Origin of the sequence: Arenimonas sp. (assembly GCF_047602345.1) — a bacterium.
GTDB lineage: Bacteria > Pseudomonadota > Gammaproteobacteria > Xanthomonadales > Xanthomonadaceae > Arenimonas.
This window is the reverse complement of the sequence record NZ_JASGHN010000004.1, coordinates 280,012-334,869: the sequence shown is the minus strand read 5'-3', so window position 1 is coordinate 334,869 and position 54,858 is coordinate 280,012. Positions and strand designations below refer to the sequence as shown.

Sequence of the window (54,858 nt, the reverse complement as noted above, 5' to 3'; positions counted from 1 at the left end):
GCCGAACACCGACAGCTGGTCCGTCAGGATGTCGGCAGCCGTGCGGATCGCGTCCTCGGCATCGATCGTGCCGTTGGTCTCGATGTCCAGCACCAGCTTGTCGAGGTCGGTGCGCTGTTCGACGCGGGCCGCTTCGACCGAGTACGCCACGCGGCGGACCGGCGAGAAACTGGCGTCGAGCATCAGGCGACCGATGGTACGGGTTTCCTCATCCGGACGACGACGAGCGGTGGCCGGCTGGTAGCCGAAACCGCGCTCGATCTTCAGGCGCATGTTCAGCGCCGTGTCCTTGGTGAGGGTGCAGATCACGTGGTCGGTGTTGAGGATCTCGACGTTGTGATCGGTCTTGATGTCGGCGGCGGTCACGATACCCGGGCCCTTCTTCTGCAGGCTCAGGGTGGTGTGCTCGACGTTCTGCATGCGGATGGCGACGTCCTTGAGGTTCAGCAGAACCTCGAGCACGTCTTCCTGCAGACCTTCGACCGTGGTGTACTCGTGCAGCACGCCGTCGATCTCGACTTCGGTGATCGCATAGCCGGGGATCGAGGACAGCAGCACGCGACGCAGGGCATTGCCCAGCGTATGGCCGTAGCCACGCTCCAGCGGTTCGATCACGACTTTGGCGCGATTGGCGCCGAGGCGCTCAATGTTGGGGCCGCGCGGACGCAGCACCTGGTGGGCGGAAACCGTCATGAACAATGACACTCCTGGAGAGGATTACTTCGAATACAGCTCGACGATCAGGGCTTCGTTGATGTCCGAAGGCAGGTCGGCGCGATCCGGCACGGCCTTGAAGACACCAGAGAACTTCTTCGCGTCGACTTCGCACCAGCTCGGAACGAGGTCCATCTGCTGGGCGACGGTCAGCGCTTCCTGCACGTTGAGGTGCTTCTGCGCGCGCTCGGACAACTGGATGCTGTCGCCGGCCTTGACCTGGTAGGACGGCAGGTTGACGGACTTGCCGTTCACCAGGACGCCCTTGTGCGAAACGAGCTGACGAGCCTGCGGGCGGGTGACCGCGAAACCCATGCGATAGACCACGTTGTCCAGACGCTGTTCGAGCATCTGCAGCAAGGTCTCGCCGGTATTGCCCTTGCGACGGGCAGCCTTGGCGTAATAGTTGCGGAACTGACGCTCGAGCAAGCCGTAGATGCGCTTGACCTTCTGCTTCTCGCGAAGCTGGGTGGCGTAGTCGGACAGCTTGCCCTTCTTGGCGACCGGGCCGTGCTGGCCGGGCTTCTGCTCGAGCTTGCACTTGGAGTCGATGGCGCGAGCCGGCGACTTCAGGCTGAGGTCGGCGCCTTCGCGACGGGCGAGCTTACAGGTGGGACCGATATAACGTGCCATTTGATTTGATCTCCCTGCCCTTAGACGCGACGCTTCTTGGGCGGACGGCAGCCGTTATGCGGAATCGGCGTGACGTCGATGATGTTCATGATCTTGTAGCCGCAAGCGTTCAGCGAACGCACGGCCGATTCGCGACCCGGACCCGGACCCTTAATGCGGACTTCCAAGGTCTTCACGCCGTAGTCCAGCGCGGCTTTGCCGGCCTTCTCGGCAGCGACCTGGGCCGCAAACGGGGTGGACTTGCGCGAACCGCGGAAACCGGCGCCACCGGAGGTGGCCCAGCTCAGGGCATTGCCCTGGCGATCGGTGATCGTGACGATGGTGTTGTTGAAAGAAGCATGGACGTGGGCAACGCCGTCGGTGACGACGCGCTTGATCTTCTTCTTGACCTTGGCAACAGGCTTGTTCATGGCTCGCCCTTACTTCTTGATGGCTTTGCGCGGACCCTTGCGGGTACGGGCATTGGTGCGGGTGCGCTGGCCGCGCAGCGGCAAGCCGCGACGGTGACGCAGGCCGCGATAGCAGCCCAGATCCATCAGGCGCTTGATCGAGATGCCGACTTCACGACGCAGATCGCCCTCGACGACGTACTTGCCGACTTCGGCGCGCAGCTTCTCGACCTCGGATTCGGTCAAGTCGCGGATCTTGGTGTTCGGGCTGACGCCCGCGCTGCCACAAACCAGCTTCGACCGGGTACGGCCGATGCCAAAGATACTTTGAAGGCCTACCCAGACATGCTTCTGGACAGGCAGGTTGACACCCGCGATGCGCGCCATGAGGCGATCTCCAAAACGAATTGAGCGCAATGAATCGAAAAGTATAGCAGGGCTTCGGATTCCTAGGAAGTCCCCGGGCCGAAGCCCGAAAACCCGGCATGGGGAGTGTGCCCATGCTCCGGCGACGAACCGGGAGTCTGCCTGGGAGAGGACTCCCCTCCCGGCAACCCCGCGCTACTCCAGCGCAGGGACGGAACCCCGGCTCACCCGTACGCAAAGCCGTCGTACGGGTCGCCCATCAATGTGGTCGCTGCGGGCTCTGCCGCGGCGCCACGCGACGACTTACCCCCGGATACCGCCGCGGGGGGTGCCGCCCTTCAAATTCGCTTTCTTCATCAGGCTTTCGTACTGATGAGACATCAGGTGGGCCTGAATCTGCGAGGTGAAATCCATCACGACCACGACGACGATCAGCAGCGAGGTGCCACCGAAGTAGAACGGTACATTCAGCCAGGCCCGGAGCACTTCCGGCATCAGGCAGACCAGGACCAGGTACAGGCCGCCGATCAGGGTCAGGCGCGTCATCACGCCGTCGATGTATTCGCCCGTCGCCTTGCCCGGACGGATGCCCGGAATCAGCGCACCCGACTTTTTCAGGTTGTCCGCCGTTTCCTGGGAGTTGAACACCAGGGCGGTATAGAAAAAGGCGAAGCCGATGATCATCACGCCGTAAAGCAGCATGTGCAGGGGTTCGGCCGGAGCCAAAGCCTGCGAAATGGTCTGCAGGGTCCGGTACAGCGTGCCCTGCCAGCCTTCGGCGCCGGTCTGACCGCTGCTCAGCCAAGTCGACAGGGTCGACGGGAACAGGATCAGGCTCGAAGCGAAAATCGGCGGAATAACGCCAGCCATGTTGAGCTTCAGCGGCAGGTGCGAGCTCTGGTTCATATAACCCTGGCGCCCGCCCTGCTTGCGGGCGTAGTTCACGGTGATCTTGCGCAGACCTCGCTCCATGAACACGACGAAATAGGTCACGCCGAGCACGAGCACGATGATCAGCAGGATCGCCAGGCCACTGATGTCGCCATTACGAACCTGCTCCAACGTGCTGATCGCCGCTGCCGGCAGGCTCGCCACGATTCCGGCGAAGATGATCAGCGACACGCCGTTGCCGATGCCGCGCTCGGTGATCTGCTCGCCGAGCCACATCAGGAACATCGTGCCGGTGGTCAGGGCGACGACGGCCGTGAGCACGAAACCGATGCCCTGGTCGTAAGCCACGCCTTGCTCTGCAGGGCGGTTGCGATGCCGAAGCTTTGCACCACCGCCAGGAACACCGCTCCCATGCGCGAGTACTGCGTCAGCCTGCGTCGGCCGCTCTCGCCCTCGTTGCGCATCGCCTTCCACGGGCCATAGATCTGGCCCATCAACTGCACGATGATCGAGGCGGAAATGTAGGGCACCACGTTCAGCGCGAACAGGCTGAAGCGATGCAGGGCACCACCGGAGAACATGTTGAACATGTCCACGATGGTGCCCTTCTGGCTGTCCATCAACTCCAGCATCTTCTGCGGATCGACGCCGGGCACCGGAATATAGCTGCCGATGCGGTAGACGATCAGCGCCAGGACAACGAACACGAGACGCTGACGCAGTTCAGTGAACTTGCCGAGGCCGCCCAAGGCGCTGATGGCGTTGCTGGATTGCGACAAGGTATTACTCCGTCACGCTGCCGCCGGCGGCTTCGATGGCGGCCTTGGCGCCGGCCGTCGCGAGCACGCCCTTGAGCGCGAACTTCTTGGTGATCTCGCCCTTCTTGACGATCTTGGCCTGCTTCGCCGTCGCCGGAACCAGCTTGGCGGCGCGCAGCACGCCGAAGTCGATCTCGGCGGCATCGAGCTTGTCCAGCTGATACAGCAGCACTTCGGCCGTGTCGTTCTTCAGCTTGGAGCGGAAGCCGATCTTCGGCAGACGACGCTGCATGGGCATCTGACCGCCTTCGAAGCCCGGCTTGATCTTGCCCTTGCCGGTGCGAGCGTACGAACCCTTGTGACCGCGGCCGGCAGTCTTGCCGAGGCCGGAGCCGATACCGCGGCCGACGCGAACGCCTTCCTTGCGGGCGCCCGGGGCGGGCTTGAGAGTATTGAGTTTCATGTGAGGTCTCCTAGGCTCGCTCAGGACTCGACGCGAACCAGGTAATGCAACTGGTTGATCAGGCCACGGACCTGCGGGGAATCCTTCAGCTCACGCACGTCGTTGAGCTTCTTGAGTCCCAGTGCCTGGACCGACAAACGGTGGCGCTGCTGGCAGCCGCGCAGGCCCTTCACCAGGCGCACCTTGATGGTCTTGTCAGCCATGGGTGATCTCCTCGATCTTCTTGCCGCGCTTGGCCGCGATGCGGGCCGGCGACTGCATGGCCTCGAGGCCCTTCACGGTCGCGCGCACCAGATTGATGGGATTGCGCGAGCCGACGGCCTTGGCCAATACGTTCTTCACGCCGACCGCCTCGAGCACGGCGCGCATGGCGCCGCCGGCGATCACGCCCGTACCTTCCGAGGCGGGCTGCATGAAGACGCGGGCCGCACCATGGCCGGCCTTGACCGGATGCCACAGGGTGCCCTCGTTGAGGTCGACGGCGACCATGGCCTTGCGGGCGTATTCCATCGACTTCTGGATAGCGACCGGCACTTCGCGCGCCTTGCCGTAACCGAAACCGACCTTGCCTGCGCCGTCGCCGACGACAGTCAGCGCGGTGAAGGTGAATTGACGACCGCCTTTCACGGTCTTGGAAACGCGGTTGACCGCGACCAGCTTCTCGATGAAGCCATCGTCGTTGTCGCCACCGCGATTGCGTTCGCGTTCGTTGCTGCTCATTGGGATTCCTGGATTTTCTTACGGCATTCGCCGCTTATGGTTGTATGACACGGGTGGGCCTTGGAACGACCCTTTTCAAGCCCGGACGTATCCGGGCCGAATGATCAGAACTGCAAACCGCCCTCGCGAGCGGCATCGGCAAGCGCCTTGATGCGGCCGTGGAAGCGATAGCCGGAACGGTCGAAGGCGACCTTCTCGACGCCGGCAGCGCGCGCCTTTTCGGCGATCGCACGACCGACCTTGGCGGCGGCATCCATATTCTTGCCGTTCTTCAGGCCGTCCTTGACGTCGGTCTGCACGGTGGAGGCCGAAGCCAGCACCTTGGAACCGTCGGCGGTGAACACCTGGGCGTAGATATGCTGGCCGGAGCGCAGCACGGTCAGGCGCGCCACGCCCAAGTCGCGGATGTGCGAGCGGGTGGTCTTGGCGCGGCGGAGACGGGCGGTTTTCTTTTCCATGATTCGTAACCTCGAGGAACAAGAAGGCCTTAAGCCTTCTTGGCTTCCTTCATGATGATCTTCTCGCCGGCGTAACGGATGCCCTTGCCCTTGTAGGGCTCGGGCTTGCGGTAGGCGCGGATCTTGGCAGCGACTTCACCGACGCGCTGCTTGTCGGCGCCGGTGACGACGATTTCCGTCTGGGTCGGCGTGGCCAACGTGATGCCTTCCGGCGTCTGGAACACGACCGGGTGCGAAAAACCGAGGCTCAGGCTCAGATCCTTGCCCTGCATCGCGGCGCGATAACCGACGCCGACGAGTTCGAGCTTGCGGGTGAAACCTTCGGAAACGCCCGTGATCATGTTGGCGAGAATGGCGCGGACCGTGCCGGCCATCTTCATCTCGTCGGCATTGGCGGCACCGAGCTGGACGGTGCCGTTCTCGATACTGAGGTTGACGCCGGCCGGCTTCGGCAGGCTGAGCGAACCCTTCGGGCCCTTGACGGTCAGGACGCCATCGGCATCCTTGACTTCGACACCCTTGGCCAGGGTGATGGGTTTCTTGGCGACGCGGGACATGTGCGTGCTCCTATCAGGCCACGAGGCAGAGGACTTCGCCGCCCACGCCCGCAGCGCGGGCCTGGCGATCGGTCATCAGACCTTGCGAGGTGGAGATGATGGCGACGCCGAGACCACCGAGGATCTTCGGCAGCTCGTCCTTGCCGCGATAGGCGCGCAGACCCGAACGCGACACGCGCTCGAGACGGTCGATGACCGGCTTGCCTTCGTAATACTTCAGGACGATTTCCAGCTTGGCCTGAGCGCCCTCGCCCGTGCCGCGCACGTCGGCGATATAGCCTTCGGCCTTCAGCAGGTTGGCGATGGCGAGCTTCAGCTTGGAAGCCGGCATGGAAACCACCGGCTTGCCGACCGCGAGCGCGTTCTTGATGCGCACCAGCATGTCGGCGATAGGATCAGTCATGCTCATTTCGTAATTCCTTTGTAAGCACCGATATCCGCAGACAGATCTGCGAAATTAGTTTGTTACCACGAGGCCTTGCGCAGGCCGGGGACGTCGCCGCGCATGGTGGCTTCGCGCAACTTGTTACGGCCGAGGCCGAACTTCTGGTAGACGCCGCGCGAGCGGCCGGTCAGTTCGCAGCGGTTGCGGACGCGGCTGGGCGACGAATCGCGCGGCAGCTTCTGCAGCTTGGTGACGGCATCCATCTTGTCTTCGTAGGAAGCGGTCGTGCTGGCGATGATCTTCTTGAGCGCAGCGCGCTTGCCGGCGTGCTGCTTGACGAGCTTCTTCCGCTTGATATCGCGGTTCACCATCGAGGTCTTGGCCATGATCGGTCTCGGACTCAGTTGCGGAAGGGGAAGTTGAACGCTTCGAGCAACGCCTTGGCTTCGGCATCGGTCTTGGCGGTCGTCGAGATGGCGATGTCCATGCCGCGCATGGCGTCGACGGCGTCGAAATCGATCTCGGGGAAAATGATCTGTTCCTTGACGCCCATGTTGTAGTTGCCGCGACCGTCGAACGAACGGCCGGACACGCCACGGAAGTCGCGAACGCGCGGCAGCGAGATGTTGATCAGACGATCGAGGAACTCGTACATCTTGGCGCGGCGCAAAGTGACCTTGCAGCCGATCGGCCAGCCGTCGCGGATCTTGAAGCTGGCGACGGAAACACGAGCCTTGGTCGTCACCGGCTTCTGACCGCCAATCTTGGTCATGTCGGCAACGGCGTTTTCCAGGATCTTCTTGTTGCCCACCGCCTCGCCCACGCCCATGTTCAGCGTGATCTTGGTGATGCGCGGCACCTGCATGACGTTGTCGTAGCCGAACTTTTCCATCAGCTTCGGCACAACGTTGTCTTTGTAGATTTTTTCCAAACGGGTGGTCATGACATCATTCCTCAGGCGTCGATCGCCTCACCGCTCGAGCGGAACACACGCACTTTGCGTCCATCCCCGAGCATTTTGAAACCAACGCGCTCGCCCTTGCCCGAAGCCGGGTTGAACAGCATGACGTTGGAGATATGGATCGGCGCCTCACGCTCGACGATGCCGCCGGCCTGGCCGGCCTGCGGATTCGGCTTGGTGTGACGCTTGATGATGTTGATGTTCTGCACGACCAGCTTGTCGCCGGCGACGCGAACAACCTCACCCTTCTTGCCCTTGTCGGAACCGGCGATCACGATCACCTGGTCGCCTTTACGGATACGGTTCATAGTCTTTTCCTTCGCTCAGAGCACTTCGGGAGCGAGCGAGACGATCTTCATGAACTTCTCGGAGCGCAGCTCGCGGGTCACGGGCCCGAAGATGCGGGTGCCGATCGGCTCCTGCTTGTTGTTCAGCAGCACGGCCGCGTTGCCGTCGAAACGGATCAGCGAACCGTCCGCACGGCGCACGCCGGAACGGGTGCGGACCACGACGGCGTCGTAGACCTCGCCCTTCTTGACCTTGCCGCGCGGAATGGCGTCCTTGACGGTCACCTTGATGATGTCGCCAATGTGCGCATAACGACGCTTGGAGCCGCCGAGCACCTTGATGCACATCATTTCCTTGGCGCCCGAGTTGTCGGCGGCTTCAAGGTAGCTTTGTACCTGGATCATGGTCGTGGCTCCTTACTTGCCGGCGCGGGTGACGACTTCCACCACTCGCCAGTTCTTGGTCTTCGACAGCGGGCGGCACTCTGCCACGCGGACGATGTCGCCCTCGTTGCAAGCGTTCTCTTCGTCGTGCGCGTGCAGCTTGGTCGAGCGGCGCAGGTACTTGCCGTACAGCGCGTGCTTGACGTGGCGCTCGACGAGCACGGTCACCGTCTTGTTCATCTTGTTGCTGACGACACGGCCTTCGACCGTGCGCAGCTGGGATTCGTTCTGGCTCATGGCTCGCCCTTACTTCTTGTCGGTCAGCAGGGTGTTGACGCGAGCGATCTCGCGGCGCACCCGGCGGATGTCGTGGCTCTTGGCCAGCTGGCCGGTCGCCTTTTGCATGCGGAGGGAAAATTGCTCCTTCTGCAGGTCGAGCAGGTGGGCCTGGAGCTCAGCCGACGACTTCTGACGCAGTTCTTTCAGTTCCATTAGCGCACCGTCCGGACCACGAAAGCGGTCTTTACAGAAAGCTTGGCAGCGGCGAGACGGAACGCTTCGCGAGCGGTCTCTTCCGGAATGCCTTCGATTTCGTACAACATGCGGCCCGGCTGGATCGGGGCCACCCAATATTCGACGTTGCCCTTACCGGCGCCCATTCGAACTTCGATCGGCTTCTTGGTGATCGGTTTGTCCGGAAACACGCGGATCCAGAGCTTGCCGCCGCGCTTGACGTAGCGGCTGACGGTACGACGCGCCGCTTCGATCTGACGCGCGGTGAGCGCGCCGTGCTGGGTGGCCTTCAGACCGTACTCGCCGAAGCTGACGGCGTTGCCGCTCCAGCTCAAGCCATCGTTGCGGCCCTTGAAGGTCTTGCGGTACTTGGTGCGTTTGGGTTGCAACATGGTGGCTTACCTCGCGTCTCGTTCGCGCGCCGGACGGGCCGGACGCTCGCTGCGCTCTTCGGCCTTCTCCTGGCCCACCTGGGAGAAGTCGAACACTTCGCCCTTGTAGATCCAGACCTTGACGCCGATGATGCCGTAGGTGGTGGAGGCCTCAGCGAAGCCGTAGTCGATGTCGGCGCGCAGGGTATGCAGCGGCACGCGGCCTTCGCGATACCACTCTGAGCGGGCGATCTCAGCGCCGTTCAGGCGACCGGCGACATTGACCTTGATGCCGAGGGCGCCGAGGCGCATCGCGTTGCCGACCGAGCGCTTCATCGCACGGCGGAACATGATGCGACGCTCGAGCTGCTGGGCGATCGATTCGGCGACGAGCTGAGCGTCGAGTTCCGGCTTGCGGACTTCCGCCACGTTGATGTGGGCAGGAACGCCCATCAGCTTCGAGACGTCGGCCTTCAGCTTCTCGATGTCCTCGCCGCGCTTGCCGATCACCACGCCCGGACGAGCCGAGTGGATGGTGACGCGCGCCGTGTTCGAGGGACGCTCGATCAGGATCTTGGAAATGCCCGCCTGGGCCAGGCGCTTACGCAGCATCTCGCGAACCTTGAGGTCGGCGGCGAGGTACTGGCCGTACTGGCGCTTGTTGGCGAACCACTTCGAGGTCCAGTCCTTGGAGATACCAAGGCGGATGCCGGTGGGATGTACTTTATGACCCATCGTTCTAGTCCTTAGCCTTTCTTGCCCGAGCCCACCACCACAGCGATGTGGCTGGTGCGCTTGAAGATTTGCGTGCCGCGGCCTTTGGCGCGGGCCATGAAGCGCTTGAGGATCGGACCTTCGTCGACCGTGATGGTGGCGACCTTCAGTTCGTCGACGTCGGCGCCGCTGTTGTTCTCGGCGTTCGAGGTGGCCGAGTAGATCACCTTGTAGATGATCTGAGCGGCCTTCTTGTCGCTGAACTTCAGCAGGTTGAGGGCGCGAGCGACCGGCAGGCCGCGCACCTGGTCGGCGACCAGGCGGGCCTTCTGCGGGGAAATGCGGGTCGTACGCAGGATGGCTTTGGCTTCCATGATGACGACTCCTTACTTCGCCGCGGCTTTCTTGTCGCCGCCATGACCCTTGAAGGTCCGGGTAGCGGCAAATTCGCCGAGCTTGTGACCCACCATGTTCTCGTTCACCAGAACGGGGACATGGACCTTGCCGTTGTGCACGGCGATGGTGAGACCCACCATCTCCGGCAGAACCATGGAGCGACGCGACCAGGTCTTGATCGGCTTCTTGCTGCTGCCCTGAGCCTCCACCTTCTTGAGAAGGTGATGGTCAATGAACGGGCCTTTCTTGAGAGAACGTGCCATGGCCTATCAACCCCTGCGATCGCGCACGATGAACTTCTGGGTGCGCTTGTTGCTGCGCGTCTTGTAACCCTTCGCCGGCGTACCCCACGGGGAGACCGGGTGCGGATTGCCCTGGCCGGCCTTGGCTTCGCCGCCGCCGTGCGGGTGGTCGACCGGGTTCATGGCAGCGCCACGCACGGTCGGCTTGACGCCGCGCCAGCGCTTCGCGCCGGCCTTGCCGAGTTTTTCCAGGTTGTGTTCGACGTTGCCGACTTCACCGATGGTGGCGCGGCAATCGGTCGGAACGCGGCGCATTTCGCCGGAGCGGAGACGCAGCGTGGCGTAACCGGCATCGCGGGCGATCAGCTGCGCGCTGGCGCCGGCGGCGCGGGCGATCTGGGCGCCCTTGCCCGGCTTCATTTCGATGCAGTGCACGGTCGAACCGATCGGCATGTTGCGCAGCGGCAGGGTGTTGCCCGCCTTGATCGGCGCGTCCTTGCCGGCGATGACCTGGTCGCCCTGGGCCAGACCCTTGGGAGCGATGATGTAGCGGCGCTCGCCGTCGGCATAGCACAGCAGCGCGATATGCGCGGTGCGGTTCGGGTCGTACTCGATGCGTTCGACGCGGGCGGGGATGCCTTCCTTGTCGCGCTTGAAGTCGATCAGGCGATAGTGCTGTTTGTGGCCACCACCGATGTGACGGGTGGTGATGCGACCGTAGTTGTTACGACCGCCGCTCTTGCCCTGCTTCTCGACCAGCGACTCCAGCGGTCCGCCCTTGTACAGGCCGGCGGTGGAGACTCGCACCATCGAACGACGGCCGGGCGAAGTCGGTTTGAAAGTAATCAGTGCCATGGGTTCTGCCTCAGGCCTTGGCCATCACGTCGATCGTCTGGCCATCGGCCAGGCGAACGTAAGCTTTGCGCCAGTCGCCACGACGGCCGGCGCGGAAACGGAAGGACTTGTTCTTGCCCTTCACGTTGACCACGTTGACCGCTTCGACGGTGACGTTGAACAGCGATTCCACGGCCGACTTGATGTCGCCCTTGGTCGCGTCGCGCGCCACTTCGAAGACGTACTGGTTGATTTCCTGCATGCGCACGGTCTTTTCCGACACGCGCGGCGCACGGATCACCTGGAGAAGTTTCGCGTTGCTCATGCCAGCCACTCCTCGACCTTCTTGACCGCTTCGGCGGTCATGATCACGTGCTCGGCGCCAACGAGGGCAACCGGATCCAGGCCCTGCACGTCGCGAACCTGCACGTACGGGATGTTGCGGGCGGCGAGGTACAGCGCATCGGAACCGTTCTCGGTGACGATGAGCGGACGCTCGGACAGGCCCATTTCCTTCAGCTTGCCGACCAGACCCTTGGTCTTGGCTTCGGCGACTTCGAACTGCTCGACGACCGACAGGCGGCCCTGACGATTCAGCTCGGAAAGGATCGCGCAGAGAGCGCCGCGGTACATCTTGCGGTTGACCTTCTGCTCGAAGCTGCGCGGCTTGGCGGCGAACGTGACGCCACCGCCGATGAAGATCGGGGCGCGATAGTCACCGTGACGGGCGCCACCGCCCTTCTGCTTCTTGAATTTCTTCGTGGTGCCCGAGACTTCCGAGCGCGTCAGCTGGGCCTTCGTACCGGCGCGACCGGCGTTGCGGAACGCAACGACGACCTGATGCACGAGATCCTTGCTGAATTCGCGGTCGAAAACGCTGTCGGAAACCGACAGCTTCGCCCCGCTACCAATGACGGCGAGTTCCATGTCTTGACTCCTCAACCCTTCGTGCCCGGACGGACGACGACGTCGCCACCCGGCGCACCCGGCACGGCACCCTTGATCGCGATCAGGCCGCGCTCGGCGTCGACCTTGACCACTTCGAGGTTCTGCGTGCTCTGATTCACCGCACCCATGTGACCGGACATCTTCTTGCCCGGGAACACGCGGCCCGGCGTCTGGCGCTGGCCGATGGAGCCCGGCGAGCGATGCGACAGCGAGTTACCGTGGGTAGCGTCGCCCATGGTGAAGTTCCAGCGCTTGATCGTGCCCTGGAAACCCTTGCCCTTGGTCACGCCCTGGACGTCGACGATCTGGCCGACACTGAAGATGTCCGCTTTGATTTCGCCGCCGATCTGATAGTTGCCCAGATCCTTGGCATCGACGCGGAATTCCCACAGGCCACGACCGGCCTCGACCTTGGCCTTCGCGTAATGGCCGGCGAGCGGCTTGCCGATCAGCGCAGCGCGCTTGGCGCCAGCGGTGACCTGCACGGCGCTGTAGCCGTCGGTTTCCTGGGTCTTGATCTGGGTGATGCGATTGGGAGTGGCTTCGATCAGCGTGACCGGGACGGAACGACCGTCATCGGTGAACACGCGGCTCATGCCGGCCTTGCGGCCAATGATTCCGATAGTCATGTCCGTCACCTCAGGTCAGCTTGATCTGGACATCGACGCCCGCCGCGAGCTCGAGCTTCATGAGCGCGTCAACGGTCTTGTCGTTGGGGTCTACGATGTCCAGCACGCGCTTGTGGGTGCGGGTCTCGTACTGGTCACGCGCGTCTTTATCGACGTGCGGCGACACCAGCACGGTATAGCGTTCGATCTTGGTCGGCAGCGGAATGGGGCCGCGCACTTGGGCGCCGGTCCGCTTGGCCGTTTCGACGATTTCGCTGGCCGAACGATCAATCAGACGATGATCGTAGGCTTTCAGCCGAATTCGGATTTTCTGATCCGCCATGGCGAATATCCTTTGGATGAAAGAGCGTCGGGAACAGGAACTTGAGCCCGGTTCCCCTGAAAAGCCGCGGTGAGCCACGAAGGGCTCACCGAGCTGGAAAGTATAGAGCGTGTTAAACGGCCCTGTCAATACAAGGCCGGTCAGCTCTACCCCATCCCGGGGAAACGAACACGAGGCGCATCCTGCCCCTCATTTCGTGTTTGGGCCGCCCAAAGGGGCGGCGATACCGCTTTCGGGCTGGCCCGAAGGCCACGCCCTAGTCTTACTTGATGATCTTGGCCACCACGCCGGCGCCGACCGTGCGGCCGCCCTCGCGGATCGCAAAGCGCAGGCCTTCGTCCATCGCGATCGGGGCAATCAGGCTCACCACCATCTTCACGTTGTCGCCCGGCATCACCATCTCCACGCCTTCCGGCAGCTGGCAAGCGCCCGTCACGTCCGTCGTGCGGAAGTAGAACTGCGGGCGGTAGCCCTTGAAGAACGGCGTATGACGACCACCCTCGTCCTTCGACAGCACATACACCTCGGCCTCGAAGTCCGTGTGCGGCGAGATCGAACCCGGCTTGCACAGCACCTGACCGCGCTCGACTTCGTCGCGCTTGGTGCCGCGCAGCAGCAGGCCCGCGTTGTCGCCCGCCTGGCCCTGGTCCAGCAGCTTGCGGAACATCTCAACGCCCGTCACCGTCGTCTTGACCGTCGGACGGATGCCCACGATCTCGATTTCGTCGCCCACCTTGATGATGCCGCGCTCGATACGACCCGTGACCACCGTGCCGCGACCCGAGATCGAGAACACGTCTTCCACCGGCATCAGGAACGCCTTGTCCACGTCGCGCACCGGCTCCGGGATGTACGTGTCCAGCGCGTCCACCAGCTTCAGGATCGCCGGCACGCCAATCTCCGACTGGTCGCCTTCCAGCGCCTTGAGCGCCGAACCCTTCACGATCGGCGTATCGTCGCCCGGGAAGTTGTACTTCGACAGCAGCTCGCGGATCTCCATCTCGACGAGCTCCAGCAGCTCGGCGTCGTCGACCATGTCCGCCTTGTTCATGAACACCACGATGTACGGCACGCCGACCTGACGGGCCAGCAGGATGTGCTCGCGCGTCTGCGGCATCGGGCCGTCCGCCGCCGAGCACACCAGGATCGCGCCGTCCATCTGCGCCGCACCCGTGATCATGTTCTTCACGTAGTCGGCGTGGCCCGGGCAGTCCACGTGCGCGTAGTGGCGCGTCGGGCTTTCGTATTCCACGTGCGCCGTCGAGATCGTGATGCCGCGCGCCTTCTCTTCCGGCGCCGCGTCGATCTGGTCGTACGCCTTGAACTCACCGCCGAAACGCTCCGCGCCGATCTTCGTCAGCGCCGCCGTCAGCGTCGTCTTGCCATGGTCCACGTGACCAATCGTGCCCACGTTCACGTGGGGCTTGGTGCGCTCGAACTTGCCCTTGGACATGTCTCTATACCTTGAATAATTACAGTTGATTCAATCTTGTTTGACCGCGGCGGATCAGGATTTCTTGATCACGGCTTCGGCGATGTTGGCCGGCGCCTCGGCGTAGTGGTCGAATTCCATCGTGAACGTGGCGCGACCCTGCGACATCGAGCGCAGCGAGGTGGCGTAACCGAACATTTCGCCCAGCGGCACCATCGCGTTGATCAGCTTACCGGACGGGCTTTCGTCGGAACCCTGCAGGATGCCGCGACGACGACTGACGTCGCCCATCACGTCGCCCAGATAGTCTTCCGGCGTCACGATCTCGACCTTCATGATCGGCTCGAGCAGGACCGGGCTGGCCTTGCCGAAACCTTCCTTGAAACCCATCGAACCCGCGACCTTGAAGGCCATTTCGTTCGAGTCGACGTCGTGGTACGAACCATCGACCGCCTTGATCTTGATATCGACGACCGGGTAGCCGGCGAGCACGCCATTCTTCATGGCCTCTTCGATACCCTTGCCCGCCGCGGTGACGTATTCCTTCGGAACCACGCCGCCGACGATGGCGTTCTCGAAAGAGTAGCCGGCGCCACGTTCCTGCGGCTCCATCTCGATGACGATGTGGCCGTACTGGCCGCGACCGCCCGACTGGCGCACGAACTTGCCTTCCTGCTTGACCGCCTTGCGGATGGTCTCGCGGTAAGCCACCTGCGGCTTGCCGACGTTGGCTTCGACGTTGAATTCGCGCTTCATGCGATCAACGAGGATTTCCAGGTGAAGCTCGCCCATGCCGGCGATGATGGTCTGGCCGGACTCTTCGTCGGTACGAACGCGGAACGAAGGATCTTCCTGGGCCAGGCGGCCGAGGGCGATACCCATCTTCTCCTGGTCGGACTTGGTCTTCGGCTCGACCGCCATCGAAATGACGGGCTCCGGGAAGATCATGCGTTCCAGGGTGATGATGTGATCCATCGAGCACAGCGTGTCGCCCGTGGTGACATCCTTCAGACCGACTGCGGCAGCGATGTCGCCCGCACGGACTTCCTTGATCTCGTCGCGCTGATTGGCGTGCATCTGCAGGATGCGGCCCACGCGCTCCTTCTTCGACTTGACCGGGCTGTACACCTGGTCGCCGGAGTTGAGCACGCCCGAGTAGACGCGGAAGAAGGTCAGCGAACCGACGAACGGATCGGTCATGATCTTGAACGCGAGCGCGGAGAACGGCTCGGTGTCGGACGCCTTGCGGCTGTCTTCCTTCTCGTTCTCGTCGATGCCCTGCACCGGCGGACGATCGGCCGGCGACGGCAGCAGGTTGATCACGCCGTCGAGCATGGCCTGCACGCCCTTGTTCTTGAAGGCCGAGCCGCAGAACACCGGCACGATCTCGACGCGCAGGGTGCGCTCGCGAAGGCCCGCGATGACTTCGGCCTCGGTCAGCTCGCCGTCGTTGAGATACTTCTCCATGAGCTCTTCCGACGCTTCAGCGGCGGCTTCGATCATGAAGTTGCGCGCAGCGACGGCCTTGTCCTGAAGATCGGCCGGAATGTCGCGGTACTCGAACTTGGTGCCCTGCGAAGCGACATCCCAATGGATGGCCTTCATCTTGAGCAGATCGACCACGCCCTCGAAACCGTCCTCGGCGCCGATCGGCACCTGCATCGGCACGGCATACGCGCCGAGACGCGACTTCAGCTGCTCGACGACCTTGTCGAAATTGGCACCGGTGCGGTCCATCTTGTTGACGAACGCCATGCGCGGCACCGAGTACTTGTTGGCCTGGCGCCACACGGTCTCGGACTGCGGCTGCACGCCACCGACGGCGCACAGAACGAACACGGCGCCATCGAGCACGCGCAGGGAGCGCTCGACTTCGATGGTGAAGTCGACGTGTCCCGGGGTGTCGATGATGTTGAAGCGATGCTCGGGCAGGGACTTGTCCATGCCCTTCCAGAACGCGGTCGTCGCGGCCGACGTAATGGTGATGCCGCGCTCCTGCTCCTGCTCCATCCAGTCCATCGTCGCAGCACCTTCGTGCACTTCGCCGATCTTGTGGCTGACGCCGGTGTAGAACAGGATGCGTTCGGACGTGGTGGTCTTACCGGCATCGATGTGGGCCATGATGCCGAAGTTGCGGTAACGCTCGATTGGGGTGGTGCGTGCCACGGTAGAAATCCTTCCCTGGGTTTACCAGCGGTAATGCGAGAAGGCCTTGTTGGCCTCCGCCATGCGGTGCGTTTCTTCGCGCTTCTTGACGGCGCCGCCACGATTTTCCGACGCCTCGAGCAGCTCGGCCGCGAGCTTGCGCGGCATGCTGTTCTCGCCGCGCTTGCGAGCGGATTCGATCACCCAGCGCATGGCCAGGGCGGTACGGCGGGAGGAACGCACTTCGACCGGAACCTGATAGGTCGCGCCGCCGACGCGGCGGGACTTGACCTCGACCGCCGGGGCGACGTTGCCCAGCGCCTTCTCGACGAGGGCGAGCGCATCGGCGTTCTTTTCGCCGATGACGTCCATGGCGCCATAGACAATCTTCTCGGCGATGGACTTCTTGCCGCTCTTCATCACCATGTTGATGAAACGGGCGACGACTTCGCTTCCGTGTTTCGGATCAGGAAGAACGGAACGGGTACCGGGCGAACCTTTACGGGACATGATGCGTGCCTAATTTGAAAAGATCGGAGTTGGAACGAAACGCGAGCCGCTTAGGACTTCGGACGCTTCGCGCCGTACTTGGAGCGACTCTGGCGGCGCTTGGCGACGCCGGAGGCATCGAGCGAACCGCGCACGGTGTGGTAGCGCACGCCCGGCAGGTCCTTGACGCGACCGCCGCGGATCAGCACCACGGAGTGCTCCTGCAGGTTGTGGCCTTCGCCACCGATGTAGGAAATGACCTCGAAGCCATTGGTCAGACGGACCTTGGCAACCTTGCGCAGGGCCGAGTTCGGCTTCTTCGGCGTGGTGGTGTACACGCGGGTGCACACGCCACGACGCTGCGGGCAGTTGGCCAGCGCCGGGGAGGCGCTCTTGTAGGTATTGGGCTGCCGCGGCTTGCGGACCAGCTGGTTGATCGTCGCCATACGTGGAGAGAACCTTGGATGAAAAAAATGCAGGCCGAGAAACTCGGCCTACTGAGACAGAAAAGTATAAGGGGCGTTAAGACAACCTGTCAAACCGACGGACCGTCATGCCACCCCTCCCTGGGTCGAACACGAGACGCATCCTGCGTCTCATTTCGCGGTGATATTCCCTGAAAACTCAAGCCGATAGATGAGCGGGTCACCCCGCCCATCCATCACGGCCCGGACTCACTCCTCGGAGTGGGTCTCTTCCGGCTGCGTCTCGGTCGTAAGCGAGACGCCACGCAGCGCTTCCAGATCCGCATCGGTGAGGCCGGATTCGGCCTGACGACGCTTGTTGTGATACGCCAAGCCGGTACCCGCGGGGATCAGGCGGCCCACGATGACGTTTTCCTTCAGGCCACGCAGGGTGTCGCGAGTGCCGCGAACGGCGGCTTCGGTCAGAACACGCGTGGTTTCCTGGAAGGACGCCGCCGAAATGAACGACTCCGTCGCCAACGAGGCCTTGGTGATGCCGAGCAGCACCGGATCGTGCTTGCCCGGAATACCGTTCTTGCCGGCGACCTTGGCGTTCTCGTCGATCAGGCGGAAGCGGTCGACCTGCTCACCCGCCATGTAACGGGTGTCGCCGCCGTCGGTGATCTCGACCTTGCGCAGCATCTGACGAACGATCGTTTCGATGTGCTTGTCGTTGATCTTCACGCCCTGCAGGCGATAGACGTCCTGGATTTCCTTCACCAGGTAAGCGGCCAGCGGCTCGACGCCGAGCAGGCGCAGGATGTCCTGCGGATTCGGCTCGCCGTCGACGATCGTCTCGCCCTTCTCCACATGCTCGCCTTCGAACACGATGATCTGGCGGTACTTCGGGATCAGCTCCTCGTGCTCGTTGCCGTCGGTGTCCTTGATGATCAGGCGCTGCTTGCCCTTGGTGTCCTTGCCGAAGCTGACGATGCCCGAACGCTCGGCCAGGATCGCGGGATCCTTCGGCTTGCGCGCTTCGAACAGGTCGGCCACGCGCGGCAGACCACCGGTGATGTCGCGCGTCTTCGACGCTTCCTGCGGCACCTTGGTAACGACGTCGCCGACGCCCACCGGAGCGCCGTCCTGCAGGTTGACGATCGAACGCGGCGGCAGCAGGTACTGCGCCGGCAGATCGGTACCCGGGATGGTCAGGTCGTTGCCCTTGCCATCGACGATGCGGACGATCGGACGCAGGTCCTTGCCGGCCGAACCACGACGCTTCGGATCGGTGATCTCGCGCGACGCCAGGCCGGTGAGTTCGTCGATCTTCTCGATCACGGTGACGCCATCGATGAAGTCGACGAAGCGGACGAAACCGGCCACTTCCGACACGATCGGATGGTTATGCGGATCCCAGTTGGCGACCTGCTGACCCGCCTTGATCGATGCGCCGTCCTTGACGCTGATGACGGCGCCATAGGCCAGCTTGTAGCGCTCGCGCTCGCGACCGGTCAGGTCGAGTACGGACAGTTCGCCCGAACGCGAGACCGCCACCAGGTTGCCGTTGGCGTGCTGCACGAACTTGAGGTTGTTGAACTTGATCGTGCCGGTGGTCTTGACCGTGATGTTGTCGATGGCGGCGGCTCGCGACGCAGCACCACCGATGTGGAACGTACGCATCGTCAGCTGCGTGCCGGGTTCGCCGATCGACTGGGCAGCGACGACGCCGACCGCTTCGCCGTGGTTGACCAGATGGCCGCGACCCAAGTCGCGACCGTAGCAATGCGCGCAGACGCCGAACGTGCTTTCGCAGGTGATCGACGAACGGACCTTGATCAGTTGCACGCCCGCCGCTTCCAGCTTGTCCACCCACTTCTCGTCGAGCAGGGTGTTGCGGGTCACGATCGGTTCTTCGTCGTTGCCCGGCAGATAGACGTCTTCGACGACCATGCGGCCAAGAACGCGATCGCGCAGAGGCTCGACCACATCGCCGCCTTCGACGATCGGCGTCATGGTCAGACCATGCACCGTGCCGCAGTCGGTTTCGGTGACGACCACGTCCTGCGCCACGTCGACCAGGCGACGGGTGAGGTAACCCGAGTTGGCGGTCTTCAGCGCGGTATCCGCGAGGCCCTTACGAGCGCCGTGGGTCGAGATGAAGTACTGCAGCACGTTCAGGCCTTCGCGGAAGTTCGCCGTGATCGGCGTCTCGATGATCGAGCCGTCCGGCTTGGCCATCAGGCCGCGCATACCGGCGAGCTGGCGGATCTGGGCCTGCGAACCGCGGGCGCCGGAGTCGGCCATGATGTAGATCGAGTTCATCGACTTCTGGTCGACCATCTCGCCCTTGGCATTGGCCACCTTGTCGGTACCGATGGTATCCATCATCGCCTTCGCGATGCGCTCGTTGGTACGCGACCAGATGTCGACGACCTTGTTGTAGCGTTCGCCGGCCGTGACCAGACCGCTCTGGTACTGCTCCTGGATGTCGAGCACTTCCTTCTCGGCCTCGCCGAGGATGCCCTTCTTCTCGGCCGGGATGATCATGTCGTCGATGCCGATCGACACGCCTGCGCGAGTCGCGTAGGCGAAGCCGGTGTACATCAGCTGGTCGGCGAAGATCACCGTCGGCTTGAGGCCGAGCATGCGGTAGCTGGTGTTGATCAGGCGGCTGATGTTCTTCTTGGTCAGCTCGGTGTTGACGAAGGAGAACGGCAAGCCTTCCGGAATGATCTCGGCGAGCAAGGCGCGGCCGACCGTGGTGTCCACGATCTGCTTCTTCTCGACGCGATTGCCGGACTCATCCTGCTCGATCAGGTGCAGGCGTACCTTGACCTTGGCATGCAGCTCGACGACGCGGTTGTCGTAGGCGCGCTTGACTTCGGCGACGTTGGCAAAGGCCATGCCCTCGCCCTTCTTGTTCTCGAGGGCGCGGGTCATGTAGTACAGGCCCAGCACGACGTCCTGCGACGGCACGATGATCGGCTCGCCGTTGGCCGGGCTGAGGATGTTGTTCGACGACATCATCAATGCGCGCGCTTCCAGCTGGGCTTCCAGCGACAGCGGCACGTGCACGGCCATCTGGTCACCGTCGAAGTCGGCGTTGAACGCGGTGCAGACCAGCGGGTGCAGCTGGATGGCCTTGCCCTCGATCAGCACGGGCTCGAACGCCTGGATGCCGAGGCGGTGCAGGGTCGGCGCGCGGTTCAGCAGGACCGGATGCTCGCGGATCACCTCTTCGAGGATGTCCCACACCATCGGCTCTTCGCGTTCGACCAGCTTCTTGGCCGCCTTGATCGTCGTGGCGAGGCCACGGCGCTGCAGTTTGGCGAAGATGAAGGGCTTGAACAGCTCCAACGCCATCTTCTTCGGCAGCCCGCATTCGTGCAGACGCAGGGTCGGTCCGACCACGATGACCGAACGGCCCGAGTAGTCGACGCGCTTGCCGAGCAGGTTCTGGCGGAAGCGACCCTGCTTGCCCTTGATCATGTCGGCCAGCGACTTGAGCGGGCGCTTGTTCGTACCGGTGATGGCGCGACCGCGACGGCCGTTGTCCATGAGGGCATCGACCGCTTCCTGCAACATGCGCTTCTCGTTGCGCACGATGATGTCCGGCGCATCGAGCTCGAGCAGGCGCTTGAGGCGGTTGTTGCGGTTGATGACGCGACGATAGAGATCGTTCAGGTCGGACGTGGCGAAACGGCCGCCGTCCAGCGGCACCAGCGGGCGCAGGTCCGGCGGCAGCACCGGAAGCACCGTCATTACCATCCATTCCGGACGGTTGCCCGACTCCAGGAAGGCTTCGCACAGCTTGATGCGCTTGGTCAGGCGCTTGAGCTTGGTCTCGGAGTTCGTCGAGGCGATCTCCTCCTTCAAGCGCGCGACCTCGCTATGCAGGTCGAGCGAACGCAGCAGCTGGTGCACGGCCTCGGCACCCATCAGGGCGTCGAAATCGTCGCCATGCTCCTGGCGCGCGGTCAGGAACTGCTCTTCGGTCAGCAGCTGCCCCTTCTCGAGCGTGGTCAGGCCGGGCTCGATCACCACGTAGGCTTCGAAGTACAGGATGCGCTCGATGTCGCGCAGCGTCATGTCCAACATCAGGCCGATGCGCGAGGGCAGCGACTTCAGGAACCAGATGTGCGCGACCGGCGAAGCCAGTTCGATGTGGCCCATGCGCTCGCGGCGCACCTTGGCCAGCGTCACTTCCGTGCCGCACTTCTCGCAGACCACGCCACGGTGCTTCATGCGCTTGTACTTGCCGCACAGGCACTCGTAGTCCTTGATCGGGCCGAAGATGGCGGCGCAGAACAGACCATCACGCTCCGGCTTGAAGGTGCGGTAGTTGATCGTTTCCGGCTTCTTGACTTCGCCGAACGACCAGCTACGGATCAGGTCGGGCGAGGCCAGGCCGATCTTGATGGCGTCGAAATCCAGCGTCTGACGCTGCTGGTTGAACAGATTCAGTAGATCTTTCATTTAGATTCTCCAGTTCCGGCGCCGATCACTTCTCGTCCAGCTCGATGTTGATCGCGAGCGAACGGATTTCCTTGACCAGGACGTTGAAGGACTCCGGCATGCCGGCCACCATTTCGTGCTCGCCGTCGACGATGTTCTTGTACATGGCGTTGCGGCCCTGCACGTCGTCCGACTTCACCGTCAGCATTTCCTGCAGGGTGTAGGCGGCGCCATAGGCTTCCAGTGCCCAGACTTCCATTTCGCCGAAGCGCTGGCCGCCGAACTGCGCCTTGCCGCCCAGCGGCTGCTGGGTGACGAGCGAGTACGGACCGGTCGAACGCGCGTGCATCTTGTCGTCGACGAGGTGGTTCAGCTTGAGCATGTGCATGTAGCCGACCGTCACGGAGCGATCGAAGGCTTCGCCGGTACGACCGTCGAACAACGTGGTCTGGCCGGACTCCGGAAGCTCGGCCAGGCGCAGCATCGCCTTGATCTCGTCCTCGTTGGCGCCGTCGAACACCGGCGTTGCCATCGGCACGCCGTCGGTCAGGTTGCCGGCGAGGCGCAGCAGCTCCTCGTCGTTGAACTGCTCGAGGTCGACGCGCGGCACGTGCGTCTTCTTGTCGTGGTTGTAGATCTGGTCGAGGAACTTGCGCAGTTCAGCGATCTTCTCGCGCGCCTCCAGCATGCGCTGGATCTTCTGGCCCAGGCCCTTGGCGGCCCAGCCCAGATGCACCTCGAGGATCTGACCGATGTTCATTCGGCTCGGCACGCCGAGCGGATTGAGCACGATGTCGACCGTGCGGCCATCGGCCATGTAAGGCATGTCCTCGACAGGAACGATGGTCGAGACGACACCCTTGTTGCCGTGGCGGCCGGCCATCTTGTCGCCCGGCTGGATGCGGCGCTTCACGGCCAGGTAGACCTTGACCATCTTCAGCACGCCCGGTGCGAGGTCGTCGCCCTGGGTGATCTTGCCGCGCTTGTCGGTGAAGCGCTTTTCGAACTCGGCCTTGTGGGCCTCGATCTGCTTCTGCGCGTTCTCGACGAACTCGGAGGCGTCCTCGTCCTTCATGCGGATCGCGAACCAATCGTCCTTCTTCAGGCCGTCCAGGAAGTCGTGCGTGATTTCCGCGCCCTTCTTCAGGCCGGCCGGACCGCCATTGGCGACCTTACCGACGATCTGGGCACGCAAGCGCGCATAGATGGCGCCTTCCAGGATGCGGAACTGGTCGTCGAAGTCCTTCTTGACGCGACGGATCTCGGTTTCCTCGATCTGGCGCGCACGCTTGTCCTTCTCGATGCCGTCGCGGGTGAAGACCTGCACGTCGATGACGGTGCCGTCCATGCCCGGCGGAACGCGCAAGGAGCTGTCCTTAACGTCCGAAGCCTTCTCGCCGAAGATGGCGCGAAGCAGCTTCTCTTCCGGCGTCAGCTGGCTCTCGCCCTTCGGCGTAACCTTGCCGACCATGATGTCGCCGGCACGCACTTCGGCGCCGATGTAGACCACGCCGGATTCGTCGAGGCGGCCGAGCGCCTGCTCGGACACGTTGGGAATGTCGGCGGTGATTTCTTCCGGACCCAGCTTGGTATCGCGCGCAACGCAGGTCAGCTCTTCGATATGGATCGTCGTGTAACGATCTTCCTCGACCACGCGCTCGGAGAGCAGGATCGAGTCTTCGAAGTTGTAGCCGTTCCACGGCATGAACGCGACCAGCATGTTCTGGCCGAGCGCCAGTTCGCCGATGTCGGTGGACGGACCGTCGGCCAGCACGTCGCCGCGCTCGACCTTGTCGCCCACGCGCACCAGCGGAGTCTGGTTGATGCAGGTGTTCTGGTTGGATCGGGTGTACTTGACCAACGTGTAGATATCCACGCCGGCGTCGTTGGCGCCCACTTCCTTCTCGTGCGCGCGAACGACGATGCGGCCGGCGTCGACCTGGTCGACGACACCGCCACGCTTGGCGTTAACCGTCACGCCCGAGTCGCGCGCCACGGCGCGCTCGATACCCGTACCGACCAGCGGCTTCTGCGACTTCAGCGTCGGCACGGCCTGGCGCTGCATGTTGGCGCCCATCAGCGCGCGGTTGGCGTCGTCGTGCTCGATGAAGGGCACGAGAGCGGCCGCGACCGATACCGACTGCATCGGCGAGACGTCCATGTACTGGATCTCTACCGGCGGCTTAAGCAGGGTTTCGCCCTGGAAGCGACAGGGAACGAAGGGCGCGATGAAGCTGCGGTCTTTGTTCAGTTCGGCGTTCGCCTGCGCGATCGCGTACTCGTGCTCTTCGATCGCCGACAGGAACTCGACGGTATCGGTGACCTTGCCATCGACGACCTTTCGGTACGGCGTCTCGAGGAAGCCGTACTTGTTGGAACGCGCATAGACCGCCAGCGAATTGATCAGGCCGATGTTCGGGCCTTCCGGCGTCTCGATGGTGCAGACGCGACCGTAATGGGTCGGGTGCACGTCGCGCACTTCGAAGCCGGCGCGTTCGCGCGTCAGGCCGCCCGGGCCGAGGGCCGACACGCGACGCTTGTGCGTGACTTCCGACAGCGGGTTGTTCTGGTCCATGAACTGCGAGAGCTGCGAGGAGCCGAAGAACTCCTTGATCGCCGCCGCCACCGGCTTGGCATTGATCAGTTCCTGCGGGGTCAGGCCTTCCGACTCGGCCAGCGACAGGCGCTCCTTGACGGCGCGCTCGACGCGAACGAGACCGACGCGGAAGACGTTCTCGGCCATTTCGCCGACCGAGCGCACGCGCCGGTTGCCGAGATGGTCGATATCGTCGACGACGCCGCGACCGTTGCGGATTTCGCAAAGGGTACGGATGACTTCGAGGATGTCCGAGCTTTCGCCGAGCTCGGCCACCAGGTTCTTGGACGTATCGTCGCTACGGTCCTTGAAGTACTGGTAGTCGTAGAGGATCGAGGCGCCGGTCGTGGCCTTGCGGCCGACGCGGCGGTTGAACTTCATGCGACCCACGGCCGAGAGGTCGTAGCGCTCGAAGGTGAAGAACAGGTTGTAGAACAGGTTGAGCGCGGCTTCCTTGGTCGGCGGCTCGCCCGGACGCATCATGCGGTAGATCTCGACCAGGGCCTCGAGTTGGGTCTTGCTCGGGTCGATGCGCAGCGTGTTGGAAATGTACGGGCCACGGTCGAGGTCGTTCACCCACAGCGTGCCGATCGAGTCGACGCCGGCCTTGCGCAGCTTGGCCAGGCTGGTCTCGTTGAGCTCTTCGTTGGCCACGGCCAGCAGTTCGCCGGTCTTGGTGTCGACCACGTCGTGCGCGAGGATGCGGCCGACGAGGTATTCGTCCGGCACTTCCAGCGTCTTGATCGAGGCCTGCTCGAGCTGCTTCACGTGGCGAGCGGTGATGCGCTTGCCGGCTTCGACGATGACCTTGCCGCCGATCACGAGGTCGAAGTTCAAGGTCTCGCCGCGCAGGCGTTCCGGCACCAGCTCGAGTTCGACGCCGTCCTTCTTGGCGATATGGAAGGTGTTGATGTCGAAGAACTGCTTGAGGATCTGCTCGTTGTTGTAGCCGAGCGCGCGCAGCAGGATGGTGACCGGCAGCTTGCGGCGACGGTCGATACGGGTGAACACGCAATCCTTCGGGTCGAATTCGAAATCGAGCCAGGAGCCGCGGTAGGGGATGATGCGGGCGCTGTACAGCAGCTTGCCCGAGCTGTGCGTCTTGCCGCGGTCGTGGTCGAAGAACACGCCCGGCGAACGATGCAGCTGCGAGACGATGACGCGCTCGGTGCCATTGACGATGAAGGTGCCGTTGTCGGTCATGAGCGGCAGTTCGCCCATGTAGACTTCCTGCTCCTTGACGTACTTGATCGCCTTCGTCGACGACTCGCGATCGTAGATCACGAGGCGCACGGTCACGCGCAACGGCGCGCCGAAGGTCAGGCCGCGGTTGCGGCACTCGCGCTCGTCGAAGGGAGGTTCGCCGAGCTTGTAGCTAACGTATTCGAGCGCGGCATTGCCCGAATAGCTGCTGATGGGGAACACCGACTTCAGGGCGGCGTGCAGGCCCCGGTCTTCGCGTTTGCCGCCGATGATGGTTTCCTGCAGGAACTCGCGGTACGAGTCCATCTGGATCGCCAGCAGGTAGGGCACGTCAAGGACCGCGCGGCGCTTGCCGAAGTCCTTGCGGATACGCTTCTTTTCGGTGAAGGAATACGTCATGGTGAACTATCGCCTCGTATGACTGATGGGCGGGATCGCCAAGCGGCGATGGGCCGCATGTCGGCGGCCCGAGCCCAGGAGGAACGATGAATTGCCAGTGGGAAGTCGCTGGTATTGCCGGCACCAGCACGCCTTCTCCCGCTACTTCCGACTGTCAACTCGCTTCGACGGGCTCCGCGAACGGAGTCCGGTACAACAGCCAAAGGCCGGGGACTTACGTCCCCAGCCTCCGGTTCGCCTGTGCAAGCGGGCGACGCAACGCGTCGCTTACTTGACTTCGACCGTAGCGCCGGCCGCTTCCAGGTCCTTCTTGAACTTTGCAGCATCGTCCTTCGACACGGCTTCCTTGACGACGCCACCGGCTTCGGTGAGGTCCTTGGCTTCCTTCAGGCCCAGGCCGGTGATGGCGCGGACGACCTTGATGACTTCGACCTTCTTTTCGCCCGAGGACTTCAGGACGACGGTGAACTCGGTCTGCTCTTCCACCGGAGCGGCGGCGGCGGCCGGACCGGCGGCCATGGCGACCGGGGCAGCGGCGGATACGCCGAACTTCTCTTCGATGGCGCGGACGAGCTCCATCACTTCCATCAGGGTCTTGCTGGCGATCGCGTCGACGATCTGTTCGTTGGAAAGGGACATTGTTGATTACCTCTGGATTTGATTACTGGTATCGGTGGGATAGGTTCGCGAAGGCATCAAGCTTCGGCCGCGGCTTCGCCGCCACCTTGCTTGTCGGCCACGGCCTTGACCGCGCGGGCGAACATCGCCGCCGGTTCGGACAGGGCGCGCGCCAGCATGGCCAGGGCCTGCTCGCGGGTCGGCAGCGAAGCCAGCACTTCCATATGGGTTGCTGGATACAGCTTGCCGCCGATCGAGACGACCTTGGCCTGCAGCTTGTCGTTGCCCTTGGCGAATTCCTTGATCAGACGACCGGCGGCGCCGGGGTCTTCCTGCGAGAACGCATACAACAGCGGACCGGTCAGTGCGTCCTTGACGCATTCGAACTCGGTGCCGGCAACGGCGCGCGAAGCCAGGGTGTTCTTGACAACTTTCAAGAACACGCCGGATTCACGAGCCTTCTTGCGCATCGCGGTCATCTGCGAGACCGTGGTGCCTGCGTACTCGGCAGCAATCAAGGAGTGGGCCTTGGCGGCGACAGCCGCGACTTCGGCGACTACTTCTTGCTTCTGAGACTGATTGAGAGCCATGTGCACTCCTCTTGTGAACTCCGCTCGCGACTCCAGTCGCTTGCGGTCCGGGGACGGCATCGATCCATCGACGCCGGGAACGCTCACGCGTCCCGTGGTGCCCTGCTCCGATCTGGTATCCACCAGCAATATCCAGAGAGGCTGCACCATCTACGCAGGCCCGGTTTCCGAGGAAACCTGCATTAAGCGATCCCGCTAGTGGCGACGGCGATTCCTTGCCAGTCGTGCATCCATGCCCGACGTCGTCACGCGCTGACCGCACCTGCGGTCTTTGATGGCTCCCGCTTCGATCTCTCGTTGCGGGCGCCTTCAAAATCTTCCGGCCGGGGCGACACTCCCGTCCGTGCGAAAAACACACCCGGCCGGGACAGCATCCGGGCTAGGGAAAACGATTACTTGGCGAGGCTCAGCGAGGCCTGGTCGATGATCACGCCGACGCCCATCGTCGAGCTCAACGAGATCTTCTGCAGGTACTGGCCCTTGGCCGAGGACGGCTTGGCCTTGATCAGGTCGGCCAGAAGCGCATGCAGGTTGTTGCTGAGCGCGCTGGCTTCGAAGTTGGCCTTGCCGATCGTGCAGTGGATGATGCCCGCCTTGTCGGTGCGGTAACGCACCTGACCGGCCTTCGCATTGCGCACGGCGCCAGCGGCGTCCGGCGAAACCGTGCCGACCTTCGGGTTCGGCATCAGGCCGCGCGGACCGAGGACCTGACCCAGCTTGCCGACCACGCGCATCGCGTCCGGCGTCGCGATAACGACGTCGTAATTGATGTCGCCGCCGAGCATCTTCTCGGCAAGGTCGTCCATGCCGACGACGTCGGCGCCAGCGGCCAGGGCTTCATCGGCCTTGGCGCCTGCCGGGCAGAACACTGCCACGCGCACGGTCTTGCCGGTGCCGGCCGGCAGCACGGTCGAACCACGCACCTGCTGGTCCGACTTCTTGGCATCGACGCCGAGGCGAATGGCCACATCGACCGATTCGGCGAACTTGGACTTGGCATTGCCCTGCACGATCTTCAGGGCTTCGTCGATCGCGTAGGCCTTGCCCGGAACGACGGTGGCCTGCATGGCCTTGTAACGCTTGGAAATCTTCATGTCTTAGCCCTCCACCACGAGACCCATGCTGCGGGCGCTACCGGCAATGGTGCGCACCGCGGCATCCAGGGAAGCCGCCGTCAGGTCGGGCTCTTTCGCCTTGGCGATGTCCTCGAGCTGCTTGCGGGTCACCTTGCCGACCTTTTCCGTGTTCGGGCGCTTGGAGCCCGACGCGATGCCGACCGCCTTCTTCAGGAGGATCGACGCCGGCGGCGTCTTGGTGATGAAGGTGAAGGTACGGTCGGAATAAGCCGTGATGATCACGGGAATCGGAATGCCCGGCTCCATCTTCTGCGTAGCGGCGTTGAACGCCTTGCAGAATTCCATGATGTTCAGGCCGCGCTGACCGAGCGCGGGGCCGACCGGCGGCGAGGGGTTGGCCTGACCGGCCTTCACCTGCAGCTTGATGTAACCAACTACTTTCTTAGCCATTTTCTTCTCTCCGGGTGCTAGCGCCTGCTTGGCAGGCTCCCCATCGCGCCAGGGATTTCACGTGCCCTGACTTCACGTTGTCGCTTTTTCCTGCTCAAGCCTTCTCGACCTGGGCGAACTCCAGATCCACCGGCGTCGAACGCCCGAAGATCAATACCGCCACGCGCAGGCGGCTCTTCTCGTAATTGACTTCCTCGACCGTGCCGTTGAAGTCGTTGAACGGGCCATCGGTGACGCGCACCAGCTCGCCCGGTTCGAACAAAACTTTCGGACGGGGCTTGTCGGCACCGTCCTGGACGCGACGCAGGATCACGTCGGCCTCCGAATCCTTGATCGGCAACGGGCGTTCGGCGGTGCCGCCGATGAAGCCCATGACCTTGGGCGTTTCCTTGATCAGGTGCCAGCTCTCGTCGTCGATGCGCGGAATGCCGCCTTCCTCGTTGGTCTCGATCTGCACCAGGACGTAGCCCGGGAAGAACTTGCGCTCCGACTTGCGCTTCTGGCCGCCGCGCATCTCCACGACTTCCTCGGTAGGGACCAACACGTCGCCGAACTTCGCTTCCATGCCCTCGCGCGCGATGCGCGTCGCCAGGGCGCGCTGCACCTGGTGTTCGAAACCCGAATAGGCGTGAACCACATACCAACGCTTGGCCACGTCGCGACTCCTTAGTTGCTCAAAAGCCACTGGATGGCCAGCGAGATCACCCAATCGAACAGGGCGAGGATCAGGCTTACCGCCAGCACCACAATCAACACCACCACGGTGATCCGGCGCGCTTCCTGCTGCGTCGGCCAGACCACCTTGCGCAGTTCGAACAGCGACTCGCGCAAGAACTCACGACCCTGATGGCCGAGCGCCGTCATCGCCATCACGCCGATCGCCGCAACGATGGCCGCAGCCACCAGCAGCACGCGCACCGGCGTCGGCCAGGCGGTCAGCAGGTAGTAGCCCGCGATGCCGCCGCCGGCCACCAGCAGGGCCAGCGCGTACTTCGCGATGTCGGCCGGGCTGGTGCCCTGCGCAACTTGTTCTGCCTTAGTGTTCATTCCGACCTTGCTGATTCTTCCTGCGCAGCCCCGGCTTTGACCTCGGGGCTGTGTGGATGGCACGCCAGGAGGGACTCGAACCCCCAACCTGCGGTTTTGGAGACCGCTGCTCTGCCAATTGAGCTACTGGCGTATCGTGTTTTCCGAAAAAGCGACGGCGGCTCACGCCGCCTTCGCCCTTTACCGCGTCTTCCGCGGCCCCGCTGCAGGCAGCAGGGCGATGGAAGCAGGCGTCGCCGCCCTAGTCTTACTTGATGATCTTGGCCACCACGCCGGCGCCGACCGTGCGGCCGCCCTCGCGGATCGCAAAGCGCAGGCCTTCGTCCATCGCGATCGGGGCAATCAGGCTCACCACCATCTTCACGTTGTCGCCCGGCATCACCATCTCCACGCCTTCCGGCAGCTGGCAAGCGCCCGTCACGTCCGTCGTGCGGAAGTAGAACTGCGGGCGGTAGCCCTTGAAGAACGGCGTATGACGACCACCCTCGTCCTTCGACAGCACATACACCTCGGCCTCGAAGTCCGTGTGCGGCGAGATCGAACCCGGCTTGCACAGCACCTGACCGCGCTCGACTTCGTCGCGCTTGGTGCCGCGCAGCAGCAGGCCCGCGTTGTCGCCCGCCTGGCCCTGGTCCAGCAGCTTGCGGAACATCTCAACGCCCGTCACCGTCGTCTTGACCGTCGGACGGATGCCCACGATCTCGATTTCGTCGCCCACCTTGATGATGCCGCGCTCGATACGACCCGTGACCACCGTGCCGCGACCCGAGATCGAGAACACGTCTTCCACCGGCATCAGGAACGCCTTGTCCACGTCGCGCACCGGCTCCGGGATGTACGTGTCCAGCGCGTCCACCAGCTTCAGGATCGCCGGCACGCCAATCTCCGACTGGTCGCCTTCCAGCGCCTTGAGCGCCGAACCCTTCACGATCGGCGTATCGTCGCCCGGGAAGTTGTACTTCGACAGCAGCTCGCGGATCTCCATCTCGACGAGCTCCAGCAGCTCGGCGTCGTCGACCATGTCCGCCTTGTTCATGAACACCACGATGTACGGCACGCCGACCTGACGGGCCAGCAGGATGTGCTCGCGCGTCTGCGGCATCGGGCCGTCCGCCGCCGAGCACACCAGGATCGCGCCGTCCATCTGCGCCGCACCCGTGATCATGTTCTTCACGTAGTCGGCGTGGCCCGGGCAGTCCACGTGCGCGTAGTGGCGCGTCGGGCTTTCGTATTCCACGTGCGCCGTCGAGATCGTGATGCCGCGCGCCTTCTCTTCCGGCGCCGCGTCGATCTGGTCGTACGCCTTGAACTCACCGCCGAAACGCTCCGCGCCGATCTTCGTCAGCGCCGCCGTCAGCGTCGTCTTGCCATGGTCCACGTGACCAATCGTGCCCACGTTCACGTGGGGCTTGGTGCGCTCGAACTTGCCCTTGGACATTGCGTTTACCTGATGAATTCAAGATTGATGTTTGTCTCGACGGAACCGTTTCCGCGAGGATGGTGCTCATGACTGGAATCGAACCAGCGACCTCTTCCTTACCAAGGAAGTGCTCTACCGACTGAGCTACATGAGCAACGTTCTGGGGTGCCGCACTTACAGTTTCAATGGAGCGGGAGACGGGAATCGAACCCGCATGATCAGCTTGGAAGGCTGAGGTTCTACCATTGAACTACTCCCGCGTTTTGCAGTGATGCAGACGCGAAACTGGTGGAGGGAGGTGGATTCGAACCACCGAAGGCGTGAGCCAGCAGATTTACAGTCTGCCCCCGTTGGCCGCTTGGGTATCCCTCCGACAGGGAGCCCGTAATTTTCACGGGCGCCGCCCCGATTGTCAACGCCTGTAGCGCGCTTCGAGCGACTCAGACGTTGAAGCGGAAGTGCAGCACATCGCCTTCCTGCACGAGGTAGTCCTTGCCCTCCAGGCGCAGGCGTCCGGCATCCCTCGCCCCCGACTCACCCCGATACTTCAGATAGTCGTCGAAACCGATCGTCTCGGCCCGAATGAAGCCCTTCTCGAAGTCGGTATGGATTACGGCCGCCGCCTGGGGGGCGGTCGAACCGGCCTTGACCGTCCAGGCTCGGACTTCCTTTACGCCGGCGGTGAAGTAGGTCTGCAGGCCAAGCAGGCGATAGGCCGCCCGGATCACGCGGTTCAGGCCAGGCTCGTCCAGACCAAGATCGGCCAGGAAGGCGCCCTGGTCCTCGGGGTCCAGCTGGGACAATTCCTCTTCGATAGCAGCGCACACCGGGACGACCTGGGACCCTTCGGCCTGCGCCCGGGCCCGGACTGCATCAAGGTGCGGATTGTTCTCGAACCCGTCCTCCAGCACGTTGGCCACGTACATGACTGGCTTGAGCGTCAGAAGGAACAGGTCGCGGACGGCCGCCCGATCTTCTTCGGACAAGCCCAGGCCGCGCGCCGCGCGCCCTGATCCAGGCCGGCGCGAATGCGGCCAAGCACCTCTTCTTCACGATGGCATCTTTATCACCGGACTTGGCAGCTTTTCGACGCGGTTGTAGGCTTTTTCGACAGAGTCCAGATCCGCCAGCGCCAGCTCCATGTCGATCGTCTCGATGTCGGCGATCGGGTCGACCTTGCCCGCGACATGAATGATGTCGGTGTGCTCGAAACAGCGAACGACGTGGGCGATGGCGTCGACTTCGCGGATATGGGCCAGGAACTTGTTGCCCAGCCCCTCGCCCTTGGAGGCGCCCGCGACGAGCCCGGCGATATCCACGAACTCGACCGAGGTCGGGATGACCTTCTGCGGTTTGACGATCTCGGCCAACTGAGCCAGGCGCTCGTCCGGCACCGGCACGACGCCGGTATTGGGCTCGATGGTGCAGAACGGGAAGTTGGCCGCGGCGATGCCTGCCTTGGTCAGTGCGTTGAAGAGCGTGGATTTGCCGACGTTCGGCAGACCGACGATGCCGCATTTGATGCCCATGGATGATCCTGTGGCGATAAGCAGTCAGCAGTGGCCGGCACCAACCGGGCACTGCTCACGGCTCAGGGCCTCGGGGTATGCAGGCGTTTCATCGCCTCGTTGAAGTCGCCGCGAACCGCGAGAGGCATGACCTCGATCGCATCGTCGATCGCACGCAGGATCGAAGCCTCGTCGTCGCGCCCGGGACGCCCCAGCACCCACGGCGTGACCTTGTCCTTGTGGCCGGGATGACCGATGCCGATCCGCAGGCGGTGGAACTTGCCGTGACCGAGATGGGCGATGCTGTCGCGCAGGCCGTTCTGACCGCCGTGTCCGCCATCGAACTTCAGGCGCGCCGCGCCTGGCGGCAGATCCAGCTCGTCATGCGCCAGCAGGCATTCTTCCGGTTCGATCTTCCAGTAACGCAACGCCGCCGAGACGGATCGCCCGCTGGCATTCATGTAGGTCGCCGGCTTCAGCAGCCACACCGGCTGGCCATCGATCTGCGCCTTGGCGGTTTCGCCATGCAGCTTCGATTCCAGCCCGAAACGCGCGCCGGATTTTTCCGCGAGCGCGTCAATAAACCAGAACCCGGCGTTGTGCCGGGTTCTGGCGTGTTCGGAGCCGGGATTGCCCAGTCCGACGATAAGGCGAAGACCTGCCATCGAAGAACGGACCGGCGACGCCCGCGAGCGCCGCCGGAACGATTACTTCTTCTTGTCGGACTTGGCCGGCGCCGCAGCCGGCGCCGCAGCCGCCTTGGCGGCCTTGGTCGACGGGACTTCGGCAGCAGCTTCCGGAGCCGCGGTCTCTTCCACTTCTTCCTTGGCGTGCTTGGCGATGACGAGCGCCAGATCGTGCTCCTTGCCGAGCTTGAGCGACGGCAGGATGACGCCAGCCGGCAGCTTGAGTTCGGACAGGTGGACGATGCCGCCGACGTCGAGCGCCGACAGATCGAGCTCGATGAACTCCGGCAGGTCCTTCGGGAGGCACTGCACTTCGACTTCGTTGAGTTCGTGCGTGATGATCACGCCGCTGGTCTTGCCGGCCGGCGACTTCTCCTGGTTCAGGAAGTGCAGCGGGACGTTGAAGCGGATCGCCTCGTTCTCGTCCACGCGCTGGAAATCGAGGTGCATGATCTGCTGCTTGAACGGATGACGCTGCATGTCGCGCAGAAGAACCTTCTGCACGCTGCCGTCGATGGCCAGGTCGAGGATGGACGAGTAGAACCACTCGTTCTGGCTGGCGAGCCAGAGATGGTTGTGCTCGAGCTGGACGGTCTGCGGGTCCTGCTTGGCGCCGTAGACGATGGCCGGCACGTGACCGCTGGTACGCAGGCGGCGGCTCGCACCTTTGCCTTCGACCTTGCGGCTGGAAGCCGTGATGTTGTGGGTTGCCATGTTGTTGAACCTTCTTCAGTAATGAACCGCCTCGCGGCGGCGTTGCCACTCACCCGCGACCAGGTGAGCGATTTTGGACGGCCGCGGTAGTCCCGCCGCCATCCGGATGCTTGGTCAATCTACGTACAAGGTGCTGACCGACTCGCCCAGCGAAATGCGCCGGATCGTCTCGGCCAACAGTTCCGCCACGCTCAGCTGGCGAATGCGTCCGCATTGGCGCGCCGCATCGCTCAGCGGAATCGTGTCCGTCACCACCAACTCATCGAGCTGGGAGGCGGTCAGGTTGGCGATGGCCGCGCCGGAGAGCACCGGGTGCGTACAGTAGGCCACCACCTTTTTCGCGCCATTCTGCTTCAGCGCCGCCGCAGCGGCGCAAAGCGTGCCGGCCGTATCGACGATGTCGTCGACCAGCACGCAGGTCTTTCCCGCCACGTCGCCGATGATGTTCATCACCGTGGCGACGTTGGCTTTCGGGCGACGCTTGTCGATGATGGCGAGATCGGCATCATCGAGGCGCTTGGCGATCGCGCGGGCGCGGACCACGCCACCCACGTCCGGAGACACGACGATCAGGTTGTCGGTGCCCTGGTTGCGCCAGATGTCGGCCAGCAACAGCGGCGATGCATAGACGTTGTCGACCGGCATGTCGAAGAAGCCGGGAATCTGGTCGGCGTGCACGTCCACCATCAGCACGCGATCGGTTCCCACCGAGCCGAACATCTTGGCCGCCACTTTCGCCGTGATCGGCACGCGAGCGGAGCGCGGGCGGCGATCCTGGCGCGCGTAGCCGAAATACGGCACCACGGCGGTCACCGTGTTCACCGAAGCGCGCTTGAGCGCATCGATGATGACCAGCAACTCCATGAAATGCTCTGCCGTCGGCGCGCAGGTGGGCTGGATCACGAACGCGTCCTGGCCGCGGACGTTTTCCTCGATCTCGACCTGGACCTCGCCGTCGGAAAACTTTCCGACGAGCGCCTTGCCCATCGGTACGCCCAATTGCCGGCAAACCGCTTGCGCCAGCACGCGATTGGCGTTACCGCTGAAAACGAGCATGTTTTGCTTGTTCATGGCCAGGTTCGCATGCAGCTGTTGACGGTGGAATTGGCAGGGGCGGTAGGATTCGAACCTACGGATGCCGGGATCAAAACCCGGTGCCTTGGGCCACTTGGCGACGCCCCTACGTACGTCGTCGAACATCCTGTCCGACTTCGATCTCGCGGCGCCAGCCAAGCTGTCGCACGCTCGAGCTCAGCACTTTCGTGCCTCGCGTTCGCGCATCCCTGCACGAAGCTTCAGCGTTGCTACCGGATCACCCTTCTCGATAGCGCTCCAGCGCATCGAACAAGGGCGAGCGCGCTGCTGACATCGCCACCCAGGCATCAAGCCCGGCCGGCAACGCGCGTCGCGCCGCCTCGGCCGCTTCGACATCATCGAAGCGAACGAAACATCCCCCTCCCGTGCCGGTCAGACAGGCTTCGCCGTGTTGCGAGACTCCGCCAGCACCTCATCGACACGAGGCTGCAGGCGACGCAACACGGGCTCGAAGGCATTGCCCCGAACCATCCCGGAAAGGAAGTCCGATATTTTCGCTGGCGCAGCATCCCGCGTCAAATCAGGGGCTTGGAACAAGTCCGCAGTGGCGACGGAGACCCCGGAGTCGACAATCAGGAAAACGGCGGCGGGCAGGTCCAGGGGCGTCAACCTCTCGCCGACGCCCTCGGCCCAGGCGCTCCGCCCGCGCACGAAAAGCGGCACATCGGCGCCCAGACCCAACCCGAGTTCGGCCAGGCGGTCGATCGACAGGCCCTTACCCCACAAGGCATTTAGGGCGAGCAAGGTCGACGCCGCATCGGAGGAGCCGCCACCGAACCCGCCTCCGACCGGAATCCTCTTTTCAACGAAGATGTCAGCGCCTTCACTGGCATTCGTCTCACTTTGAAGACATCTGGCAGCACGAACCGCAAGATCATCCTTCGGGTCGACCCCATAGGGCCGGGCTCCGACCCCGACCCGGCGGACCTGCCCATCCTCCCGAACGCGCAGATGAATGAGATCGCCCCAATCGAGCAACTGAAAGACGGTTTGCAGCAGGTGATAGCCGTCAGTCCGGCGCCCGACGATCTGCAGGAACAGATTGAGCTTGGCTGGCGCCGGCCAGGCACTCCAGCCCTCGCCGGGAAGCTCGATCCCGCTCACCGGCCTGTCCACGCGTCGATGATCAGGCGGACGGTCGCCTCCGATTGTCGTGCGTAGAGACGGCCCGGTCTCGGCGGCTGGCCACGACCCCAGTCGCGGAATTCGACCGCCCAGCCACCCTGTTCCAACAAGGCGGGATGCCCCGTCGCATCGAACTCCATCCGGCTCGGGCCGTCGGTGCGCGCTCCGCGCACCCAGTGGCGCATCGAATCGACGGGTATTCGCCAACCGGTGGCCTCGAGCAACAGGGCTTCGGCATCGCGGCCCTCGCGTACTCCGCCCTCCAACCCTTCCAGCCTGACCTGGCCGCTGCGCCTGGACAGGTTCCAGCTCTGTCCCGTAACCGGGGCCGTCAGGCGCAGGTCGAAATCCTCTCCGGATTGTCGCCATTCGATGCGTCCGCTCCCGCCCTGGCCTCGAGCACTCAAGGCGACGCGACCGCTGAAGCCCCAGTCGGTTTCCGCAAGAACGGAGCGCTCGCGTTCAGCCTGTAGTGCCTCCGCCCGCGCGGTATCGATCCGAACCGGCGGCGGCGCGCAGGCCGCGGTCAGCAACGCCAGCAGGCCCGCAGCCAGCCAGTTCGCGGGGCGGATTCGGCGACGCGGCGATGAAGATTCGGCGCAGGAAACCATGGTCTGGGCGGCGTCGGCTAAAATGGAAGCCGGCCCGATACCGGCCGGCGCGGCGAGAGCTTATCGCATCGCCCCAAGGTCATGACACGGAACACTGGATGCCGCTGATAGCGCTGGGACTGAATCATCAGACCACGCCGCTCGCCCTGCGCGAGAAGGTGGCGCTCGATGCCGCGCGATTGCCGGAAGCACTGACCGAACTCCAGGCACTGGCAGGCGTGGAAGAGGCGGCACTGCTGTCCACCTGCAACCGGACCGAGATTTACGCACAGGTTGCCGACGGAACCGAGCCGCGTATCGCTTCCTGGCTGGCGCGATACCACGGTATCGAACCCGATGCGCTGACCGGTTATCTCTACCACCACCACGATACGGAGGCCGTCCGCCATTTGTTCCGCGTGGCCACCGGCCTGGATTCGCTGGTGCTGGGCGAGCCCCAGATCCTCGGGCAAGTGAAGGAGGCCTGGCAGGCCGCCCGCGACGCAAAAAGCCTGCGCACCTCGCTCGACCGCCTCTTCCAGCAGACATTCTCGGTGGCCAAGCGCGTGCGCACCGATACGCGCATCGGTGCGCATCCGGTTTCCGTCGCATTTGCCGCCGTCCGCCTTGCGCGCCAAGCCTTCGCCGACCTCGATCGCGCCTGCGTCATGCTGATCGGCGCCGGCGACACCATCGAACTCGCCGCGCGACACCTGGCCGACGCGCACGTGCAGCGGCTGTTGGTCGCCAACCGCACCCTCGAACATGCCCAGACGCTGGCCAGTCGCCACGGCGGCGTCGCGCTGCCGCTGTCCGAGGTGGAACGACACCTGCCCGAGGCCGACATCGTCATTTCGGCGACAGCGAGCCGGGAACCCATCCTGCGCAAGGATGCCGTGCGAGCCGCGCTGAAGCTGCGCAAGAACCGGCCGATGTTCATGCTCGATCTCGCGGTGCCCCGCGATATCGCCGCGGACGTGGCCGAGCTGGCCGACGTCTACCTGTACACCGTGGACGACCTCGAGCACGCGATCGAGGAAAACAAGGCTTCGCGTCGCGAAGCCGCTCAACAAGCCGAGGCCATCATCGACCTGCAGGTCGAACATTACCTGTCGTGGTGGCAGGCACAGGGTCGGCAGGATGCGCTACGCCGCCTGCGCACGACCGGATTGGCGACGCGCGACGAGGCGCTGGCACGCGCACGCAGCGAACTGGCAAACGGCGAAGCGCCGGAGCATGTCCTGGAACGCCTCGCCCACCAGCTGACCAACAAGCTCCTGCACGCACCCAGCGCGGCGTTGCGTCGCGCCGCTCTCGATGGCGACAGCGAGCTGCTGCGCGCCGCCGAGCGCCTCTACGAAGACGCCGATGACTCCGAACCTGCGCCGTAAACTCGAAGCGCTGGCCGAGCGGCACGAGGAAGTCGGCCGCCTGTTGGCCGAACCGTCGGTATCGGCAGACAACGCGCGCTTCCGCGCCTTGTCGAAGGAGTTCGCACAGCTCGAACCGGTCGTCGCGACGCTGGCACAACACACGCAAGCCAGGCGCGACCTTTCCGCAGCGCTCGGGCTGCGCGACGACCCGGAAATGCGCGAACTCGCCGAGGAAGAAATCCCGGCGGCGCAGGACCGCATCGTCGCGCTGGAGGAACAACTCAGTCTGCTGCTGATCCCGCGCGATCCGCGCGACGAAGGCAATCTCTACCTCGAAGTGCGCGCCGGCACGGGTGGAGACGAAGCAGCGATATTCGCCGGCGATCTGTTCCGCATGTACGCGCGTTACGCCGAGCGCAAGCGTTGGAAACTGGAGATCGAATCCGCCAGTCCGGGCGAACATGGCGGCTACAAGGAAATCGTCGCGCGCATCGAAGGGCGCGGCGCCTATTCGCGGATGAAGTTCGAGTCCGGCACGCATCGCGTGCAGCGGGTACCCGAGACCGAAGCGCAGGGCCGTATCCATACGTCGGCGGCAACTGTAGCGATCCTGCCCGACTACGAGGAAGTCGCCGATGTGCAGATCAATCCGGCCGACCTGAAAGTCGATACCTTCCGCAGTTCGGGCGCCGGCGGACAGCACGTCAACAAGACCGAATCGGCGATCCGCATCACTCATGTGCCGAGCGGACTGGTGGTGGAGAACCAGACCGAGCGGTCGCAGCACGCGAATCGCGACAAGGCGATGCAACGCCTGAAGGCGGCCCTGCTCGATGCCGAGCGCAGCAAGGCCGAAGCGGCCACCGCCGCTGCCCGGCGCCTGCAGGTCGGCAGCGGCGATCGCAGCCAGCGCATCCGCACCTACAATTTCCCGCAGGGCCGCATCACCGACCATCGCGTCGAAGGCCTGACCCTGTACGATCTCGCCAACATCATCGATGGCGATCTCGACGAACTGGTGGACCGCTTGACGCGCGAGCACCAGGCCGACGAACTCAAGCTTCTGACGGAGGCGGCATGAGCCTGACGGTGCGACGCATGGAAGCAGGCGATGTGGATCGGGTGGCACCGCTGTTCGACGGCTATCGTCGATTCTACGGCCAGCCTACCGACTTGCCGCGTGCCGCCGCTTTCCTGCGCGAACGACTCGACCGCGACGAGAGCGTCGTCCTGTTCGCCGAACGCGCCGGTGAAGCGCTCGGCTTTACCCAGCTCTACCCGATCTTCTCTTCGGTGGGCACCGATCGCGTCTGGTTGCTCAACGATCTGTTCGTCGCCGACACCGCGCGGCGCCTGGGCGTCGGCGAGGCGCTCTTGTTCGCGGCACGCGATTTCGGCCAGTCCCGAGGCGCGCTGCGCCTCGTGCTGGAAACCACGCGCGACAACCAGATCGCACAGGCGCTGTATCGGAAACTCGGCTGGCAGGCCGATGCGACGCAATGGTTCCATCTACCCCTGAGGTGAGCGCATGAGCGCGTCTCGCGATTTCGTCGCCCTGAACCTGTGCGTGCTGACGGTGTCCGACACGCGCACACCCGAGAACGACAGCTCCGGCGATTATCTCGTCGATGCCCTGCGCGAAGCCGGCCATGGCCTGCGGGAACGCGCCCTGCTGCCGGACAATCGCTATCTGCTGCGCGCGCGCGTCAGTGCCTGGATCGCCGACGAGGGCGTGGACGGCATCCTCGTCACCGGTGGCACCGGCTTCACCGGTCGCGACTCGACGCCTGAAGCCTTGCTGCCCCTGCTCGACAAGGAAATGCCCGGCTTCGGCGAGATGTTCCGCGCATTGAGCTTCGAAGAGATCGGAACCTCGACCCTGCAATCGCGCGCGTTCGCCGGCGTGGCCAATGGCACCTTCCTGTTCGCCCTGCCCGGCTCCACCTCGGCCTGCCGCACAGGCTGGGAAAAGCTGATCCGCGCGCAACTCGACGCGCGCACGCAACCCTGCAACCTCGCCGGCCTGCGCCCGCGCCTGCGCGAAAGCTGACACTCCACTCCCGCTTCGGAAGGACAGCCATGAGCAAACTGAAGAAGAAGGACTACGCCGAAGAGCTCGAGAAGCTGCAGATCGAGCTCAATCGCATGGCGCGCTGGCTGCAGCACACCGGCAAGCGTCTCGCCGTCGTCGTGGAAGGTCGCGACACCGCCGGCAAGGGCGGCGTGATCCACGCCATCGCCGATTGCCTGAGCCCGCGGCAATGTCGCGTGGTCGCCCTCTCCAAACCCAGCGATCGCGAACTGGGCCAGTGGTATTTCCAGCGTTACGTCGAACACCTTCCGGCGGCCGGCGAAATCGTTCTGTTCGATCGCAGTTGGTACAACCGCGCCGGCGTCGAGAAGGTGATGGGATTCTGCACACCGGCCCAATCGACGGCCTTCCTGAAACAGGCGCCGATCTTCGAGAAGATGTTGGTGGACGACGGCATCCTGCTATTCAAGTATTGGCTCGCCGTGGACCAGGCCGAACAGGAACAGCGTTTCGCCGAACGCCTGGAAGACCCCCTCAAGCGCTGGAAGCTGTCGCCGATCGACGTGAAGGCGCGGGAGAAATACGCGGAGTACGGTCGGGCTCGCGACGAGATGTTCGCCGCCACGCATACGCGTCACGCGCCTTGGACGGTCGTCGATTTCAACAGCCAGAAACGTGGCCGACTGAACATGATCCGCGACCTGCTCGACCGCCTGCCCGACACCGCGGTGGACGAGTCGAAGATCGAGTTCCCGCCGTTGAAAGGCAAACCTGGCGTGGAACGCTATCGGGGCACGGTCAAGCCGATCAAGGGCAAGTTCTCCTGAATCGTCTCGCGCACCGGCGCATCAGCCGATCGTGAACCCTGCAGAAGCCGTCGGCGTGGCGATGTCTTCGCGACCGACGCTCGTCACTTCGGCCAGCGGCGGTCCCCGCCACAACCAGCGCTCGAGCTCGTCTACCGCTTCGGCTGATCCGATCGCGATCACTTCCACGCTGCCATCGACGAGATTGTTGGCGCTACCCCGCAAACCAAGCCGGACCGCCTGCTCCCGCGCGGATGCGCGGAACCAGACGCCCTGCACCTTGCCCGAAACGATGAACTTCGCCGCGATCACGGCGTCGCCGTGGTTTGCGCCGCCTTCTCGATCATCTTCGCCAGTTCTTCCGAGGTCGTCGGGCCCAGGAATTGCTTCGCCACCTTTCCGTCCGGCGCGATCAGGTAGGTCATCGGCAAGCCGCGCGGCGTATCGAAATCGGCCGGCGGATTGTAGGTGTCGATGATCGCCATCGGATAGGACATGGGATGCTCCTTCAGGAAGGCTTCCATGTCCGCGCGCTCGATCTCCTCGTAGGCCAGGCCGATGATATCCACGTCGGCACGCGTCTTGTCGAAGGCATCGAGATCGGGGATTTCCTTCAGGCAGGGCGTGCACCAGGTGGCCCAGAAATTCACCACGACCCAGCGTCCGCGATGCTCGGCCAGGTCGAACGTCTTGCCGTCGAAGGTTTCCAGCTTGAGCGATGGTTTCTCGGGTTTCGCGGCCGGTGCGACCGGCGCTGGCGCCGCGGCCGGTGCGGCGGGAGCGGCGGGCGGAGCCGGAGGTGCGGGTGGCTCGACGGGTTTGCAGGCAGACAGCGAGAGGGCCGCGACGACCAGCACGAGAGGGAATTTGAAGGACATGGCTCAGGAATCCTTGGGTGTTTTCATGAAGCTGGCGACACTGCGATGCATCGGGTCGCGCAGAGGTTGGCGCAGATGGTCGAGCGCACGCTCGGCGGCCCGGCCGAGCGCATCCTGGCGGCCAGGTAGCGGCAGGTCGACCGTCGGTATGCGGAGGCCCATGCCTTCGTAGAGCTCGCCCAGGCTGACGGTATCGAGGTCGCGCGCGAGCAACCAACCGCCTTGCTCGCTGCGCTCGATGACGCGCAACTCGCAAAGCGAGGACAGCATGCGCTGGATATTGTCGTCCGTCAGGCTGGGTTCGCGTTGTTGTATGTCCTGGATGTGCAGGGTCTGACCGCTCCCGCGGACCTCTTGCAGACGCCCCAGCAGACGCAGCACGCCGTAGAACTCCGCGCCGGCCGGCAAGCGCAACGCGCGCGGCTGATAGCGGAAGGAGGACAGCGAGGCGGAGAACGACGCACCCAGCAATACGACCAGCCAGCTGCTGTAGAGCCAGATCAGGAAGATCGGCACGACGGCCAGCGTGCCGTAGAGTTGCGCGAACGATGCGTTGCGCAGATAGACGGCGAACGCCCACTTCAACCATTCGAACAGCAGCGTCGCCAGCAAACCGCCGGATACCGCGAAGCGCAAGGGCACCGTGCGATGCGGGATCAACCAGTAGGCCAACGTGAAGCCCACGAATTCGATCAGGGTGGGCAGATAGCGCAGCATGTATTGCCAGAACCCCATCGTCTCCATGCCCGAGAGCGCCGGCATCGACAACAGGGCCGAGGTCGCCGCCAAGGCGGAGACCATCAGCAGGGAACCCAGGGTCAGCAGGGTCCAGTAGAGCAGGAAGCGCGTCAGTCGCGGTCGCGGCGACGGCACGCGCCAGATCCGGTTCATCGCCTGTTCGATGCTCCACATCGTCAGCAGCACCGACACCAGCAGCGCGCTGACGCCCGTGCCGGTGAGATTGCGGGCGCTGTCGGCGAATTCGCGCAGATACTGCTCGAGCACGCGGGCCGACATCGGAACGAAGTTCGAAAAGATGAAATCGGTCAACCGGGCCGACCAAAGGTCGAAAGCGGGGAACGCCGAAAGCACCGCGAACACGACCGTCGTGAACGGCACCAGGGCGAACATGCTGGTGTACGCCAGCGCGCCGGCCGATTCGAAGCAACGGTCGTCCAGGAAGCGCCTGAGCAGATAGCGCCCGAACTGGCTGACGCGTTCGCGGTCGATCCGTGCGACCCAGCGGCGAAGGACTTCCATCGTCATGGCCCAAGGTTAACGCATGCTCGCGGGGATGCCCTAACCCGCCGGTTCGGCTAGGCTTGTGCCCTGCGGAGAAACCGATGACCGAAATCCTGATCCTGTACTACAGCCGCGGCGGGTCGGTGGCGCAGCTAGCGCGCCAGATCGCCCGCGGCGTCGAAGAAGGCGGGGCCACCGCGCGCCTGCGCACGGTGCCGCCGGTGGCGCCGGTCACCGAATCGGCGGCACCTCCCGTGCCCGAGGATGGCGCGCCCTATGTCGAAAAGCGCGACCTCGCCGAATGCGATGGATTGATCCTGGGCAGCCCCACGCGGTTCGGCAACATGGCCGCGCCGCTCAAGCACTTCATCGATACGCTCGGCGCCGAATGGGTTTCCGGCACCCTGGTCGGCAAACCGGCTGCCGTCTTCACCTCCACCGCTACCCAGCATGGCGGCCAGGAATCCACCTTGCTCTCGATGCTGGTTCCCTTGATGCATCACGGCATGCTGGTCGTCGGCATTCCTTTCACCGAGCCCGCGCTCAATACCACGCGTACCGGCGGCACGCCTTATGGTGCCAGCCACGTCGCGGGCGCGAAGGACGACGCTCCGTTGAGCGATGAGGAAAAGCAGCTGGCGCGTGCGCTGGGCAAGCGCCTTGCGCAAACTGCGGAGAAGTTGCGCCGATGAGCATCGCCCGGCGTTACGCCTCGCTCGGCATTGCCGCCTTGTTCGTGCTGCAGTTCTTCTGGCACGGGTTCCTCTTGCCGCCCGAGCGCGCACCGGCTTGGCTCGTCGCCTGCGCTTTCGCCGTGCCGATGCTTCCCGCCGCCATACTGGCCATCCTTCGCCACCCGCATTCCGGTTTCTGGGGCAGCGTCGCCGCCCTGTTGTACTTCTGCCACGGCGTGATGGAGGCCTGGACGGATCCGCAGGCGCGCCCCTTGGCCCTGCTGGAAGCCGGCCTTTCGGTTTGGCTGATCCTGTGCGCCAGCTGGGACGGCATGAAGGCGCGGTTCCGGCGCAAGGCCGCGAATTGACCTCGCCGTATCCACAACCCGCGCACGACGCCAGCATGGATGCTCGGCTGGCGGCCCTGACTGCCGCTGCTATGGAACGCCTGCATTTGGCGGCAAGAGCGATACGCGATGCGCAACCCACGGTCGCGGAGCAGCTGTTGCAGGTCTCGATCGCTCAGACCGGCCACCCCGAAGCGATGCGCTTGCTCGGCATCCTGCGCCGCATGCAAGGCCGCAACGACGAAGCGATCGTCCTGTTCCAGAACGCGATGGCCTTGTGGCCGGACGATGCCCAATGCCTGGGCGATCTTGCCGGAGCACGCATTGCGAGCGGCGATCGCGAGGGCGCAATCGCCGACTGGCGCCGCGCCGCTGCCCTCGCGCCGCGACAGCCGATGCACTGGTTCAACCTGGGCCGCAATCTTCAACTGTTGGGCGAGAGCGCAGCCGCACTCGACGCGCTGGAACGCGCTGCCGACCTTGCACCGGATTTCCTGCCCGCCCATGTGCTCGCCGGCGACGCGCTGGTGCACCTGGGCGAATTCGATCGCGCTGAACGCCGCTATCGCTCCGCGCTATCGTTGCAGCCTGCCTGCGGCGATGCCTGGCGAGGACTGGCCAACATCAAGACGCGCACCCTGGGCGAGGCCGATCGCGACGAACTGAGCAAACAGTTGCGACGCGGCGACATCGCCGACACCGACCGCATCGCGATGGGGCATGCGCTGGGCAAGCTGGAAGAGGACAGCGGCCGTTACCCGCAGGCGTTCCAGGCGATCAGCGAAGCGAACGCACTCATGCGACGCGGCGCCCCCTGGAGCGCGCAAGCGCTTTCCGATTTCGTCGACAAGGCCCTGGCCGCGAGCTTGCGGCTGCCGCCGCCCGTCGACGTGTCCTTGGGCCGGGAGATCATCTTCATCGTCGGATTGCCGCGCTCGGGTTCGACATTGCTCGAGCAGATGCTGGCGGCGCACCCCGAAGTCGAAGGGGCGAGCGAACTGCCGGATCTCGGCGAAATCATCCAGCTCGAATCGCAGCGCCGCCGTCGCCCGTATCCGGATTGGATAGTGGATGCGAACGCCGAAGATTGGCAGCGCCTGGGCACGGATTACCTGCTGCGCACGGCGCGCTGGCGCCAGCACCGCCGTCGTTCCACCGACAAGATGCCAGAAAACTGGAAGCACGCCGGCGTGTTGCGCGCGATGCTGCCCGGCGCGCTGGTCGTCGACATGCGCCGCGATCCAGTCGAAACGGGTTGGTCCTGCTACAAGCAACAGTTCTATCAACGCCCGCATTTCTCCTGCGACCTGCGCGACATCGCCGCCTATGTGCACCATTGCGAGCGCGCGATGGACGCCTGGCGACAACGCGATCCGGAGCGGATACTGAGCTTGGCCTACGAATCGCTGCTGGCCGACCCGGAAACGCAATTGCGTCGGCTGCTCGACCGCTGCGGGCTGCCCTGGGACCCCGCCTGCCTCGACTTCCACAAGGCCGGGCGCAGCGTGCGCACCGCCAGCGCCGCCCAGGTGCGCGCGCCGCTGCGCGGCGATACCGCACGCGCGTCGCACTACGGTGCCCTGCTGGACCCCCTGCGCGAGCAGCTCGCCGCCCTGCGCAGCGGGCGTCGCTGAGCGCGCTCGCCCAGATACAATACGTGCGTCGCCAGCCGAAGCGGATCGCACCATGGACCAGCTACTGATCGTCACCACCGGAGGCACGATCGACAAGGTGTATTTCGACGACAAGTCGGACTACCAGGTCGGCGATCCGCAGATCGGCCGCATCCTGGAGGAACTCGGCGTCGCGTTCCGTTTCACCGTCATCCCGATCATCCGCAAGGACTCGCTGCACATCACCGCCGCCGATCGCGAGCTTCTGCGCGCCACCATCGCCGCCCAGCCCATGGCGCACGTGCTGGTCACGCACGGCACCGACACGATGGTCGAGACCGCGCGCGTACTGGCCCAGATCCCCGACAAGACGATCGTCCTGACCGGCGCGCTGAATCCGGCCCGTTTCCGCGGCTCAGACGCCGAGTTCAACATCGGCACGGCCGTCGGCGCGGTGCAATCGCAGCCGCCGGGCGTCTATATCGCGATGAACGGCCGCATCTGGAATCCGCTCAAGGTTCGCAAGAACGTGGCGGCCAATCGTTTCGAAGCGTCGGACTGAACCAGGCGCAGTTGCACGACGGCAAGAAAAAACCCGGCCTAGGCCGGGTTTTTTAGTTTCTGCATGGTGCGTATCAGAAACGCAGCGTCCAGGAGTTCAGCGTGCCTTCCTGGCCCGCCGCCTGATCGGTCACGCGCAGCTTCCAGGTGCCGTTCAAGGCTTCGCTCGAAGCATTGATCGTATACGTCTCCACGACATTGGCGGCCGTGTCGGAGGCATTGGCCGCCTTCAGCAGGTAGTTCGTGCCGTCCGGCGCGATCAACAGGATGCGCAGATCGCCGCGACGCGGATGGGTGATGTTGACGCCCACCTCGGTGGCAGCCGCGGCATTGCCGCTGCGACCGGACACCAGGATGGAGCTATTCACCGTGCGACGATCCGGCAGCGCAGTGGACGCATTGTTGCTGTAGGTCTGCACGCCGCCACCGCCGCCCGGCACCACGTAGCTGCCGGTCAGGCGTACGCCGGAGAAACTCTTGCGCGCCTTGACGCGCACATAGTACGTGCCGGCCTGCGGCGCCGGGATGTCGCAGGTTTCGGTATTCGTCGCCTTGTAGGGCCGGCAGTCGTAAACCGTGTCGGTGGGCGCACTGCCGAACTTCACGTAGAGATCGGCGTTGCCGGTGCCCGCCGCCAGTTCGAACTTCAGGGACGTCGCGCCGGTCGGCACGACCAGCGTGTAGTTCAGGACATTGCCGGTCGAAGCCGACAGGTTGGTGACCGCGACGCCGTTGGTCAGTACCGTGCTTCCCGACGGGTCGGTGACGGCGACGCTCTGCGTCTTGCTGTTGCTGGCGCCGCTGTTGTCGGTGACGGTCAGGGTCACGCTATAGGAACCACCGGCGGCATAGACGTGACTGGGATTGGTCGCCGTGGACGTGCCGCCATCGCCGAAGTTCCAGCTGCGCGAAGCGATGCTGCCGTCGCTGTCGCCGGACAAGTCGGTGAAGTTGGCGGTCAGACCCGTTGCGGCATACGAGAAATTCGCCACCGGCGCCGCATTGCCGGTACCGGCGGTCTTGGCCAGCTCACCCAGGTAGGCCAGGCCGAACTTGCCCAACGCGACGCTCGCCGCGGCGGTGTTGCCCATCGTCGCCAGCGTATCGCTGGTCGTGTGCAGGAAATCGTACTCGCCGGCTTCGTACATCATCGCCGCCGGAAAACCGGCGCTCGTCCATGAAGCGTGGTCCGAACAGCCGTAACCGCAGGTATAGGTGCCGCGCTTGAGACCCAGCGGGACGAGATAGGTATCGAACAGCGTGCCGAAAAACGTCTTCAGGTTGGAGTTGGAGAAGTCGGTGATGATGCGCATGTCGAGGCTGGAGCCGCCGCGATAGTTCGTCATGTCCAACTGCAGCACGCCGACGACGTTCTTGCCCTGGCTCTTGAACGACTGGGCGATGGCGTTCGAGCCGCGCAGGCCGACTTCCTCGGCGGCATAGCCCATGAACTTGACCGTGCGGCGCGGCTTCCAGCCATTGGCCAGCGCGATGCGGATGACCTCGGTCAGCGTGGCGATGCCGGAAGCATCGTCGTCCGCGCCCGGGGCATTCATCGAATTGCCGCTGCCGCTGTTGGAGATGGAGTCGAGATGACCTCCGAGCACGACGATTTCGTCGGCGAGGTCGGTGCCTTGCACCGTCAGGATGACGGACGGCTGTCCGCCGCAATTGCCGCAGGCGGTGAACAGTTCGACGCTGACGTCGCTACGTCCGTTACCCAGGGCCAGCCAGGTATCGCGAATCCAGTTGGCCGACGTCACGCCGGTGGTGCTGGCGTAGTAGCGGTTCGGATAGGCGGTCGAAAGGTGGCTGATGGTATTGCGGATATTGAGTTCGGAAACCTGCGGCAGCCACGGATTCACCGTCGCCTGGTTGTCCAGCGTGTAGGTCGCGAAAGTCGTCTTCAGCGAACTCGCCGCCCGGTCCGAGCGCAGGAAAGCTTCGGCTTCGGCCTGGCTGTTGAAAGCGAAATAGCCGCCGCAGCGCTTTTCGTTCTCGTGCACGACATGACTGACGTCGCTGAGCTGGTAGGCCTTGATCTGGCCGATCACGAGATCGCTGCCGACGCTGTCGCGGCGCGCGACAGGGTTGCGCGCGATGATGTTGACGCCGGAGTCCCAGGTCTTGCGCGAGGTCAGGATATAGACTGTGGCGAACGGATCTTCGCTCTTGCGCAGGGACGCGAGTTCGCCGGCGTGGCGACTGTCGTGCTTGGCGCCGGACTGGGGCTGGGCCGCTTCGCCGGGAGCGGCGAATGCCAGTAGAGGCAGCAGGGCGGTAGCGTAGAGAAGCTTCATCCTTCGATTTCCTCGTTTTCGCGTGGACGGCGGAGAGCCGGCCGCGACCTCATGGCCCGGGGGTGCCGGAGAAGCTGCCGAGCATAACCGAGTTCGGGTTCCCGGGGCTGAATACGCCGACGCATCGCCTGGTGCGGCGCAAAAAAACCCCGGCCGAAGCCGGGGTTTGGTCGTGGGCCGGAGCCCGCGAATTAGAACGTGATGCTCCAGCTGTTGATGTAGCCGACGTCGGAACCCGCGCGGTCCGCCGCACGCAGCTTCCAGGTGCCGTTGAGGACTTCGCTGGACAGATTGACCGTGAAGGTCTGGTTGATGTTGTCGGCGCTGCCGCCCGTGCGGTTGTGCACGTTGTACACGGTGCCGTCCGGAGCGATCACGTCGACGATCAGGTCACCCTTGTACGGGTGCACGATGTTGACGGCGACCTGGGTGTTGCTCAGGCCGTTGCCGGTACGACCGGAAACCGCGATGTTGCTCGTCACGCCCGTGGCATTGTTGTCCGGGATGTTGACGTCGGTGCCGTTGGTGTAGGTCTGCGTGCTGCCGCCACCGCCGCCGGCGGTGTAGCTGCCGGTCAGGCTGACGCCGGTGAAGCTCGAGTAGGCCTTCAGGCGGACGTAGTAGGTGCCGGCCTGTGCCGTCGCGATGTTGCAGGTTTCGGCGTTGCCCGAAGCGTACGGACGGCAGTCGTAGCTGCTGTCGGTCGGGGCGCTGCCGAACTTGACGTACATGTCGGCGTCGCCGGTGCCGCCCGAGGTCACGAACTTCAGGCCCGTGGCGCCGGCCGGAACGGCCATCGTGTAGTTGATGGAGTAGCCGGTGGTCTGGGCCTGGCCCGTCTTGGCCACGCCATTGCTCAGCGCGCCGCCGTTGGTGTCGCCACCGCCGCCACCGCCGCCCGAGCAGCTCACGCCGACCGAGGTGAAGGCCGCCGTGACGTCGGCCACGGTAAAGCCGAGGTCGGTCGCGGCCGTCTGCACGCCGCAGGCGCCCTGGTTGAAGGTCGTGCTCGCGGTCCAGTACAGGTCGTTGGCGCGGGCGAAGACCTGGAAGGCCTTGACCGTGCCCCAGCCCGGCTTGTTCGCCAGCAGGTAGAACGCCTTGTTGTACACGCCCGAGGAGTAGTGCACGTCCATCGAGCTGGTGTAGTTGGCGGCGTTGTCGATCGACGCGCCGTCCTGCGGCGGGTTGTTCATGTAACGCAGCGCGCCCGAACCCTTGAAGATGTCGGCGCCGACCAGCCAGTCGTTCGAACCGCGCATGTAGAACTCGGCGGCTTCGCCGGCCATGTCGGAATAGGCTTCATTGATGCCGCCCGACTGGCCCGAATAGGTCAGGTTCGAGTTCTGCTCGGTGAAGCCGTGCGAGACCTCGTGCGAGGACACGTCGAGGCTGACCAGCGGATAGAACGTGCTGGCGCCGTCGCCGAAGGTCATCGCGCTGCCGTCCCAGAAGGCGTTCTCGTAGCTGGTGCGGTAGTGCACCTTCATCACGAGCTGCGAGGTCAGCGGCGCGCGGCCGAAGTAGGCGTTGTACATGTTGAAGATCACGCCGCCGAAGTAGTGGGCGTCGTTCAGCGGCGAGTAGGCGCCGTTGATGGTCTTCACGGTGTTGCGCGGGCAGGTGTACGAGAACGCCGTGTTGCTGGTGTTCGACGTAGCGTTGTTGAGGTTCACCGTCTTGACGTTGGTGTTGTTCATGGTGCACGTCGTGCCGCTCTGCGTCACGTCGTTGTAGCCGTAGTTCGTGCCGTATTCGTACTGGCCGGTCTTGGCGTTGCCGCCAGGGCCGGTGCCGACCAGGGCGTGCGTCAGGCCGTCCCACTGCTTCAGCACGGCGCCGCTGGCGGCGTCGAGGATGACGAACGGACGGGTGGCCTTGCCGCTGCCGTCGGCGAAGAAGGTGACGACGTAGGCCATGTGGGCCTTGCCGGCGTCATCGATGAAGATCTGCTGCGTCGTGCTGGCGCGCTGGACGTTCATCGAACCGGCGCGGTCGCCGAGAGCGGCCTGCTTGCCGATATCGAAGGCGCGGGTCTTGGCCATCAGGGTGGCGTTGCGCGGCAGCTGGGCCGCCAGGCCGTCGACCTTGCGGCCGAACAGGTTGCGCACGATGCCACGGCCTTCGCTGACGATGATCTGCTCGCCGAAGATCGGGATGCCGCGGAAGGTCTGCTGGTAGCGGTAGTGGTTGGTGCCGTCCTTGTCCGTGCGGTGCGTCAGCACCGTCAGGCGGGACTCGGAATCCAGGCCCACGAGTTCGGCGTGGCGCTGCTCCGGCTTGACCGAGGACATGCCCTGGGTCGCGAGGCGGTACTGATGGTTCACCTTGGCCAGGTCGGCCTGGTGGAGATCGGTGCGCGCAGCGGCATGGGCGGTGGTGCCGGCCAGGAGCAGGGCGGTGGCGGCGGCGAGCTGATGCAGGCGGAGCACGTTCTGATTGGATCGGATCACGATGGTGTTTCCCCGGTCTAAGTTGGTGGGCGGCCAAAGGGCCATAACGGCATCCTTGCTTCCGGGCCCCCTCGACGCACGCTCTTCCCTGCGGGGCCTCGAAGGCCTCGAGATCAGAACCAGGGGAGGTGCAGCGTCACCCGGATGACGTGACGACTTTCACAAAATCGTCAGGCGGGGCCGACCGTAGCGTGACGAAAGTCACGGGTCACGCTGCAGTGCAACAGCTTTGTCCCCAGGGTCAATGGCGTTGAAAATGCTTGACGCCAGCGACACTGACCTCGGCGGATTTACGGGCTTTTTCATCGTTTGCTGCGACGCAAAACGGCCCTCGCCGTCGGGCCATGCTCAACACCGCAAGCCTTGGGATGACGCGAGATTTCCTTGCGGCAACGCCGCAATTTCCGTTTTTGCGCAAAGTCGATCGCGAATCCGACGCTTCAGAACGAAAAACCCCGGCACTGGGCCGGGGTTTTTCTTACGCATCGCCGCGAAGAATCAGAAAGTGACGCTCCAATTGTTCAAGGTGCCGGACTGCAGGCGCAGCGAATCGGTCACGCGCAGCTTCCAGGCGCCATTGAGCGCTTCAGTGGACAGGTTCACCGTGAACGTCTGCACGACATTGGAACCCGTGTCGAGACGATCGGTAGCCTTCAGCACGTACACGCTGCCATCCGGTGCGAGCAGATCGACCTTCAGTTCGCCGCGGCGCGGGTGCGTGATGTTCACGGCCACCTGTGCATTGGTCGGCGCATTGCCGCTACGACCGCTGACATTGATCGTACTCGTGATGCTGCTGCGATCCGGGATCGGCGTCGACGTGTTGTTCGAGTAGGTCTGCGTACCGCCGCCGCCACCGCCACCGCCCGTAGTGAAACTCGGGGTCAGCGTGACGCCCGAATAGCTGGAATAGGCCTTCATGCGCACGTGGTAGGTGCCGGCCTGCGGCGTCGCGAAGGTGCAGGTTTCGGCATTGCCGGACTTGTACGGACGGCAGTCGTAACTGCTGTCGGTCGGCGCGCTGCCAAACTTGACGTACATGTCCATGTCGCCGGTGCCGCCGGACGCCACGAAGTTGAGGTTGCTCGCGCCGGACGGCACGGCAAGCGTATAGGTGACCGCGTTGCCGGTGGTCGCTGTGATACCGGTGACCGCCACGTTGTTGGTCAACGGACCGCCATCGACGTCGCTACCGCCACCGCCGCCGCCGCCACCGCTATCGGGCGAACCGCAAACCACGCCGACCGAGGCGAACGCCGCGGTGACATCGGCAGCCGCATAGCCCAGGTCGCTGGCTGCGGTCTGCACGCCGCAGGCGCCCTGGTTGAAGCCCACGCTCGGCGTCCAGTACAGCTGGTTGGCGCGGGCGAAGGCCTTGAACGCCTTCTGCGTGTTCCAGTTCGGCTTGATCGCCAGCAGATAGAACGCCTTGTTGTAGACGCCCGACGAATAATGCACGTCGATGCCGTCGTAGTAGTTGGCGGCGTTGTCGATCGAAGCGCCGTCCTGCGGCGGATTGTTCATGTAGCGCAGGGCGCCCGCCGCCTTGAAGATATCGGCGCCGACCATCCAGTCGTTCGAGCCCTTCATGTAGTACTCGGCCGCTTCGCCGGCCATGTCCGAGAAGGCTTCGTTCATGCCGCCCGAACGGCCGTCGTAGATCAGGTTGGAGTTCTGCTCGGTGAAGCCGTGCGAGACCTCATGTGCCGACACGTCCAGGCTGACGAGCGGATGGAAGGTGTTCTTGCCGTCGCCGAAGGTCATCGACGTGCCGTTCCAGAAGGCGTTCTCGTAGTTCTTCGAGTAGTGCACGCGCATCATCAGCTGGAAGGTCAGCGGGGCGACGCCGACGTAGGCGCCGTACATGTCGTAGATGACCTTGCCGAAATAATGGGCATCGTTCAGCGGCGAATAGGCGCCGTTGATTTCCTTCACGGTGTTGCGCGGGCAGGTGTAGCTGAACGCCGTGCTGCCCGAAGTCTTGCCGTTGAGGTTCACGGTCTTGACCACGGAATTGGTCATCGTGCAGGTCGTACCGCTCTGCTCGACATCGAGGTAACCGTAGTTGGTGCCGTATTCGTACTGGCCGGTCTTCAGGTTTCCGCCCGGGCCGGTGCCGATCAACGAATGAGCCAGGCCTTCCCACTTCTTCAGCACGGCGCCGCTGGCGGCATCGAGGATGACGAAGGGACGCGTCGGCGCACCGCCTTCGGGCTTGTCGGCGAAGAACTCCACGACATAAGCGCGATGGGCGCGGCCGCCGTCGTCGATGTAGATCATTTCGCGCGCTTTCTCGTTCTCGAAGATCATGCCGCCCTGGCGATCACCGAGCGCTGCGGCCTTGCCGAGCGTCAGCGCGCGGCTCGAGGGCATCACGCGGGCGTTGCGCGGCAGTTCCGAAGCCAGTCCGGACACTTTGCGGCCGAACAGATTACGCACGATGCCGCGGCCTTCGCTGACGACGACCTGCTCGCCGAAGATCGGAATGCCGCGGAAGGTCTGCTGGTAGCGGTAGTAATTGGTGCCTTCCTTGTCCACGCGGTGCGTCAGCACCTGCAGGCTGGATTCGGAATCCAGGCCAAGCAGTTCCGCATGCCGCTGCTGGGCCGAAGTCGCTGCCGCCAAACCCTGGGTCGCGAGTCGGTACTGGTGGTTGACCTGGGCCAGGTCCAGGCGATGCAGTTCGACGCGCGAAGCGGCGTCGGCGCCGCTGGCGGCGAGGACAAGGGCAGTGGCGATGGCAAGGCGCTGCTGGCGCGGCGCACGGACGGGGAATCGGGACATGGGGGCCTCAGACATATTCAATAAGGTGTGCACGCTGAATAACGTGACTTGGTGACCGTAGCGGCCGCTACCAGGCGGGTCACGCTGCGCTGCAACATGACCGGGAACTTCAGGCGAAATGCACGATTCGCAAGCATCCCTGGCCCGCCGCGACCGCCTCAGAGCATCCCGGTTTCGAGCCGCGCCACGTCCGACATCATGCTCTGGTTCCAGGGCGGGTCGAAGACCAGCTCGACGTCGGCTTCTTCGACGGTCGGCACGCGCTCCACCTTGCTGCGCACGTCCTCGACGAGGATGTCCCCCATGCCGCAGGCAGGCGCCGTCAGGGTCATACGGATCACGGCGCGACGCTTGCCGCCCTCCACGCGTTCGATATCGCAGGAATACACCAGACCCAGTTCGACGATATTGACCGGGATCTCCGGGTCGAAGCAGGTGCGGAGCTGTTTCCAGACGAGTTGCTCGACGGCCTCGTCGTCGGATTCATCCGCGAGGCTCAGCGGCGCCGGCGGTTCCTTGCCGAGGGCATCGGCGTCCTCGCCCGCGATGCGGAACAGGTTGCCTTCGATGAAAACGGTGAACGAGCCTCCCAAGGCCTGCGTGATGTACCCGATGCTGCCCGCCGGCAGGGTGACCTTGTCGCCCTGTGGCACGAGTACGGCCGCGCAGTCGCGCTCTAGCTTTACGGGCTCGCTGGTGCGGGAATAGCTCACGGTCTTTCTGTGCTCGGCGGGGGAACCCGGTTATTTTACCGGTTCGTCCCGTCAGGACCGCGCGTGCCCCCTGCCTTTTCTCCATTCCGCTGGCTGTTGCCC

General features: G+C 64.1%; 58 protein-coding genes, 5 tRNA genes and 4 pseudogenes (2 of these 67 cut by a window edge). 10 read left to right on the top strand and 57 right to left on the bottom strand.

All coding sequences use genetic code 11. The annotated features are described in order from the left end of the window. The 50 genes and pseudogenes from QM707_RS03670 to lolB form a co-directional block, all read right to left on the bottom strand. A pseudogene (locus QM707_RS03670) lies at window positions 1-693 on the bottom strand (DNA-directed RNA polymerase subunit alpha); it reaches 304 nt to the left of the window's first position. 24 nt (window positions 694-717) lie between these two features. Further along, window positions 718-1,347: a 30S ribosomal protein S4 gene (rpsD, locus tag QM707_RS03665; RefSeq protein WP_415000510.1), complete on the bottom strand. Its 630-nt coding sequence runs from the start codon at window positions 1,345-1,347 to the stop codon at window positions 718-720. Window positions 1,348-1,367: 20 nt separating this feature from the next. Further along, window positions 1,368-1,757, bottom strand: a complete 390-nt coding sequence (gene rpsK / locus QM707_RS03660) for a 30S ribosomal protein S11 (protein WP_415000509.1) — start codon at window positions 1,755-1,757, stop codon at window positions 1,368-1,370. A 9-nt stretch (window positions 1,758-1,766) separates the two neighbouring features. After that, entirely contained in the window at window positions 1,767-2,123 is a 357-nt protein-coding gene (rpsM, locus tag QM707_RS03655; RefSeq protein WP_415000508.1) for a 30S ribosomal protein S13, read from the bottom strand. A 282-nt stretch (window positions 2,124-2,405) separates the two neighbouring features. Then, window positions 2,406-3,751, bottom strand: a pseudogene (secY, locus tag QM707_RS03650) (preprotein translocase subunit SecY). A 25-nt stretch (window positions 3,752-3,776) separates the two neighbouring features. Next, window positions 3,777-4,214: a 50S ribosomal protein L15 gene (rplO, locus tag QM707_RS03645; RefSeq protein WP_415000507.1), complete on the bottom strand. Its 438-nt coding sequence runs from the start codon at window positions 4,212-4,214 to the stop codon at window positions 3,777-3,779. Window positions 4,215-4,234: 20 nt separating this feature from the next. Then, entirely contained in the window at window positions 4,235-4,417 is a 183-nt protein-coding gene (gene rpmD, locus QM707_RS03640) for a 50S ribosomal protein L30 (protein ID WP_415000506.1), read from the bottom strand. Next, window positions 4,410-4,934: a 30S ribosomal protein S5 gene (rpsE, locus tag QM707_RS03635; protein ID WP_415000505.1), complete on the bottom strand. Its 525-nt coding sequence runs from the start codon at window positions 4,932-4,934 to the stop codon at window positions 4,410-4,412. Before rpsE ends, rpmD begins: the two co-directional genes overlap by 8 nt. A gap of 104 nt (window positions 4,935-5,038) precedes the next feature. Next, entirely contained in the window at window positions 5,039-5,392 is a 354-nt protein-coding gene (gene rplR, locus QM707_RS03630; protein ID WP_415000504.1) for a 50S ribosomal protein L18, read from the bottom strand. A gap of 29 nt (window positions 5,393-5,421) precedes the next feature. Continuing rightward, window positions 5,422-5,949, bottom strand: a complete 528-nt coding sequence (rplF, locus tag QM707_RS03625) for a 50S ribosomal protein L6 (protein WP_415000503.1) — start codon at window positions 5,947-5,949, stop codon at window positions 5,422-5,424. A 13-nt stretch (window positions 5,950-5,962) separates the two neighbouring features. Continuing rightward, a complete protein-coding gene (gene rpsH, locus QM707_RS03620; RefSeq protein WP_415000502.1) occupies window positions 5,963-6,358 on the bottom strand; it encodes a 30S ribosomal protein S8 in 396 nt (131 codons plus the stop codon). Between the two features lie 56 nt (window positions 6,359-6,414). After that, entirely contained in the window at window positions 6,415-6,720 is a 306-nt protein-coding gene (gene rpsN / locus QM707_RS03615) for a 30S ribosomal protein S14 (protein ID WP_415000501.1), read from the bottom strand. A 14-nt stretch (window positions 6,721-6,734) separates the two neighbouring features. Continuing rightward, complete coding sequence (gene rplE, locus QM707_RS03610; protein ID WP_415000500.1) at window positions 6,735-7,277, bottom strand: 50S ribosomal protein L5; 543 nt, start codon at window positions 7,275-7,277, stop codon at window positions 6,735-6,737. A gap of 11 nt (window positions 7,278-7,288) precedes the next feature. Beyond that, window positions 7,289-7,603, bottom strand: a complete 315-nt coding sequence (rplX, locus tag QM707_RS03605) for a 50S ribosomal protein L24 (RefSeq protein WP_415000499.1) — start codon at window positions 7,601-7,603, stop codon at window positions 7,289-7,291. Window positions 7,604-7,618: 15 nt separating this feature from the next. Further along, window positions 7,619-7,987: a 50S ribosomal protein L14 gene (rplN, locus tag QM707_RS03600; RefSeq protein WP_415000498.1), complete on the bottom strand. Its 369-nt coding sequence runs from the start codon at window positions 7,985-7,987 to the stop codon at window positions 7,619-7,621. A 12-nt stretch (window positions 7,988-7,999) separates the two neighbouring features. Beyond that, the gene (gene rpsQ, locus QM707_RS03595) at window positions 8,000-8,263 is read right to left on the bottom strand and encodes a 30S ribosomal protein S17 (RefSeq protein ID WP_415000497.1); all 264 of its coding nucleotides are present in this window, start codon (window positions 8,261-8,263) and stop codon (window positions 8,000-8,002) included. A gap of 9 nt (window positions 8,264-8,272) precedes the next feature. Continuing rightward, on the bottom strand, window positions 8,273-8,458 hold the full coding sequence (gene rpmC / locus QM707_RS03590) for a 50S ribosomal protein L29 (RefSeq protein WP_415000496.1): 186 nt from the start codon (window positions 8,456-8,458) through the stop codon (window positions 8,273-8,275). Next, window positions 8,458-8,871 (bottom strand): 50S ribosomal protein L16, encoded by a 414-nt coding sequence (gene rplP / locus QM707_RS03585; protein WP_415000495.1) that lies wholly within the window; start codon window positions 8,869-8,871, stop codon window positions 8,458-8,460. The genes rpmC and rplP overlap by 1 nt, the downstream gene beginning before the upstream one ends. Window positions 8,872-8,877: 6 nt before the next feature. Further along, window positions 8,878-9,585, bottom strand: coding sequence for a 30S ribosomal protein S3 (gene rpsC / locus QM707_RS03580; RefSeq protein ID WP_415000494.1), 708 nt, complete (start codon window positions 9,583-9,585; stop codon window positions 8,878-8,880). Window positions 9,586-9,596: 11 nt separating this feature from the next. Next, a complete protein-coding gene (gene rplV / locus QM707_RS03575; protein ID WP_415000493.1) occupies window positions 9,597-9,938 on the bottom strand; it encodes a 50S ribosomal protein L22 in 342 nt (113 codons plus the stop codon). A gap of 12 nt (window positions 9,939-9,950) precedes the next feature. Next, window positions 9,951-10,223 (bottom strand): 30S ribosomal protein S19, encoded by a 273-nt coding sequence (gene rpsS, locus QM707_RS03570; protein ID WP_415000492.1) that lies wholly within the window; start codon window positions 10,221-10,223, stop codon window positions 9,951-9,953. A gap of 6 nt (window positions 10,224-10,229) precedes the next feature. Then, the gene (rplB, locus tag QM707_RS03565) at window positions 10,230-11,057 is read right to left on the bottom strand and encodes a 50S ribosomal protein L2 (protein ID WP_415000491.1); all 828 of its coding nucleotides are present in this window, start codon (window positions 11,055-11,057) and stop codon (window positions 10,230-10,232) included. A 10-nt stretch (window positions 11,058-11,067) separates the two neighbouring features. Continuing rightward, entirely contained in the window at window positions 11,068-11,361 is a 294-nt protein-coding gene (gene rplW / locus QM707_RS03560; RefSeq protein WP_415000490.1) for a 50S ribosomal protein L23, read from the bottom strand. Next, the gene (gene rplD, locus QM707_RS03555) at window positions 11,358-11,963 is read right to left on the bottom strand and encodes a 50S ribosomal protein L4 (RefSeq protein WP_415000489.1); all 606 of its coding nucleotides are present in this window, start codon (window positions 11,961-11,963) and stop codon (window positions 11,358-11,360) included. Before rplD ends, rplW begins: the two co-directional genes overlap by 4 nt. Window positions 11,964-11,974: 11 nt before the next feature. Continuing rightward, window positions 11,975-12,613 (bottom strand): 50S ribosomal protein L3, encoded by a 639-nt coding sequence (gene rplC / locus QM707_RS03550; RefSeq protein ID WP_415000488.1) that lies wholly within the window; start codon window positions 12,611-12,613, stop codon window positions 11,975-11,977. Window positions 12,614-12,623: 10 nt separating this feature from the next. After that, window positions 12,624-12,935 (bottom strand): 30S ribosomal protein S10, encoded by a 312-nt coding sequence (rpsJ, locus tag QM707_RS03545; RefSeq protein WP_022968186.1) that lies wholly within the window; start codon window positions 12,933-12,935, stop codon window positions 12,624-12,626. A 262-nt stretch (window positions 12,936-13,197) separates the two neighbouring features. After that, on the bottom strand, window positions 13,198-14,388 hold the full coding sequence (tuf, locus tag QM707_RS03540; protein ID WP_415000477.1) for an elongation factor Tu: 1,191 nt from the start codon (window positions 14,386-14,388) through the stop codon (window positions 13,198-13,200). Window positions 14,389-14,442: 54 nt separating this feature from the next. Next, window positions 14,443-16,533, bottom strand: a complete 2,091-nt coding sequence (fusA, locus tag QM707_RS03535) for an elongation factor G (protein ID WP_415000487.1) — start codon at window positions 16,531-16,533, stop codon at window positions 14,443-14,445. A gap of 21 nt (window positions 16,534-16,554) precedes the next feature. Then, on the bottom strand, window positions 16,555-17,022 hold the full coding sequence (gene rpsG / locus QM707_RS03530; protein ID WP_415000486.1) for a 30S ribosomal protein S7: 468 nt from the start codon (window positions 17,020-17,022) through the stop codon (window positions 16,555-16,557). Window positions 17,023-17,072: 50 nt separating this feature from the next. Next, entirely contained in the window at window positions 17,073-17,447 is a 375-nt protein-coding gene (rpsL, locus tag QM707_RS03525; RefSeq protein WP_415000485.1) for a 30S ribosomal protein S12, read from the bottom strand. Between the two features lie 228 nt (window positions 17,448-17,675). Next, window positions 17,676-21,884, bottom strand: a complete 4,209-nt coding sequence (rpoC, locus tag QM707_RS03520) for a DNA-directed RNA polymerase subunit beta' (RefSeq protein WP_415000484.1) — start codon at window positions 21,882-21,884, stop codon at window positions 17,676-17,678. 25 nt (window positions 21,885-21,909) lie between these two features. Further along, a complete protein-coding gene (gene rpoB / locus QM707_RS03515) occupies window positions 21,910-26,061 on the bottom strand; it encodes a DNA-directed RNA polymerase subunit beta (protein WP_415000483.1) in 4,152 nt (1,383 codons plus the stop codon). A gap of 267 nt (window positions 26,062-26,328) precedes the next feature. Continuing rightward, the gene (gene rplL / locus QM707_RS03510) at window positions 26,329-26,700 is read right to left on the bottom strand and encodes a 50S ribosomal protein L7/L12 (protein ID WP_415000482.1); all 372 of its coding nucleotides are present in this window, start codon (window positions 26,698-26,700) and stop codon (window positions 26,329-26,331) included. A gap of 56 nt (window positions 26,701-26,756) precedes the next feature. Beyond that, the gene (rplJ, locus tag QM707_RS03505) at window positions 26,757-27,269 is read right to left on the bottom strand and encodes a 50S ribosomal protein L10 (protein WP_415000519.1); all 513 of its coding nucleotides are present in this window, start codon (window positions 27,267-27,269) and stop codon (window positions 26,757-26,759) included. Between the two features lie 392 nt (window positions 27,270-27,661). Beyond that, a complete protein-coding gene (rplA, locus tag QM707_RS03500) occupies window positions 27,662-28,363 on the bottom strand; it encodes a 50S ribosomal protein L1 (RefSeq protein WP_415000481.1) in 702 nt (233 codons plus the stop codon). A gap of 3 nt (window positions 28,364-28,366) precedes the next feature. Next, window positions 28,367-28,795 (bottom strand): 50S ribosomal protein L11, encoded by a 429-nt coding sequence (gene rplK, locus QM707_RS03495; protein WP_415000480.1) that lies wholly within the window; start codon window positions 28,793-28,795, stop codon window positions 28,367-28,369. Between the two features lie 94 nt (window positions 28,796-28,889). Next, window positions 28,890-29,450: a transcription termination/antitermination protein NusG gene (gene nusG / locus QM707_RS03490; protein ID WP_415000479.1), complete on the bottom strand. Its 561-nt coding sequence runs from the start codon at window positions 29,448-29,450 to the stop codon at window positions 28,890-28,892. 11 nt (window positions 29,451-29,461) lie between these two features. Beyond that, window positions 29,462-29,842: a preprotein translocase subunit SecE gene (gene secE / locus QM707_RS03485; protein ID WP_415000478.1), complete on the bottom strand. Its 381-nt coding sequence runs from the start codon at window positions 29,840-29,842 to the stop codon at window positions 29,462-29,464. 57 nt (window positions 29,843-29,899) lie between these two features. After that, window positions 29,900-29,975: transfer RNA gene (locus QM707_RS03480), tRNA-Trp, on the bottom strand. Window positions 29,976-30,089: 114 nt separating this feature from the next. Next, window positions 30,090-31,280 carry an elongation factor Tu gene (gene tuf, locus QM707_RS03475; RefSeq protein ID WP_415000477.1) on the bottom strand — a complete coding sequence of 397 codons (1,191 nt, stop codon included), beginning with the start codon at window positions 31,278-31,280 and terminating at the stop codon, window positions 30,090-30,092. Window positions 31,281-31,340: 60 nt separating this feature from the next. After that, window positions 31,341-31,416, bottom strand: a tRNA-Thr gene (locus QM707_RS03470). A gap of 32 nt (window positions 31,417-31,448) precedes the next feature. Next, a tRNA-Gly gene (locus QM707_RS03465) sits at window positions 31,449-31,522 on the bottom strand. Window positions 31,523-31,548: 26 nt separating this feature from the next. Beyond that, window positions 31,549-31,634 (bottom strand) — tRNA-Tyr (locus tag QM707_RS03460). A gap of 68 nt (window positions 31,635-31,702) precedes the next feature. Then, window positions 31,703-32,791 (bottom strand): annotated as a pseudogene (ychF, locus tag QM707_RS03455) (redox-regulated ATPase YchF). Window positions 32,792-32,853: 62 nt separating this feature from the next. Continuing rightward, on the bottom strand, window positions 32,854-33,435 hold the full coding sequence (pth, locus tag QM707_RS03450) for an aminoacyl-tRNA hydrolase (RefSeq protein ID WP_415000476.1): 582 nt from the start codon (window positions 33,433-33,435) through the stop codon (window positions 32,854-32,856). 42 nt (window positions 33,436-33,477) lie between these two features. Continuing rightward, window positions 33,478-34,170, bottom strand: coding sequence for a 50S ribosomal protein L25/general stress protein Ctc (locus tag QM707_RS03445; RefSeq protein ID WP_415000475.1), 693 nt, complete (start codon window positions 34,168-34,170; stop codon window positions 33,478-33,480). 114 nt (window positions 34,171-34,284) lie between these two features. Further along, on the bottom strand, window positions 34,285-35,241 hold the full coding sequence (locus tag QM707_RS03440) for a ribose-phosphate diphosphokinase (protein WP_415000474.1): 957 nt from the start codon (window positions 35,239-35,241) through the stop codon (window positions 34,285-34,287). Window positions 35,242-35,275: 34 nt separating this feature from the next. Then, window positions 35,276-35,352, bottom strand: a tRNA-Gln gene (locus QM707_RS03435). A 130-nt stretch (window positions 35,353-35,482) separates the two neighbouring features. After that, window positions 35,483-36,360 (bottom strand): annotated as a pseudogene (ispE, locus tag QM707_RS03430) (4-(cytidine 5'-diphospho)-2-C-methyl-D-erythritol kinase). Window positions 36,361-36,365: 5 nt separating this feature from the next. Then, window positions 36,366-37,001: a lipoprotein insertase outer membrane protein LolB gene (gene lolB / locus QM707_RS03425; protein ID WP_415000473.1), complete on the bottom strand. Its 636-nt coding sequence runs from the start codon at window positions 36,999-37,001 to the stop codon at window positions 36,366-36,368. A 98-nt stretch (window positions 37,002-37,099) separates the two neighbouring features. Here lolB and hemA point away from each other — a divergent pair, with 98 nt between their 5' ends. From hemA to ppk2, 5 genes are read left to right on the top strand one after another with little or no spacing between them, the layout of a single operon-like run. After that, the gene (gene hemA / locus QM707_RS03420) at window positions 37,100-38,371 is read left to right on the top strand and encodes a glutamyl-tRNA reductase (RefSeq protein WP_415000472.1); all 1,272 of its coding nucleotides are present in this window, start codon (window positions 37,100-37,102) and stop codon (window positions 38,369-38,371) included. Beyond that, the gene (gene prfA, locus QM707_RS03415; RefSeq protein WP_415000471.1) at window positions 38,349-39,434 is read left to right on the top strand and encodes a peptide chain release factor 1; all 1,086 of its coding nucleotides are present in this window, start codon (window positions 38,349-38,351) and stop codon (window positions 39,432-39,434) included. The genes hemA and prfA overlap by 23 nt, the downstream gene beginning before the upstream one ends. Beyond that, window positions 39,431-39,877 carry a GNAT family N-acetyltransferase gene (locus QM707_RS03410; protein ID WP_415000470.1) on the top strand — a complete coding sequence of 149 codons (447 nt, stop codon included), beginning with the start codon at window positions 39,431-39,433 and terminating at the stop codon, window positions 39,875-39,877. The genes prfA and QM707_RS03410 overlap by 4 nt, the downstream gene beginning before the upstream one ends. A 4-nt stretch (window positions 39,878-39,881) precedes the next feature. Beyond that, window positions 39,882-40,403, top strand: coding sequence for a molybdenum cofactor biosynthesis protein B (gene moaB, locus QM707_RS03405; protein ID WP_415000469.1), 522 nt, complete (start codon window positions 39,882-39,884; stop codon window positions 40,401-40,403). 29 nt (window positions 40,404-40,432) lie between these two features. Further along, on the top strand, window positions 40,433-41,212 hold the full coding sequence (gene ppk2 / locus QM707_RS03400) for a polyphosphate kinase 2 (protein ID WP_415000468.1): 780 nt from the start codon (window positions 40,433-40,435) through the stop codon (window positions 41,210-41,212). 21 nt (window positions 41,213-41,233) lie between these two features. On the opposite strand, the gene QM707_RS03395 is transcribed toward ppk2, so the two are convergent. From QM707_RS03395 to QM707_RS03385, 3 genes are read right to left on the bottom strand one after another with little or no spacing between them, the layout of a single operon-like run. Further along, window positions 41,234-41,503: an acylphosphatase gene (locus QM707_RS03395; RefSeq protein ID WP_415000467.1), complete on the bottom strand. Its 270-nt coding sequence runs from the start codon at window positions 41,501-41,503 to the stop codon at window positions 41,234-41,236. After that, window positions 41,500-42,069 carry a TlpA family protein disulfide reductase gene (locus QM707_RS03390; RefSeq protein WP_415000466.1) on the bottom strand — a complete coding sequence of 190 codons (570 nt, stop codon included), beginning with the start codon at window positions 42,067-42,069 and terminating at the stop codon, window positions 41,500-41,502. The genes QM707_RS03395 and QM707_RS03390 overlap by 4 nt, the downstream gene beginning before the upstream one ends. A gap of 3 nt (window positions 42,070-42,072) precedes the next feature. Continuing rightward, window positions 42,073-43,329, bottom strand: coding sequence for a YihY family inner membrane protein (locus tag QM707_RS03385; protein ID WP_415000465.1), 1,257 nt, complete (start codon window positions 43,327-43,329; stop codon window positions 42,073-42,075). Window positions 43,330-43,412: 83 nt separating this feature from the next. Between QM707_RS03385 and wrbA the strand changes: the two genes are divergently transcribed. Genes wrbA through QM707_RS03365 form a run of 4 tightly spaced genes read left to right on the top strand, consistent with a single transcriptional unit; the run spans window position 43,413 to window position 46,507 of the window. Then, window positions 43,413-44,003: an NAD(P)H:quinone oxidoreductase gene (wrbA, locus tag QM707_RS03380; RefSeq protein WP_415000464.1), complete on the top strand. Its 591-nt coding sequence runs from the start codon at window positions 43,413-43,415 to the stop codon at window positions 44,001-44,003. Continuing rightward, entirely contained in the window at window positions 44,000-44,353 is a 354-nt protein-coding gene (locus tag QM707_RS03375) for a DUF2069 domain-containing protein (protein ID WP_415000463.1), read from the top strand. The genes wrbA and QM707_RS03375 overlap by 4 nt, the downstream gene beginning before the upstream one ends. Window positions 44,354-44,388: 35 nt before the next feature. Beyond that, entirely contained in the window at window positions 44,389-45,966 is a 1,578-nt protein-coding gene (locus QM707_RS03370) for a tetratricopeptide repeat-containing sulfotransferase family protein (protein WP_415000462.1), read from the top strand. Window positions 45,967-46,018: 52 nt separating this feature from the next. Then, entirely contained in the window at window positions 46,019-46,507 is a 489-nt protein-coding gene (locus QM707_RS03365) for an asparaginase domain-containing protein (RefSeq protein ID WP_415000461.1), read from the top strand. Window positions 46,508-46,580: 73 nt separating this feature from the next. On the opposite strand, the gene QM707_RS03360 is transcribed toward QM707_RS03365, so the two are convergent. From QM707_RS03360 to sufT, 4 genes are all read right to left on the bottom strand, one after another. Continuing rightward, the gene (locus QM707_RS03360) at window positions 46,581-48,806 is read right to left on the bottom strand and encodes a M20/M25/M40 family metallo-hydrolase (RefSeq protein WP_415000460.1); all 2,226 of its coding nucleotides are present in this window, start codon (window positions 48,804-48,806) and stop codon (window positions 46,581-46,583) included. Between the two features lie 191 nt (window positions 48,807-48,997). Continuing rightward, the gene (locus QM707_RS03355) at window positions 48,998-51,259 is read right to left on the bottom strand and encodes a M4 family metallopeptidase (RefSeq protein WP_415000459.1); all 2,262 of its coding nucleotides are present in this window, start codon (window positions 51,257-51,259) and stop codon (window positions 48,998-49,000) included. 498 nt (window positions 51,260-51,757) lie between these two features. Then, window positions 51,758-54,043: a M4 family metallopeptidase gene (locus QM707_RS03350; RefSeq protein ID WP_415000458.1), complete on the bottom strand. Its 2,286-nt coding sequence runs from the start codon at window positions 54,041-54,043 to the stop codon at window positions 51,758-51,760. Window positions 54,044-54,201: 158 nt separating this feature from the next. Further along, window positions 54,202-54,756, bottom strand: coding sequence for a putative Fe-S cluster assembly protein SufT (gene sufT / locus QM707_RS03345; RefSeq protein WP_415000457.1), 555 nt, complete (start codon window positions 54,754-54,756; stop codon window positions 54,202-54,204). Window positions 54,757-54,819: 63 nt separating this feature from the next. Between sufT and QM707_RS03340 the strand changes: the two genes are divergently transcribed. Further along, window positions 54,820-54,858: the start of a hypothetical protein gene (locus tag QM707_RS03340; protein WP_415000456.1), read on the top strand. 384 nt of this gene lie beyond the right edge of the window; 39 of the gene's 423 nt are visible here — the first part of the coding sequence; it begins with the start codon at window positions 54,820-54,822; its stop codon lies off the right edge, out of view.

Excerpts from the sequence above, each read along its gene's own strand:
- rplF (WP_415000503.1), bottom strand. The coding sequence starts at position 5,949 with ATGTCCCGCGTCGCCAAGAAACCCATCACCCTGGCCAAGGGTGTCGAA.
- tuf (WP_415000477.1), bottom strand. The coding sequence starts at position 14,388 with ATGTCCAAGGGCAAGTTCGAGCGCACCAAGCCCCACGTGAACGTGGGC.
- rpsJ (WP_022968186.1), bottom strand. The coding sequence starts at position 12,935 with ATGGCGGATCAGAAAATCCGAATTCGGCTGAAAGCCTACGATCATCGT.
- rplX (WP_415000499.1), bottom strand. The coding sequence starts at position 7,603 with ATGAACCGTATCCGTAAAGGCGACCAGGTGATCGTGATCGCCGGTTCC.
- QM707_RS03360 (WP_415000460.1), bottom strand. The coding sequence starts at position 48,806 with ATGAAGCTTCTCTACGCTACCGCCCTGCTGCCTCTACTGGCATTCGCC.
- rplE (WP_415000500.1), bottom strand. The coding sequence starts at position 7,277 with ATGACCACCCGTTTGGAAAAAATCTACAAAGACAACGTTGTGCCGAAG.
- QM707_RS03375 (WP_415000463.1), top strand. The coding sequence starts at position 44,000 with ATGAGCATCGCCCGGCGTTACGCCTCGCTCGGCATTGCCGCCTTGTTC.
- rplR (WP_415000504.1), bottom strand. The coding sequence starts at position 5,392 with ATGGAAAAGAAAACCGCCCGTCTCCGCCGCGCCAAGACCACCCGCTCG.
- rplL (WP_415000482.1), bottom strand. The coding sequence starts at position 26,700 with ATGTCCCTTTCCAACGAACAGATCGTCGACGCGATCGCCAGCAAGACC.
- rpoC (WP_415000484.1), bottom strand. The coding sequence starts at position 21,884 with ATGAAAGATCTACTGAATCTGTTCAACCAGCAGCGTCAGACGCTGGAT.
- rplD (WP_415000489.1), bottom strand. The coding sequence starts at position 11,963 with ATGGAACTCGCCGTCATTGGTAGCGGGGCGAAGCTGTCGGTTTCCGAC.
- rplV (WP_415000493.1), bottom strand. The coding sequence starts at position 9,938 with ATGGAAGCCAAAGCCATCCTGCGTACGACCCGCATTTCCCCGCAGAAG.
- QM707_RS03390 (WP_415000466.1), bottom strand. The coding sequence starts at position 42,069 with ATGTCCTTCAAATTCCCTCTCGTGCTGGTCGTCGCGGCCCTCTCGCTG.
- moaB (WP_415000469.1), top strand. The coding sequence starts at position 39,882 with ATGAGCGCGTCTCGCGATTTCGTCGCCCTGAACCTGTGCGTGCTGACG.
- rpmC (WP_415000496.1), bottom strand. The coding sequence starts at position 8,458 with ATGGAACTGAAAGAACTGCGTCAGAAGTCGTCGGCTGAGCTCCAGGCC.
- rpsH (WP_415000502.1), bottom strand. The coding sequence starts at position 6,358 with ATGAGCATGACTGATCCTATCGCCGACATGCTGGTGCGCATCAAGAAC.
- rpsL (WP_415000485.1), bottom strand. The coding sequence starts at position 17,447 with ATGGCGACGATCAACCAGCTGGTCCGCAAGCCGCGGCAGCCCAATACC.
- hemA (WP_415000472.1), top strand. The coding sequence starts at position 37,100 with ATGCCGCTGATAGCGCTGGGACTGAATCATCAGACCACGCCGCTCGCC.
- rplN (WP_415000498.1), bottom strand. The coding sequence starts at position 7,987 with ATGATCCAGGTACAAAGCTACCTTGAAGCCGCCGACAACTCGGGCGCC.
- rplO (WP_415000507.1), bottom strand. The coding sequence starts at position 4,214 with ATGAAACTCAATACTCTCAAGCCCGCCCCGGGCGCCCGCAAGGAAGGC.
- QM707_RS03445 (WP_415000475.1), bottom strand. The coding sequence starts at position 34,170 with ATGGCAACCCACAACATCACGGCTTCCAGCCGCAAGGTCGAAGGCAAA.
- rpsS (WP_415000492.1), bottom strand. The coding sequence starts at position 10,223 with ATGGCACGTTCTCTCAAGAAAGGCCCGTTCATTGACCATCACCTTCTC.
- rpmD (WP_415000506.1), bottom strand. The coding sequence starts at position 4,417 with ATGGCTGACAAGACCATCAAGGTGCGCCTGGTGAAGGGCCTGCGCGGC.
- rplJ (WP_415000519.1), bottom strand. The coding sequence starts at position 27,269 with ATGGCTCTCAATCAGTCTCAGAAGCAAGAAGTAGTCGCCGAAGTCGCG.
- QM707_RS03365 (WP_415000461.1), top strand. The coding sequence starts at position 46,019 with ATGGACCAGCTACTGATCGTCACCACCGGAGGCACGATCGACAAGGTG.
- ppk2 (WP_415000468.1), top strand. The coding sequence starts at position 40,433 with ATGAGCAAACTGAAGAAGAAGGACTACGCCGAAGAGCTCGAGAAGCTG.
- rpsG (WP_415000486.1), bottom strand. The coding sequence starts at position 17,022 with ATGTCCCGTAAAGGTTCGCCCGGTACCCGTTCCGTTCTTCCTGATCCG.
- rpsQ (WP_415000497.1), bottom strand. The coding sequence starts at position 8,263 with ATGAGCCAGAACGAATCCCAGCTGCGCACGGTCGAAGGCCGTGTCGTC.
- rpsE (WP_415000505.1), bottom strand. The coding sequence starts at position 4,934 with ATGAGCAGCAACGAACGCGAACGCAATCGCGGTGGCGACAACGACGAT.
- QM707_RS03440 (WP_415000474.1), bottom strand. The coding sequence starts at position 35,241 with ATGAACAAGCAAAACATGCTCGTTTTCAGCGGTAACGCCAATCGCGTG.
- rplW (WP_415000490.1), bottom strand. The coding sequence starts at position 11,361 with ATGAGCAACGCGAAACTTCTCCAGGTGATCCGTGCGCCGCGCGTGTCG.
- rpoB (WP_415000483.1), bottom strand. The coding sequence starts at position 26,061 with ATGACGTATTCCTTCACCGAAAAGAAGCGTATCCGCAAGGACTTCGGC.
- QM707_RS03385 (WP_415000465.1), bottom strand. The coding sequence starts at position 43,329 with ATGGAAGTCCTTCGCCGCTGGGTCGCACGGATCGACCGCGAACGCGTC.
- tuf (WP_415000477.1), bottom strand. The coding sequence starts at position 31,280 with ATGTCCAAGGGCAAGTTCGAGCGCACCAAGCCCCACGTGAACGTGGGC.
- QM707_RS03410 (WP_415000470.1), top strand. The coding sequence starts at position 39,431 with ATGAGCCTGACGGTGCGACGCATGGAAGCAGGCGATGTGGATCGGGTG.
- rpsC (WP_415000494.1), bottom strand. The coding sequence starts at position 9,585 with ATGGGTCATAAAGTACATCCCACCGGCATCCGCCTTGGTATCTCCAAG.
- QM707_RS03350 (WP_415000458.1), bottom strand. The coding sequence starts at position 54,043 with ATGTCCCGATTCCCCGTCCGTGCGCCGCGCCAGCAGCGCCTTGCCATC.
- QM707_RS03370 (WP_415000462.1), top strand. The coding sequence starts at position 44,389 with ATGGATGCTCGGCTGGCGGCCCTGACTGCCGCTGCTATGGAACGCCTG.
- prfA (WP_415000471.1), top strand. The coding sequence starts at position 38,349 with ATGACTCCGAACCTGCGCCGTAAACTCGAAGCGCTGGCCGAGCGGCAC.
- rplA (WP_415000481.1), bottom strand. The coding sequence starts at position 28,363 with ATGAAGATTTCCAAGCGTTACAAGGCCATGCAGGCCACCGTCGTTCCG.
- rpsK (WP_415000509.1), bottom strand. The coding sequence starts at position 1,757 with ATGAACAAGCCTGTTGCCAAGGTCAAGAAGAAGATCAAGCGCGTCGTC.
- rpsD (WP_415000510.1), bottom strand. The coding sequence starts at position 1,347 with ATGGCACGTTATATCGGTCCCACCTGTAAGCTCGCCCGTCGCGAAGGC.
- pth (WP_415000476.1), bottom strand. The coding sequence starts at position 33,435 with ATGGCAGGTCTTCGCCTTATCGTCGGACTGGGCAATCCCGGCTCCGAA.
- rpsM (WP_415000508.1), bottom strand. The coding sequence starts at position 2,123 with ATGGCGCGCATCGCGGGTGTCAACCTGCCTGTCCAGAAGCATGTCTGG.
- wrbA (WP_415000464.1), top strand. The coding sequence starts at position 43,413 with ATGACCGAAATCCTGATCCTGTACTACAGCCGCGGCGGGTCGGTGGCG.
- rpsN (WP_415000501.1), bottom strand. The coding sequence starts at position 6,720 with ATGGCCAAGACCTCGATGGTGAACCGCGATATCAAGCGGAAGAAGCTC.
- rplB (WP_415000491.1), bottom strand. The coding sequence starts at position 11,057 with ATGGCACTGATTACTTTCAAACCGACTTCGCCCGGCCGTCGTTCGATG.
- rplK (WP_415000480.1), bottom strand. The coding sequence starts at position 28,795 with ATGGCTAAGAAAGTAGTTGGTTACATCAAGCTGCAGGTGAAGGCCGGT.
- rplC (WP_415000488.1), bottom strand. The coding sequence starts at position 12,613 with ATGACTATCGGAATCATTGGCCGCAAGGCCGGCATGAGCCGCGTGTTC.
- secE (WP_415000478.1), bottom strand. The coding sequence starts at position 29,842 with ATGAACACTAAGGCAGAACAAGTTGCGCAGGGCACCAGCCCGGCCGAC.
- rplP (WP_415000495.1), bottom strand. The coding sequence starts at position 8,871 with ATGTTGCAACCCAAACGCACCAAGTACCGCAAGACCTTCAAGGGCCGC.
- lolB (WP_415000473.1), bottom strand. The coding sequence starts at position 37,001 with ATGGTTTCCTGCGCCGAATCTTCATCGCCGCGTCGCCGAATCCGCCCC.